This is a genomic window from Paracoccus albicereus, assembly GCF_024359525.1.
GTDB classification, from domain to species: Bacteria; Pseudomonadota; Alphaproteobacteria; order Rhodobacterales; family Rhodobacteraceae; genus Paracoccus; species Paracoccus albicereus.
This window is the reverse complement of sequence record NZ_JAKZEU010000005.1, coordinates 55046-110223: the sequence shown is the minus strand read 5'-3', so window position 1 is coordinate 110223 and position 55178 is coordinate 55046. Positions and strand designations below refer to the sequence as shown.

Sequence of the window (55178 nt, the reverse complement as noted above, 5' to 3'; positions counted from 1 at the left end):
CGCGCATTGCAGCATGCGCTGGAAGATGCCGCGCGCAGGATCGCCAGATTGGAGCAGCTGATTGTCCGACCCTGAGGCAGAGGCCCCCGACCAGCGCATCCGGCGCCTTCGAATGCGCAGCTGGCGCCGTGGCATGAAAGAGATGGACTTGATCCTCGGCCCATTCGCTGACGGGCCGCTGGCGACGCTCGATCCGGCGATGGTGGAGCGATACGAGGCGATGCTGTCGGAAAACGATCAGGATCTGTACCGCTGGATCACCGCGCGGATCGGTGGACGCGGCGAGGCTGTCGGGCCTGCGGACCTGGTGCCGATCCTCGACGCGATCGCGGTTCACGTGGAAGAAAAGCGGGCATTTTAGACAAACCGGTCAAAAATGCTTCGTTATTAACCTGCGCTTTGGAATTTTCTGCAAATGTTCTCCTCAACGATCAAGAGAACAGGACCAGACATGACCCTGCCCGCCACCGCCCCTGCAGCGCGCGATGCGCGCCTTGCGCCGCCCGCGCTGATGGGCGAACCCGAAACTGCGTCCGCCGAAGCCTATCTGGAATCGCTGCATCTTCTGGATCGTCTGCACCGGCTGATGCTGGACCTGATCAAGGACGAATTCGAACGGCTCGGCCGCGCCGATCTGAACCCGGTTCAGGCGCTGATCCTCTACAACCTCGGCACGTCGGAGGTATCGGCCGGCGAGTTGCGCTCGCGCGGCATGTATCAGGGCAGCAATGTCAGCTACAATCTGAAGAAGCTGGTGACGATGGGCTATGTCAGCCACACACGTTGCGACCAGGACCGACGCTCGGTGCGGGTCCGGCTGACCGACGAAGGGCTGTTGGTGCGCGAAACGGTGTTTAACCTGTTCATGCGTCACGCGGACGGTCTGGCCATGTCGGGGGTGATGGACGATCCCCCCCTGGCACAGGTGAATCTGCAGTCACGGCGGATCGAGCGTTTCTGGACCGAACAGATCCGCTATATCTATTGAAACGGAAAAGGCCCGCGCGACGCGGGCCTTCGGCATCTTCGGTGTCGGGACAGCCTACCAGTGGCCGGTATTCTCCATGCTGGCCCACGGTTCCTGGGGCGGCAGGTGATCTCCTTCCTGCAGCAACTCGATCGAGATGTTGTCCGGGCTGCGCACAAAGGCCATGTGTCCGTCACGCGGCGGCCGGTTGATGGTCACGCCCGCATCCTGAAGCTTCTGGCACATCTCGTAGATGTTGCCGACGCGGTAGGCCAGGTGACCGAAATGCCGGCTGTCAGAAGGAAGCCCGTCGTCGCCGTCCCAGTTGTAGGTCAGTTCGACCGGGCATTCCTCCTGTCCCGGCGGCGCCATGAAAACCAGCGAGAAGCGCCCCTTCTCGTTGTCGATGCGGCGAGTTTCCTCAAGCCCCAGCAGGCGAAAGAACTCCATCGTCTTGTCCAGATCCTTCACCCGGACCATCGTGTGCAGGTAACGAATGTTCATGAATGCCCCCTGTGTTGCGCGCATACATTTGCACGGTCGATCGGGCAAGGCAAACCTGTGTCTGCCTCGTTAAGCGGTTGAACGACTCGCCTCTCGATGGCACAAGATGATGTGGAATATGAGGGAGCGGACACCATGACTATGCCGGTCAGTGCGGAACAGCAGCGCGAAATCGACGATCAGCGGGCGCAGAGCCAGACCACGCTACGCGCTGTGGCCCCGGGGATGGAGCGTCACCTCTACACTGCGCATCCGGTTCTGGACCATGGCTTCGTTCGCGTCGTCGACTACATGGGCGACGACGCCGCGATCTGCCAGGCGGCGCGTGTCAGTTATGGTCGCGGCACCAAGTCGGTCCAGAACGACGAGGGACTGATCCGGTATCTGATGCGGCATTGGCACTCGACCCCCTTCGAGATGTGCGAGGCCAAGTTCCACGTCAAGCTGCCGGTCTTCGTCGCGCGGCAATGGATCCGCCACCGGACCGCGAACGTGAACGAATACTCCGCACGCTATTCGATCCTGGACCGCGAGTTCTACATCCCGGCACCCGAGCATCTGGCAGCGCAATCGACCCAGAACAATCAGGGCCGGGGCGAGGTGCTGGAGGGAGAGGAAGCCGCCCGTGTGCTTGATATGCTGCGCGCCGACGCGATGCGCAGCTATGATCACTACGAGGCGATGCTGAGCCAGGACGGTCAGCAGGGTCTGGCGCGCGAGCTGGCGCGCATGAACCTGCCCGCGAACATCTACACGCAATGGTACTGGAAGGTCGATCTGCACAATCTGCTGCATTTCCTGCGCCTTCGCGCCGATCCTCACGCCCAGTACGAGATCCGCGCCTATGCCGACGCGATGTGCCAGATTGTCGTAGACTGGGTCCCCGCCGCTTTCGGGGCCTTCCGCGATTACCGAATGGACGCCGTCAGCCTGTCCGCCCAGGCGGTCGCGGTGCTGCAACGCCGGCTGAGAGGCGAGACGGTCGCCCAGGAGGACAGCGGCATGAGCGCGCGCGAATGGCGGGAGTTCGAGGAGGTTTGGGGCTGAAGACGTCCGCTTGAGACCAATCCGAGCAAACTTGGCTGTTGCGCACAGCCAGGTTTGCAACTTGGCCGGCTCAGCGCACGTTTCTGACATATGCGCATCCTTCCCGCCCCCTTCCGCCTCTTCGCTCTTGGCCTCGCCGCTCTCGCCCTCTCTGCATGCTCGGGCGCGCAGGTTCTTAATACTCTGACCACGGCCAGTGGCGTGACAATCGAGCGCGACGTCCGCTACGGTCCCGAGGCGCGCCAGGCTTACGACCTTTATCGTCCCGAGAATGGCGAGCCGAAGGGGGCGATCGTCTACTATTACGGCGGCAGCTGGGACACCGGTTCGCGCGACATGTACCGATTTCTGGGCACTACGCTCGCCAAGCGCGGCTATGTGGTCGCGGTCCCCGACTACCGCCTTTACCCCGAGGTGACGTTTCCCGCCTTTGTCGAGGATGGCGCGCTGGCCTTCCGGGCGGTGCGAGAACGCATGGGGGCGGACCTGCCCATGTTCGTGATGGGCCACAGCGCGGGCGCATATATCGGGGGCATGCTGGCCTTCGCGCCGCGCTATCTGCAGGCGCAGGGCATGTCGCCCTGTGGCGATGTTGCGGGGTTCATCGGGATATCCGGTCCCTACGATTTCCGGATCAGCGGGCGCTATGACCCGATGTTTCCGCAGGACAGCCGCGACATCTCGCAAGTCCTGCCGTTCGCGAAGGATGGGCAGCATCCGCCAAGTCTGCTGATCCACGGCACCAGCGACAAGACAGTCGAGCCGCGCCAGACGCGCGACCTGGCAGAGGCGTTGCAGCGATCAGGCGACAGCGCCGAACTGCAGATGGTGGAGGGCGCAGGCCATATCGACATCATCGGCGCGATCGCATGGCCGCTGCGCTTCACGGCGCCGACGCTTGATCTGGTCACGGAATTCGCCGACGGGATCGCGGCCGATTCACCGGGTTGCGGTTAGGCGATGCCCCCAGCCACGCGCGGATGACCGCCAGGCTTTCGGCTTCGTCCAGCCATGGCACGTGGGCGCGACCAGGAACTTCGATGTAAATTCCATCAGGACGACGCTGCTGCATCCGGGCGAAGGTGTCCATCGACAACAGATCCGAGTTCTCGCCACGGATCACAGCGACCGGCATGCCCGCCGTTGCTTCCCACAAGGGCCAGAGGTCGGGACTTTCGCCCTGAAATGCGCTCAGGAACGCCTCGCGCAGGGATGGATCGTAGTTGATGCGAAGCCCTTCAGGCGTCTCGATGAAGAAGCGCCGTGCGTCGTCGAGCCAGCGGCCGGACGGAACGTCCGAAAAACCCGGCGTCACAGCCGCCATCCGGGCGGCCGCCTCATCCAGGGTCGGCACCGAGGGGTTTCTACCGACATAGTCGCAGATCCGCGCAAGCCCTGTGCGCTCGATCACCGGACCCACATCGTTGACGCATAGTCCCAGCATCCGATCATGCGCGACCGCTGCAAGCATCATCCCGATCAGACCACCGCGAGACGTGCCGAGGATCGCGGCCTTGCCAACGCCCAGATGATCCAGAAGCGCCAATGCGTCCCTGGCTTCCTGGGGTACGGTATAGGTCGCGGCGTCGGTCCAGTCCGAGCCCCCACGGCCCCGGTAATCCATGCGGATCAGACGAACGTCCGCAAGATGGGGGGCCACATAGTCGAAGTCCGCCATCGTCCGGGTCAGCCCGGCAAGGCAGAGCAGCGGCAGGCCAGAGCCGTCGTCTGCATAGGCGAGGCGCGCGCCATCGTGGGCAGTGAAATGCGGCATCAAAGCCCCGTCAGGTCTGTCAGGATGCGGGCGGGTCGACAGGGCAGGCGGTCGACCGGCAGGCCGGCGCGGTTCACCCACACGGTGTCGAAGCCAAAGTCTGCGGCGCCGTAGATGTCCCAGCCGTTGGACGACACGAAGGTGATGTCGCCCGGCGTGCAGCCGAAATGTTCGGTGACGACGCGGTAAGCCTCGGGCGCGGGCTTGAAGCGGCCGGCGGTCTCGACCGACAGCAGCGCGTCCAGATGCGGGCCGATCCCCGCACTGTCCACCGCCTCGCGGAGCATCCCGGGCGAGCCGTTGGAAAAGATTGCGGTCCGGCCTTCCTGCTTGAGGCGTTCAAGAGTCTTCGCGACCTCGGGGTAGGCGGGCAGGCTGCGATACAGGTCCTGCAGGCGTGCGCTGTCGCCGACGCCGTGCCGCTCTGCCACCCAGTCGAGCGCATCTGACGTGACTTCCCAGAAATCCGCGTGGTGGCCGGTCATCGCGCGCATCCACGAATATTCCAGCTGCTTGCGCCGCCAATCGGCCGAAAGTGCGGGCCAGATATCGGCCAGCGCCGGATCGTCCTCAGCCGCCGCGCGTGCCGCGCCGTCCACGTCGAACAGCGTGCCGTAGGCGTCGAAGACCCAGATCACAGGTTCTCGCTCTGCGGCATACCGAGAACGTGGTAGCCGCCGTCGACCATCACGATCTCACCCGTGGTGCAGGCGCCCCAGTCGCTGGTCAGCCAGACCGCCGTGCCGCCGATCGCTTCCAGCGTGGCATTGCCAAGCGGTGCGTTCTCTTCGGTGTGGCGGAAGGTCTTGCGCGCGCCGCCGATCGCCGCGCCGGCCAGCGTCTTCATCGGGCCGGGCGAGATCGCGTTGACGCGAATGCCGTCGCGGCCCAGATCGTTGGCCAGATAGCGCACCGTCGATTCCAACGCGGCCTTCGCCACGCCCATGACATTGTAGAAGGGCGTGACCCGGTTTGAGCCGCCGTAGGTCAGGGTGATGATCGAGCTGCCCTCGGCCATTAGCGGCAGCGCGCGGCGCGAGACCTCGATCAGCGAATAGCAGGAGATGTCGAGGCTGCGCTTGAAATTGGCGCGGCTGGTGTTGACGAAGCGGCCGGTCAGCTCGTCCTTATTGGAAAACGCGATGGCGTGGACGACGAAGTCCAACTGGCCCCAGCGTTCCTGGATCATGGCGAAGGCCGCGTCGAGGCTATCGTCGTCGGTGACGTCCACATCGATCAGAAAGTCGGAACCGACGCTGGCCGCCAGCGGCTCGACCCGCTTGCCGAAAGCCTCGCCCTGATACGAAAACGCGATCTCCGCGCCTTCGCCGGCCAGTGCCCTTGCAATGCCCCATGCGATCGAGCGGTCATTCGCGACCCCCATCACAAGGCCGCGTTTCCCGTTCAGCAGATCGCCCATGTGGTCAGTCCCGGTGTTTCGATAGGATGAGTGTGGCGTTGGTGCCGCCAAACCCGAAGCTGTTCGACATGATGCTGTCGAGCCCGGCATCGTCCACACGCTTGGTGGCGATCTCTTCGGGCTTCAGTTCGGGGTCGAGTTCGCCCACGTTGATCGACGGCGCGATGAAATCGTCCTGCATCATCAGCAGCGAATAGATCGCCTCGTGCACGCCGGTCGCGCCGAGGCTGTGGCCGGTCATCGACTTGGTCGAGCTGACCGGCGGGGTCGAACCTTCGCCAAAGATGCGGCGGATCGCCTTGATCTCACCGATATCGCCGACCGGGGTCGAGGTGCCGTGGGCGTTGATATAGCTGATCTTGCGATCGTCGGGCAGGGTCGCCAGCGCGACCCGCATCGAGCGTTCGCCACCTTCGCCGGAAGGCGCGACCATGTCGTAGCCGTCGCTGGTGGCCCCGTAGCCGGTCACTTCCGCATAGATCTTGGCGCCGCGCGCCTTGGCGTGTTCCAGTTCCTCCAGCACGACGACGCCACCGCCGCCCGCGATGACGAAACCGTCCCGCGTCGCGTCGTAGGGGCGTGAGGCCTTTTCCGGCGTGTCGTTGTATTTCGACGACATCGCGCCCATCGCGTCGAACAGGCACGACAGCGTCCAGTCCAGTTCCTCGCCGCCGCCGGCGAAGACCACGTCCTGCTTGCCCATTTGGATCTGCTCGACGCCGTTGCCGATGCAATGTGCGCTGGTCGAGCAGGCCGAAGTGATCGAGTAGTTCACGCCCTTGATCTTGAACGGCGTCGCAAGGCAGGCCGAATTCGTCGAAGACATGCAGCGCGTCACCATGAACGGACCCATCCGCTTCGGCGCGCCTTTTTCGATGACGATCTGGTGGGCGTCGAAGAAGTTCGATGTGGACGGCCCGCCCGATCCCATGATGAGCCCGGTCATCGGGTTCGAGACGTCGGCTTCCTCCAGCCCGCTGTCCTTGATCGCCTGTTCCATGGCGATGAAGTTGTAGGCCGCGCCCGGTCCCATGAACCGCAGGTTGCGCTTGTCGATGTGCTCGGAAACGTCGATCTGCGGCATGCCGTGGACCTGGCTGCGAAAGCCGTGTTCCGCATATTCGGGTGCGGCAACGATGCCCGACCGGCCCGCCTTCAGGCTTTCGGTGACCTCGGCGGCATTGTTGCCGATGGGCGAGACGATCCCCAGCCCGGTAATGACGACGCGGCGCATTGGCACCCCCTTCATTCGCGTGAGATCAGCTTTCGGAAAGCGCGACCTTCATGTCCTTGACCTGGTAGATCACCTCGCCGTCGGCCTCGACCCGGCCGTCGGCGACACCCATCGTCAGACGGCGCGTCTGCACCGCCTTCGTGAAATCAACGGTATAGCGCAGCATCTTGCGGTCAGGTCGAACCATTCCGGTCAGCTTGACCTCGCCCACGCCCAACGCATAGCCGCGCCCCTGCCAGCCGCGCCAGCCAAGGTTGAAGCCGGTCAACTGCCACAGTCCGTCCAGACCGAGACAACCCGGCATGATCGGATTGCCCGGAAAATGGCATTCGAAGAACCACAGGTCCGGATTGATGTCGAATTCGGCCACCACATGGCCCTTGCCGTGTTCGCCGCCGTCTTCCGAAATTTCGGTGATGCGATCCATCATCAGCATTGGCGGCATCGGCAGCTGGGCATTGCCCTCGCCGAACAGCTCGCCCCGGGCACAGGCCAGAAGATCGTCCTTGCCGAAACTGGTCTGCGTCATCGCCATGTGCTGTGTCCTACCCCCTTGGCCACCGCCGGGAAGACCCCCGCCGCGTTCCCGTCCGTCTATCATCCGGCGGGTTCGCGGTGCAAGACCGCCACGTCACCGTGCGGATCGTCCGATCAGAACCACTGTCCCGGCTCCATCAGACCCAGATCCAGAAGCTGCTGGGCCCGCCAGTCGAAGGGCGCCGACCCGGCCCAGACGAAGCTGTCGATCCCCTCGCGAGAGCCAGGATTGCTGACAAGCGCCTTGGCGACGCGGAACGAGGCGATCGCAGCCGTCAGGTTGTGATGCCACGCGCAGGAATAGGTGTTCATCTCGGCCCGGTTCAGCCGGTGATCGGCTTGCAGCCGCAGTCCGTGCTCGGTTCGGAACAGCGCGATCCGGTCGATACGGCGACGATCCGCCGGCAAACGATCTTCGAACCGCCAGCGCAAGCCACCGTGGAAGTCGAGCCGTCTTTCGGTTCCATCCGGCGACAATGCGAAATGCAGCCGCGGATCGAACATCGCCCCGTCGATGTCGACCGCGTCCGGAGCGACCGTCAGGTCACGCGCATAAAGGTCTATCGCGTAACACAGCATCGCCGCGCGGCGTTCTTCGGTGTGAAAGGCCAGCATTTCGCCAACGCTGCGGCTTTCGGAAAACGGGAAGAACAGGAATTCGGCGTTGTATGCGTAATAGAGCCACAGCCCCGGTGCCGCGGCAGCAATGACCGCGTTGACCGCCTCGACGTGAGCATCCGCGCGGCGGCAATCGTGGATCAGGTTGGTGACCCGCGCATCGCGCAGTGCGGGAAGGCGTTGATCCACAGGCTCTGCTGAAAGCGCGAGGATGTGGCGAAATCCGAGGCCGAGGTGATGATCCAGCGTCTCGGCGATGGCCGCGTCGTCTTCGCACAGGATGATCGCGATCGGTCCCTTGCCCTGCAGGACGGCAGGCTTTGCTGCAAGCCAGTCCGTCAGGGAGCGGTCTGTCACGGCATCACGGCCTTGACCTGGTCCAGCGCCGAGCGGAGCAGGTCGGGATTGCTGCTGGCGCTTTCGACAAGGCGCTTCAGCGTCGCCTTCTGCGTGTCGGAAATCGTGGATTGATCGATGATGCGCGTGACTTCGGCCTCGTCGAAGCCTTCGGGCGTCAGCGCCGCTTCGATCTGGGCGGCTGTCGCTGCCGCATCGGCGGCAACGTCTGTTGCGGCAGCCGCTTCCTCGGCGGCGTCCGCGGCTTCGGTCGCCGCGGCCTCGCCATCGGTCTCGGCAGCGTTCGCGGCGTCGGCGGCGCGGTCGGCGGCTTCCAGTGCCTGCTCGGCCGCGGCCTCGGCCTCGGCTGCCGCCTCGCTGGCGGGGGCGACGGTCGCTTCGCCGGCGGCCTGGCTGGCCTCGGCGGCGGCATCGGTCGCCGTAGCGGCAGCATCCGCAGCGGCATCCGCCGCTTCCTCGGCCGCATCGACGCTGGCACCCGCAGGGGCTTCGGCGGCGTCTTCGGCTGTCTCTTCAACCTCGTTTGCCGTTTCCGCAGCGACATCGGCAGCCATACCGGCGTCGGTATCCGGCGTCGCGGGATTCGTGGCTTCGGGCTGGCTCACCACATCGCCCGCTTCGGGCGTCGCATCACGCGAGAAGTCGCCTCCGGTCCAGACCCAGGCGGCACCGAGACCGAGGGCAATCAGGGCGACGAGGATCAGGATCGGGCGCATCGGTTACTCCGCTAGGATCGGCTTGCCCTCTCTATGGCACGGCCGGGCGCCGGTCGCAAAGCGCGTTGCGCACGGCCCGCATCAGGGTCGCGGATCGGCGCCAACAAGCGTTCTGGGCGCGCAAATCCGGTTGAAACACCACGTGTCCGGCCTTATTTTCCCTTCATTGGACAAACCGCAAAAGGAATACCGCCATAGCCCGCAGACCGCATAACGCGCCGCCCACCCGTGACACCGGCCCCCGCGTCAACGAACGCATCCGTGTCGCCGAGATTCGCCTGATCGGCCCCGATGGAGAGAATGTGGGCGTCGTCGCCCCCTCGGTCGGGTTGAAGATGGCCGAGGAATCCGGCCTCGATCTGGTCGAGATCTCGCCCAACGCGACCCCGCCGGTCTGCAAGGTGATGGACCTGGGCAAGTTCAAGTACGAACAGCAGAAGCGCGAAGCCGAGGCCCGCAAGAAGCAGAAGGTCATCGAGGTCAAGGAGATCAAGTTCCGTCCGGGAACCGATACCCACGACTACGATGTCAAGATGCGCTCGGTGATGAAGTTTCTCGAGGGTGGCGACAAGGTCAAGGTCACGCTGCGCTTCCGCGGTCGCGAGATGGCGCACCAGGATCTGGGGCTGGAACTGCTGAACCGCGTGCGTGACGACGTGGGCGAGGCCGGCAAGGTCGAGGCGATGCCGAAGCTGGAAGGCCGGCAGATGGTGATGATGATCGCGCCGCGCTGAAGCTGCGATCGGATGACACGAAGGCCGCGGGCAGTCTTGCCGCGCGGCCTTTTTCATGGGCAGATGCGCGCCATGCAGACGCCTCGCATTGCCATTTCGCGCGTTTCCGGCGCCGATCCCGATCTGCCGCTGCCGGCCTATGCCAGCGCGGGCGCGGCAGGTGCCGACGTGCGCGCGGATCTGGGTGGCGGGTCGATGACACTGGCACCGGGTGAACGGGCGCTGGTCCCCACCGGGCTGCGCCTGCAGGTCCCCGAGGGGTGGGAGGTACAGGTCCGCCCGCGATCCGGGTTTGCCTTGAAGCAAGGGATCACCGTGCTGAACAGTCCCGGCACGATCGACAGCGATTATCGTGGCCCGCTGGGTGTGATCCTGGTCAATCTTGGAGCCGAACCGCAGGTCATCGCGCATGGCGATCGCATCGCGCAGCTGGTGGTCGCGCCTGCGCCGCAAGCGACCTTTTCACTGGTCGGTGCACTGGACGACAGCGCGCGTGGCGAGCGCGGTTTCGGCTCGACGGGGCGCGAGTGATGGTGCTCTGGGCACTTGCACTGGCGATCCTGGGTGCCTGGATCTTCGCGGGTCGACGCGCGGCGGCACCGGTCGCGGTGGCTGGCTGGGCGGCGATCACGCTGCTGCATTTGCTGCTGCCGGGACTGGCCGCACGGATGGTCGGCGGCAGCCTTTCTGTCTGGCTGGTGATCGGCGGGGCGGGCGCGCTCGTCTGGGGATACACGCGCCTTCTTCGCGCGCTGCGCCGCAGGGCTGCGCCAGAGGATGGTCCGCCCACAGTCGCGACGCGCGACGACGCAAGTCTTAGCGATGCCGAGCTCGACCGCTACGCCCGCCATCTAGTCCTGCGCGAAATCGGCGGGCCGGGGCAGATGCGCATGAAGCGCGCCTCTGTACTGATCGTCGGCGCCGGTGGATTGGGTGCTCCGGTCTGCCTGTATCTCGCCGCGGCGGGCGTGGGCCGGATCACCATTGCCGATGACGACGCGGTCAGCCTGTCCAACCTGCAGCGGCAGGTGATCTTCGCGACAGCGGATGTGGGGCGCAACAAGGCCGAGGCCGCCGCCGATGCGATGGCCGCGTTGAACGGCCATCTGCGGCTGGCCGCGCTGGACCGGCGCATCACCGATGACGACGTCGCGCTGATCGGCGAGCATGATCTGGTCATCGATGGCACCGACAGCTTCGCGGCGCGCGAGGCGGTCAATCGCGCCTGCGTCGCGGCGGGCGTTCCGCTGGTCGCGGGCGCCATCGCGCAATGGGAAGGACAGGTCACGCTTTATGATCCTGCGCGGGGCGGGCCGTGCCTGTCCTGCGTCTTTCCCGATCCGCCCGCGCCCGGCCAGGCGCTGCCCTGTGCCGAGGCCGGCGTCGTCGGTGCGTTGCCGGGTGTCGTCGGCAGCCTGATGGCGCTGGAGGCGATCAAGCATCTGGCGGGGGTCACGGCGTCTGGCGCGGGGCAGGGGTTGCGCGGGCGGATGCTGATCTTCGACGGGTTGTGGGGCGAGACGCGGACCATTGCGGTCGAGCGGCGACCGGATTGCCCGGTCTGTGGCCCGCGCTACAGTTCAACTTCCGGCGCGTAGGGATCGACCGGCACCGGCGCTCGCTCTCGCGGCGTTTCGGTGTCGGGCTCGGCCAGTTCAGGCAAATCGGGCGGCGGCGGCGCATCGGCGCGACGACGGATCAGGATGTCGCCGTTTTCCAGCCGCTCTGGCGCTTCGTAATTGCCGATGTCATCGACCAACGCGGCCAGATCGTTCATCGCCGGTGCGAACTGCGACAATGCCCCGGACAGATCGCGGCCCATCCGATCCAGATGCGGCGAGGCGTCGTCCAGAAGCTGCTGGAACAGCAGACCCGCGCCACGCTCGATCAGGTCAAGGCCGCGCTCTTCCTCGGCCTCGGGTTCGGCGCCAGGTTCCGGGACAACCCGCGGCGCCTGGTCTGCAAGGGGTGGCGTCCAGCCATCCTGCGCCATTGCAGGCGTGGCGGCGGACAACAGGGCCAGAAGGCCAAAGATCGGTCGCATCGACATGGATCGAAGATGGGTGCCGCCCGACTGCCGCGCAAGCCACAAAGCCGTGCGGCGTCGGATCAGGCAGAACCTTGCGCCCGCGCCGGACGCTGCATGGCACGGAACGCGTCCCAGGCCTCGTTCAGCCGGCGGGTCCGGGCTTCGGCCAGTCGGATCGCCTCTGGCGGCAGGCCGCGCGCGATGGCGCGGTCGGGATGCGCCTCTCGCACAAGGTTGCGCCAGCGCTGACGGGCCTCGGGTAGGGGGGTGTCGGGCGCGATGCCAAGGACATCACAGGGCAGGCACCCGCTGGTCCGGTCGTGGCGGATACGGATCGCGGCGACCTGCGCGGGCGAGATGCCGAAGATCGCGGCCACATCGTCGATGAAGGCGATCTCGGCCTGATGCATCGCGCCGTCCGACAGCGCGATGATGAACAGCCCTTCGATCACGTCGGCCAGCACGGGATCGCCCGGCGGGAACATCCGCGCAATCCGCTGCGCCCAGGCGTCGTAGCCGGCCACATCCTGACGCGCGAGATCGAAGACACGCGCGGCGTTGCGCTCTTCGGCGCGCGGGATCACGAAGACGCGGCGAAACGCGCTGACTTCGGATTTCGCGACAGTGCCGTCCGACTTCGCCAGTTTCGCACCAAGGGCGATCACGGCAATGGTGAAGGCGACCGAGCGTTCAGGCGGGACCGAGACGCGCCGTGCGCCGACCAGCGCCGCAAGCCGGTCCGCGATGCGCTGCCAAAAGCTGCGCGGCCTCGGCAGCTCGGGTGCCGGGTTACGGGGTATCGCCTGATCCATCATCGCCGACCACGATAACGAGGATAGCCATCCCTCGCCAGCGGCTGCCGCGCGGCAGGCAGCCGATTCAGGCGAAAAGATCCTTGCCCATCAACACAAGATCGTGGAACTCGCCGAATTTCCATCCAGCGGCCGGCACGCGGCCCCACTCGGAATAGCCGAGCCTCGCGTGGAATGCGATCGAGGCCGCGTTGGTGCCTGTGACAGCGCCGATCATCACGCGGTGGCCACGAGCGCGGGCGTGGCGTTCGATTGCACCCATCAGCGCGCAGCCGATCCCGCTGCCCCGGAAGTCTCGCGCGACCTGGATCGTATGCTCCATGGATCGGGCGTATCCCAGTCCGCCGCGGAACTGATCGTAGCTGGCGAAGCCGATCACCTGACCCGCATCATCCAATGCCACGAGATGCGCGCGATTCGCGGCCTGGCGATGGCTGATGATGGCCGCGATCTCATCTACCGACCGTTCGGTCGGCCAGAAGGTGATCGTCGTGTCGCGGATGACCGGATTCCAGATCGCCGCGATGGCGGGCGCGTCATCCGGACGACTGTCGCGGATCATAGCCAGACGTCGCGTCCGTCGGGCGTGTGGATCATCGCTTTCAACCGGGTCGGACCATAGCGTGTCCGGATGCGCGGATCGCCGATGGACCGGGCCGCCGGACCTGGCGTCTGCAAATCCAGCCGTTTCAGCCGAAAGCCACGGTCCGGAAGCGTGTCGCATGGATGCCCGCCACCGATCCAGCGGATCAGCAGGGGATGCGTGCCTTCGCCTGGCATCTGAGCGCCATCGGGCAACGTGATCTGCCAATGCAGGTCACCCCGCTTCATCTCGGTCACGGTCGTGCCTTGGGGTGCGACGAAGGCACTGTCGCGGGCGGCCCAGCCGACCAGACGCGGCGCACCTTCGAAACTGTCGAGCGTGAACCAGCGCGGCCGGTGCGGCGCTGGCATCGTCGGATCGATCGCGATCAGTTCCAGATAGCTGCCGCGTCCCAAATTGAGCAGCCGGTTATGCGTTCCCATAACGGGATGCGATCCCCCCGAGTCCAGCGATCGCCCCAGCGTCTTTCCCAGGCAGGCGGCGCCTTTGTCGAGGTCTTCGCAGGCGACGACGATGTGATCGAGGCGGCGCATCGATCAGCCCCGATGCGCGCCTTCGGCCAGCGAGCGGACGAAATCCAGCACCTCGGGCACGGGCTTGCCCTCGCCGATCTGCTTGACGATGGCGCTGCCCACGACACAGCCGTCGGCCACGCGCGCGACATTCTCGGCCGCTTCGGGCGTCGAGATGCCGAAGCCCACCACGACGGGCAGGCCTGCTGCCTGACGAATGCGCGCGACTTCGGGTGCGACCTCGTCGGCATTCGCCGCAGGACCGCCCGTGATGCCCGTGACGCTGACGTAATAGACGAAGCCCGAAGTGTTCGCGACGACGGCCGGCAGACGCTCGTCATCCGTCGTCGGCGTGGCAAGGCGAATGAAGTTCAGCCCCGCCTCACGCGCGGGAATGCACAGCTCGGCGTCCTCCTCGGGGGGCAGGTCCACAACGATCAGCCCGTCCACGCCGGCCTCGACCGCGTCGGTTAGGAAGCGCTCGACCCCGCCTTCGCGTGCATAGATCGGGTTGTAGTACCCCATCAGCACGACCGGGGTGGTGTCGTCCGTCTTGCGGAATTCACGCAGCATCGACAACGTGCCGCTGACACTGGCACCGCCGGCCAGCGCGCGTTGGCCCGCCGTCTGGATGGTCGGCCCGTCCGCCATCGGATCGGTGAAGGGCATGCCCAACTCGATGATATCGACGCCCGCTTCAGGCAGACCGGCCAGGATCTCCGCAGTGGTCGCCGCGTCGGGATCACCCGCCATGATGTAGGCGACAAAGGCCTTGCGTCCGTCCTTTGCCAGTTGCGCAAACCTTTGTTCGATTCTCGTCATGATCCGTCCCGTGTCAGCGTGTCGCTCTGGCCTATCCCGGTCACCCGACCGGTGCAATCACAGCTATGCCGAAGCTTGCGCCATCAGCATCCAGTTCGTGCCGAAACGATCGGTCAGCATGCCGAATGCCGACGAAAAGAATGTCGGCCCCACCTCCATCCTCACGTGACCGTCGGGCGACAGCGCCTCGAACACACGCCCGACCTCGGCGCGATCGGGCAAGGTCACGGCGACCGACATACCGGCCATCGGCTCGCCGCCGAATTGTGGAGGCATGTCGGCACCCATCAGGCTCGCCCCGTCCGGCAGACCCAGATGCGCGTGCATGATCCAGCCTGCCTGTTCGGCCGGCAGTTCCATCGCCGCGCCATCGGGCATGTCCGAGAACGCCATGAGATCGACCGTCCCGCCGAAAATGACGGCATAGGTTTCGAACGCCTCGCGGCATTCGCCCTGAAACGAAAGGTAGGGGGTGAACTGCATGCCTGGGTCCTTTCCGTTGGCCGGGCTGGACTTGTGCCGGCCCCAGCCTTAGGTAACCGCCGGATCGAGGAAAGGTTGCAGATATGGGCTTTCGCATGGGGATCGTCGGGCTGCCGAACGTCGGCAAGTCGACGCTGTTCAACGCATTGACGAAAACCGCCGCCGCGCAGGCTGCGAACTTTCCTTTCTGCACGATCGAGCCGAATGTCGGCGAGGTCGCGGTTCCCGACACAAGGCTGGATACCCTTGCCGGGATCGCGCAGTCCAAGCAGATCATTCCGACGCGGATCACCTTTGTCGACATCGCGGGACTGGTAAAGGGCGCGAGCAAGGGCGAAGGCTTGGGCAACCAGTTTTTGGCCAACATCCGCGAGGTCGACGCGATCGCGCATGTGCTGCGCTGCTTCGAAGATGGCGACGTCACCCATGTCGAGGGTCGCGTCGATCCCATCGCCGATGCCGACACGATCGAGACCGAGCTGATGATCGCCGATCTCGAAAGCCTCGAACGGCGGCTCGCGAACCTCGCGCGCAAGATCAACGCCGGTGACAAGCAGGCCAAGGAAGACGCGCGGCTGATGAACGCCGCCCGCGAGGCGCTGGAAGCGGGTCGGCCCGCCCGCAGCGTCACTGTGGCCGAGGATGACCGCAAGGCCTGGGGCATGCTGCAACTGCTGACCGCGAAGCCCGTTCTCTATGTCTGCAACGTGGCCGAGGACGAGGCGGCGTCGGGCAATGCGCTGTCCGCACGCGTGGCCGAAAAGGCTGCGGCCGAGGGCAATGCGCATGTGGTGATCTCCGCCCGGATCGAGGAAGAGATTAGCCAACTCGATGCCGAGGAGCAGGAGATGTTTCTGGCCGAGATGGGGCTGGAAGAGGCTGGTCTCGACCGCCTGATCCGTGCGGGCTACGACCTGCTGGGTCTGCAGACCTATTTCACCGTGGGTCCGAAGGAAGCCCGCGCCTGGACGATCCGGAAGGGCACGCTGGCCCCCCAGGCCGCAGGCGCGATCCATGGCGATTTCGAAAAGGGCTTCATCCGCGCCGAGACGGTCGGCTACGACGATTACGTCGCGGGCAGGGGCGAGGCCGGAGCTCGCGAAGCGGGCAAGCTGCGCGTCGAAGGCAAGACCTACGAGGTCAAAGACGGCGACGTGCTGCACTTCCTGTTCAACGCATAGGCATCAGGACGCGCGGGAAATCACGGGGCGATCTCATCCTCTTCGGGGATTTTCGCATCATCGCGATCATCGCGTCTTTGATGGCTTCGCTGCAACCGGTGACGTAAGTCGCACAGACAGGCGCGCGAATCTAAACACGGGCGCGCTACACAAAACCTATTCCAATAGCGCAACGTCCATACGCGTCGACGCGTCCCGACCCTCCTGGGTCATAGCGACCGTCAGTACGCCAACTTTGTCCTTTTGCTCTGGTCCCGACCCTGCTAGACCGCGCGGCGGAGTGGTGGCCGAGTGGTCGAAGGCACACCCCTGCTAAGGGTGCAGGCGGGAAACCGTCTCGAGGGTTCGAATCCCTTCCACTCCGCCATCATCATGTTGCCATTTGTGGTGATTGGTCCATGTTTCTCTGAAAATTCAGCGCATTGCCTGTTAAGGTAGTGAACCCCCGTTGCCGTGCGTTGTGAGCAGAGGCTAGAATTCTGGCGGGCTGATTGGTGGGCCGGAGATTCTAGGCATGACAAAAGCTAAGTTGAACGCGCTTGCGGTGAAGCGTGCAGAGCATGACGGCAGCAAGGGTCATCGGCTAATCGCGGTCGGCGGGGACGCCAAGGGGCTGTATCTCCAAATCACAGCCAGTGGGTCAAAATCATGGATTCTGCGTGTGGTTGTGACCGGTAAAAGGCGCGAATTCGGCTTAGGCGCTTATCCTGAAATCGGACTTGCCGATGCGCAAGAATTAGCAATGACGCAGCGAAACGAATTGAAGCGCGCAGTAATGGCTGGCCGCGATCCGATGGCGGAACGTGAGGCGTTAAGAGAGGCTGTGAGGGCCGAGAAAGCCGCTGCGACAGCGCCGAAGCTGATCACCTTCCGTGAAGCCGTCCGGGCATTCTGCAGCAAGGATGCGGGCCAACTGGACGGGCTTTCAAACGCGAAGCATCAGGCGCAATGGGAATCGACCCTGATGGTTTATGCGGTCGGGGAAAGCGATCCGAGACGAAGGGCACCGCGCAACCGCACAAATCGCAAGGGTATTGGCGCGGATGGTCTGGCCGACATTCCGGTTGCCGAAATCACCAAACACGATATCGCACGCGTTCTGGAACCGATCTGGAATGATATCCCCGAAACAGCACGCCGGGTACGGGCACGGATCGAGGCTGTCATCCGATGGGCAGACGGCAAAGAGGAACGGGACCGGGCCAATCCGGCGCAATGGTCCGATCTGAAACACCACGGCGCGTTCGCCACGCGGCGCGGTCACAAGCAAAAGGCGCTAGTGCGCCAAAAGGCCCATCATCCTGCCCTGCAAGTGAAGGACGCGCAGGCGTGGTTTACCGATGTGCATAATCGGCCCAGCATCAGCGCGCGGGCGCTGGAATTCGCTGCACTGACCGCATGCCGATCGCAAGAGGTTCGCGGGGCGCGTTGGGGGGAATTCGAGGGATTAGACGGTGACGCGCCGATTTGGACAGTACCCGGCGAGCGGATGAAAATGGGCGAACCGCATAGGGTGCCACTTTCAGATGCAGCTTTAGCCGTCCTGCGCACTGTTCCCCGTCATCACGGCACTGACCTGGTTTTTGTCGCACCTCGCGGCGGCGCATTGGGCGACATGGCCCTATCGAAAACGATGAAGGACCGCCATGCGGTTCAGGTGACGCTAGACGGCGTTGGCTGGATCGATAAGGATAACGGCCGTATCGCAACACCACACGGCCTGCGCGCGACGTTCCGCACATGGGTACAAGACGAAACCAGCTTCCCCCGCGAGTTGGCCGAAGCGGCGCTTGCGCACGTTTCCGGCGATGAAGTCGAGCGGTCGTATGCGCGGGGTGATGCACTGGCAAGGCGGCGCGAATTAATGAACGCATGGGCCGATTTTCTGTCATTTCGCCGAATAACTTAACGGGGAATAAGATGATTTTTAGCGATGATCAATTAATCTACTTGAACGTGTTCAGTCCTGAAATAATCAAGAAATATAACGACGTTGAAAAAAACAATAAACGCTTTGTTTATTACACATCTGCCGAGACAGCGCTAAGGATAATAGATAATCAAGAGATCTGGCTTCGAAATACTACAGTAATGAATGATTTCTCGGAAATTCATTATGGCGTAGAACTTGTTTACTACGCTCTCGAACACGATGATTGCGAGTTTTTTCGCGACGCAATCAATGAGATCTCTCCGAGCGCAACACATCAACTTATTAATAGCTTGAAAGAGCACGTTACTGATTGGCAGCACGAGACCTACATCGCTTGCGTATCAGAACACAGAGACGAGGAAGACAATAGCGGACGCCTTTCCATGTGGAGGGCGTATGGTAATACGGGATTGGTTGTTCGAAACACACCACTCGTTTCTGATACAACCGCTCTACAGGCGTTCTCCGTCCCCGTTCGATATCAGTCACGCTCAATTTTTCTAGAGGATTTGAGGGGTGTGTGCAATCGCATCCAAGAGCACGAGAAATATTACGCTGTTAACGCTGATTTATTATCTATTCACATTTTTCACTACCTTTTCACTGTAGCGCTTTCCAGTAAGCACCCAGGATTTCAAGAGGAACTTGAATGGCGAATTTTCTATCGGCCGAATGAAGCGGAATCATCTGCAATTACAGGACGTGTTGTTGTGATTGACGGTGTCCCACAGAAAATCTTTGCAATCCCTCTGGTTAGCGATACCTCGAAAGGCTTGATTGGTACAGATGTTGTGGAGCTCGTTGATCGGATCATAATTGGACCCACCGAGTATCCTTATGTATCCTATAAAGCCTTCTGCGAAGCGCTAGAGAAGCACGGCGTTAAAGACACGTGGAAAAGAGTAATCGTCTCAGATATTCCACTTCGAAGTCGTTGAAATACAATGGCTAATATTTCTAATATCGCTCGAGAAGTTGGCGCTATCAACGCTGCAAAAAATAATGACTGGAATCTCTTAGCGCGATTGATTGAACAGGATGTACCGCTTGGCACCGTCGCTCGATCGATGATCGCCGCGAAGCTGACAGGAAGTATTAGGGCCAAACGCGGCACTAAATCAGATGCTTCGACGGTCCGTCGCAATCAACTGTTATATCTAGAATTCGTCGCTTTGCGCGCTTCTGGCGAATGCCCGTCAAATGATACTGCTTACGCTACACTTGCCAGCCGCGACAGTCGATCACGATCGACGGATGCTATACGAAAAGCCGTTGCGTCTGGAAAGCAAACTATAGGGCCTACAATGCGATGGGCGCTGGACACTGGCTGGAAGGACTAAGGCGCTAATTAGCTTCCATGTATTTCTTTTGCCTTACGTGAATAATTGTAATCAATGGTGGGCATACCTTACGGATCGAGGATGCCCGATGACACAGCAGCACATTACAAAGGCCGAATACCTGTCGGATAAGCAGGTCGCCGCACGATACAGCCTCAAGAGCCGCGAAGCCGTGTGGAAGTGGTCCCGCAAAGGCACATTTCCCAAGCCCATCAGCCTTTCGCCGGGCTGCACACGGTGGAAGCTTTCTGATCTGCAAACTTGGGAAGCCGAGTGCGAGGCGGCGCAATGAGGTTGTGGCAGAACGCTTGTCAGCCGCTGAAGCTGGCGGACCAACGGTCGGCACTACAGGTTTGAAGCGCTTTGGAGAATCGCCAGAGTATCACTGTGCCCGCCTAACGGCCCATCAACTGAAAGAAGAAGGCCTTACCCTGATGAAAACAATAGGGCCTTCCCTTTCCTCTGCGGCAGACACCCTGAGGTGAACGTAGCGTTCCGCGCACGGCTCAATCGGCAACAAATGTGAGTTGAATATAATTACAAAAGCAATCGAACGTCGATATCTAAAGATATTTTCATTGACGTGGCGCACCTTTTCTCGTCAGTCATCTAATCTGCCGCCATGGATTTGGTGGACGCTAGGGGAAGCCTGTTGAGCCGAGTGGTTCGGAAAGCCGAGGGAAAGCCCCGGCATGCGCGCCTTAGCGGGCAAAATCAATTGGCAAGAGGAATCCCAAAATTGTCACGGAATAAATTCGTTTTGAACTTGAGTGGGTTAGTTGCCTATCCACGCGTCTTCCAAAATGGATTGACCCAAAGCGTCCCGCTTACCATGCAGCCATACCGTCAATTCGTCGTTTGGAGATTGGAGTACCGTAACGGAAACCCGAAAGCTACCAAAGTTCCTTACGATCCAAAAACAGGCATCCGGGCCAGTTCGACTGATCCGACCACATGGGGTTATCTATCCGACGCTCAACAGCGCATGGAACAGGGCGGCTATACTGGAATCGGTTTTGTGTTCGCCGAAGATGATCCGTTCTGTTTTTTAGATTTTGACGATTGCATAGATGATACCGGAAATTGGATCGATGGCACATCGTTGTGGAAACTGTTCGAGGGATCGGCTTGGGAAATTTCACAATCAGGCAACGGATTTCATGTGATCGTCACGACGCGGGATAAAGCGGCGCTTTCCCGGCATGTGAACAAGTGGCGCAGGCCGGACGGCGGCATGAATGAGTGTTACGGATCGGGCCGGTTCGTCGCCTTCGGCCCGCACGGCTGGCAGGGTGAGCCGCAGCCCGCTGATACAATGCTGCAGTGCTTCGTGCCGCTGCGGTCAAGAGGCGGCGCGGACCCGCTGGAATGGCGTGACCGGGCAATAGACGGCTACGACGGCCCATCGGATGACGACACCTTGCTGCGCCGGATGCTGAACAGCCGAGGCGGTGCGGCGACGATCTTCAAGACAGCTGCGCCCTTCCGCGCATTGTGGGAAGGTGACACGGTTGAATTGAGCAAGTTCCATCCCGACGCCAGCGGGAAGGGAAAGCCGTTCGACCACAGTTCCGCAGACATGGCGTTGATGAACCATCTTGCGTGGTGGACCGGTTGCGACCATGCGCGCATGTGGCGGTTGTTCAAGCGTTCCTCCTTGTATCGACCGGAGAAAGAAAGAACGGCCCTGCGCGCACTCGACAAGGCCGCATCGGAGAAGGCCGCAAGGGGAAGTTATCTCAAGAGTCGTGAGCAGCGAATGAAAGAGGCGGGCGCAATCGGTGAAGGTGAACGGCTGGAACTGATCACGCCGAAGATGACGCTCGACGAGATGAGCGAAAAGCTAGTGTTCATTCGCCATGGCAACGGGGTTGCTGATCGGACTCGACGAACGGCGCAAAAGATGGAGAGCGCTCGCACGGATTATTCGGCATCGAAACACGAAATCGAGACCGGAAAGATTGACAAAGAAACGGGATTGCCTGTTCTGAAAACAGTTTCGACCTTTGAAACATGGCGGCAATCTGAAAAGCTAACTGTAGATCAATTAACCTGGCAGCCGGGCGAAGATCAATTTTGCAAGCCCCTTGAAGAGCATGGGATAGCCTTCAATACATATCGACCATTGTTGCTTGGAGCCGCCCCTAAAAATTGGAAAGAATGGATCAATCCTTTCGTTAGTTTGGTAGAATTCCTTGTTCCGATGGAAGCCGAACGAAATAGATTTTATCAATGGTTGGCACATATTATACAGCGGCCATTTGAGTTACCGCATACTTGCTACCTGTTCTTTACACCCGCGCATGGCACCGGACGGGGAACGCTGGCCGAAATGCTTGCCCGCGTGTTTAAAGGTTACGCCGCGATCGGCGTAGCGCCAGATATGGCGATCACCGATGGCTTTAATGGCAGGCTTTCGCGCAAGCTGATTGCGACAGTCGATGAGGTTCGCGAAGGTGCAAGAAATCCGCACTCAAAAGAGGCACAGGCGTTCAAAAGCCGCGTGAATGAGTCCAATCGGCATATCAATCCGAAGTTTGGTATTCAATCGGTCGAGAAAAATTGCATGCGCTGGCTATTTTTTTCACAGCACGAAGATGCGCTACCGTTCGACAATCACGACCGGCGCGTGATCGTAATTGCCAACCCAACCAAAGCAAATTCGCCGGAATGGTATAGTTGGCTGCACCAATACCTTGAGGGCGGTGCGATCGAACAAGCATTCGTTGCATCGGTGCAGCAATATCTGGCATCTTTCGATCTCACCGGCTTCAATCCTGGCGCTCATGCACCGATGAATGAAGCAAAGCGCAGGGCGATTGCGGCGATGGAAAGCGAGGCACTGCGGGCGGCGCGGCAGTTCGCGGCCACATGGGGCGAGGGGCTGGCGACGACCGCTGATCTGCGCGCGTTCGTGGGCGATGACGACTGGCCGTCACATTCGCGGGGCGCATCCGATTTAATCAAGGCGGCGGGCATGATGGCAGGCAAGAAAGTGACGATCGACAGAAAAGCCGAAAAGCTACTGATCGTAAATCCGAACGGCTTTCCGCCTGACTTTGTGCAAGGCTGGCCAGTGCACGAAATTGCGGCGATTATTCGGCGAGGTCGCCAAAGTTTTGGTAATTCTTGACAATCCAACCACATGGCCGTGATTTCGGGGGCTACGGCCCCCTTTTTCGGGCCTGCGAGAACCCGCAGAACCCGTAGAACTCAACCTCCATGGTGCCCCGAGATAAACAAACCAAAAAGCTTCACGGAAGGGAAGCTACGGAAATTGGGTTCTATGGGTTCTTTGGGTTCCCGCCCTAGGTGGCCGAAGAATTCGAAATCTGAGCGGATACGAGTGATCAGCGCAGGGTATGGCGCTGCCTCACACTGTAGGCCCCAGGTCCGACACCCTCGCAGCCGCCCTTCAGCGCATCACACAGGCGCCTCCCGAATGTCCCTAACTGCGAGAACGGCGACAATCCCGCCCCATCCGATCGCCCAGACATAGGGGCCGATTTAAGATAGACACGCAGCGCTGTGCCCGACTTTCGTCGCGCCTATCAAAGCGGCCCTTAGGACACCACCGCGCCTGACTCAGCCAAGCTAGAGGCGAGACAACCACAATGCCACCGAGACGTGTCTTGATCGAGCCTGTCTCACGTCCATGGGCATCACTGAAAATTCAAGCGGACGGGCCATCTGCTGCACAACATTGATTCGCCGTGCAAACTAGGAACAATTTTTTGCAGCCCACCATCTTGCCCGCCGCTTTGGCTAAGATTGTTGCCCGTGGGTGACATGGTATTTTCCCTAATCGACGCGCGAAGGCTCGAATAGTCACCGATAGCATCAAATACCGGATTAGCAAAGTTATGCCGTTAACAGAGATTTCGTTGCCATAAGGCGAGTCTTGATCCTATCTCATTGAAAAGTAGCTCAAACATAGGAAGCGAAAGATGAACGCGTCGCTTAATATACATTTACCAAAAGCTTATGATCATGGACCGTCTTATTCTGCTCAGGTCATTAATAAAAACGGAGCAGTCGTGAACTTTCGATCACCGCACGGAAATGCCGGATCGTATGCCACGGCGAATGTTCAGTCGGAAATCAGTGATTTGCAATCGCTTTCGGTTGCGACTGCTAACCTTGCGGATGATCTAGCGGAACAAGTTGAAGAAATACGATCTGAGAAACTGCCGCAGCGGGTTCGCGAAATTGTCGCGAAACATCTGAAACCGATTTACGCTCGGGCGTTACGATCGGCGCGAAACTATCAGGACCGTTATCTGATGGAACAGTCCGCGCGAGAAACGATCACAGCGTCGGATAACCCTGCGATCGACGCACACACTCTCGCAATTTGGCGTGACCTTGATTTAGCAGGGAAGCTGAACGCGCTGCAATCCTGGGACCGCCAAGGTATCTTCGCAATTGCTCGCGTTGGTCAGAAGCTGTCCAGTCTTCCCAATGAGCACTGGAAAGCTGTGATGGAACGGGTTCGGTATTGGAATTATCGGACCGGCTTAGCCGACGCAGAAAAGAATCCCAACTTCCGGGTGAGTCCGAGCCCGCAACGCCCTCTCGCTTACGGGGTCGATCAGCTAAAGGTCGATCGGGGATTCTATGACATGGAGAATATCGCGAAGCAGCAAGCCACAGTTGTCGAGGATGCAGGCCGGTTCCTTTCAGACACTGTTGCTATTGCGGCTGTTTGTTGCGGCATCACCATGTCGGACGCCTGGCAAATGCTTAACGATGCCTGATGTCAGCCGCAGTCTATGTGCCGGGCGGGCGGTCCATTTGCCTGCCCGGCAAACCCTACCGATCGGAATTGTGCAACATGCGTTCGGTGTGAGCCGCCCTACGGTCAAGCGCTGGCGCGACAAGCACGGGTTCCCCCTAGGACGAGACATAAATACTGCCGATCTGATCGGATGGATCGAACGGCACGCAATCAGATGGCAATGGCTGGAATGACGGCAGACTCCCCTAAATCACCCGAGATTCGAGATGATCGGGGAAGGTTTGTGACAAGTGCCGGACGCAAGCCCGGTTCGCGAAATCGCGTGTCTCAGCAAGCAATCGCTGAATTGCGGAGCCTCTCGGATGATGCGTTCCGCGCATTGCGCGAGAATGTCAGTCGCAATGACCAGCGCGCCGTCGAATTCATCCTGAGTCGCGTCCTTCCATCTGGACGACTTGTCGAAATGGACCTGACAGCCGAAGGAATATCGGAAGCGGTTGCGGAAGGTGAGGTCACTCTTAATGAACTAAAGCAGATTGCCGGTGCGGCTTCCGCGTTGAAGAACATCGGCGAAATTGATCAGATGCGGCGGGATATAGAAGAACTACGAAAGCTATTGTGCGGCTAAGTCGATGACCATCACTCAAATTCGACGAGAAATTACTAGGCTAAAATCCATCGCTCGGCAACGGCAGGTGACGGACTGGTATGAACGTAGGCTATCGACGGCGATCGAAGATTACTATTCAGAGAATACTCGCTTGAGAACGCTTGGAGTAAATGTCTATAGCTACTTGATGAAGTACCCCAAGCATCGAATGCCGCCCCAAGAAATTAAATCGGAGTTTAAGCACCTATTTCCAAGTATGCTGGATCAGACAAGCATGTCCGACCCAGAATGGCGCTCTTACTGTGGCGCGCTTGCGAAGGTTCGCTATCAAATGAAGCTGGGGCGTTGGTCAAAGATATAACGATGGGAAGCATATCACAAATCGTGAGTGGTCGCAGGTTAAGCTTCACCGTTCCTGGGTGCGAATTTCGACGTGTATATCTTGTTAAAGGCAATTGCTCCCTCGATTACATACTAAGTGACTGTGGGCGATGGTATCTGGACCGAATAGAAATCTATTCTGCGGCCACGGTGCTTAGAGAAAAGAATATCGGCAAGTCACATGAGTTACTAATTGATATGCATAGCCGGACCAGATTTGAAGATGATCAGAACGGCAATTCACTGCTAATTCTTTCTCCGATGGACCTTCTGTCGTTGTGCTGCCGTGCGTTTGATTTCTATCCCGGCTGGAGCAATCAGCGTCATGCTGCCTGGCAGGATCGGCTGACCACACAGCTTGGCAACGATAGCATCGAAGCGCTGCGCGCCGCATTCGACGCGATCTTCGATGCATTTGATGTGTTGAGCGGTGAGCGTGGTTATTACGCCGCTAGAGTACTACATCACCATGCGGTCGAAGTTACAGCCATAGGCGGCAGCGTACGGCGTCGCTAGCATCGGACGTTGATCGCCCGAGGTGCGATCTACTGCTTCGTCGCATCTAGCGATAAAGATGCGCTCTCATCTTTTTTCCTGTTCGTCTATGAGGTTAAAGACTGTTCTATTGTCAGCAGTTGGTTGACGTGAACTCATTAAATGCGCCAATGCACCTTTGGACTGAGCGGAAATTGTCTGTTGACCTCCCGATTTGCACGTTGGACCATCGACGGGCAAGCGCGGACTGAACAATATTTTGCCGAAATTGAGTCTACGTTCGGATTAGTTGTCTGTAATTAGCTACTGAAGTAAAGAGCATGAGCATATGAAAAAACTATCTCAACGCCAGAAGCGGCTTCTAATAAAAAGAGCGGTCAATGGCAACCGAAAACATATCTTGCGCCTGTATTCGTCGCGACCTACTGTTGAAGGTTCAACTTCGATCATATTGTTGAACGGAGAATTCCACAGAGTAAAAGTCAGAGGTGTCGCTCGGCATCCGCCTAGTAGCTTAGATTTCGAGGATAACTACCATTCAACATTAAGCTATCTTGAATCACTTAGAAAGAATTTTGCCGTTCGCAAAAATTCCAAAATGGGATGGGTCTTTCGCGAATCTTGGCCCGGCGGGGGGTTATACATAAGGGATTATACCGACTATTCTAAGATTGAAGGTATATCGACAAGCGCCGCTCTCGTATTGACTGCTGAGTACGATCGAGCGCGAGAGTTAATCAATTCCACCCCGCCCGCTATTGATCTGCACAAGTGGAACAAGCGTGTATTTACCGCGTTGTTTGAGCTAGGATTCTTTGAGCTTCTTGGTCTTTCCGAGGACGTGGGTATCAAATACTCGACTTCCGGCGATCTAAGGACAATGCGAATTGTATCAGGAAGTTCGACCGAAGAGTTAGCTCAAGCAAGCAACCAAATAATGGAGTTGAGCAAGTTTATATATGGGGAGGTTGGTTTACCCAGCAAGTATCTCAAGGAAGTGACGACCGCCATCTGCGAGGGATTGAGTAACGTTACAGGCTGGGCTTACCCGTCAAATTACCGCTTTAAGTATTTACCTGTTGGTCGCTGGTGGGTGACAGCATCCGCGCACCGCGTTAACCGGACCTTAACGATTGCGCTTTATGATCAAGGCGCATCTATCCCTGTGACCTTCGCTGCTAAGCCGACAAAATCTCTGCCAGTTCGATTGCTGTCATTTCTTCAGAATGCACTTAATTCGACGGAGGCTGAAGAGTACGCAAATGATGCGGCTTATATCGAAGGCGCGCTACGCTTTGGAGCCAGCAGTACGGGCCTTGACAATCGAGGCCAGGGGCTCCCGCAGATGCGTGAGTTGATCGATTTCGTCGGTGGAGGGTCAATTTCGGTCTTGAGTCGGGCCGGAAGATGCTCATATGAGCACGGTGGGGGGGTCGTGCGTGAGTCGTGTGGAACGTCCGTCGGTGGCACTTTGGTCGAGTGGAGGCTGGCGCTGCCAGCGATAGCTGAGGATGGCTGAGCCTATGCATCTTTCGATTGCCAGCGAATTCAGCCCTTTCCCCGCAGGAAGGGTGGAAAGTGATGGGCCCTTCAACGGCTCAAAATTTCGGGAGACGCTCTTGCTTCCCATGCTCAAGCAAGCGCTCACGAATCAAACCTCCGTGATCGTCTCGCTCGCTGGGGTGATGAGTTTTGGTTCGTCGTTCTTCGAAGAGGCGTTCGGAGGAGCTGTCCGAAGTTTAGAGTTGCCGACCCATAAAGCGCGATCATTAATCAAAATCGATGCTGGAGAGGCTGAGAACGAGCGATATCAGCGCTTGGTCGAGAAGCACATCCTAAAAGCCGCAAAGAAATTTTAACTGTCTTGATTCTCAGCAATGCAAATTGCAGCGGTCTTTATTAGTTTTCTCCTCGGCATCTTAGCGACCGTGTTCGTTCAACCATGGCTTTCTAGAATCCAGAACGATATCAGCTCAATCGCTGATTTGATGTTTGATATCAACAAGCTTGAAGATCTAGCAATCGAATATTGGTCACAGTCTGGTGGTACTGCTGAGGCTCGCAAACTAGAAAGCCAAATTCATGGTGGATTTGCGGCAACGACCCATTTCGACTATCAAAGAATATGCGGATCTCGCACCGACCAATTTCGTAATCTCGACTTGGAAATTCATGACGAAATTACCGGCGGTAACTTTGAGGGGGCCGATCGAGCGCCGGAGTATGCTCGAATAATCTCGATCCTTCACAAGACCCACGAAATGAAGTTCTTATTGCGTGAAATTAAGCGAAGCCAGTATTGGTTCAAATAGCGCCTGCTAGTTAAGCTGTGATCTGACGTACTTGAGGTGGCGAGGCCCGACGCTTCATGGCGGAAACGTCAGAAAGGTGGGCGGCGCGGTGGGCGGCTTGCATTGATCTTAGAAAACACTCTTTTATCAAGCGATTAGAGCAGACTTCCACTCCGCCACTTGCCCTCGCGAAAGCGTTCTCCCTATCCGGCTGCGGCCGGATTTTTCCGTTGTTTTCGAGGGTTATGCGGGACGGGCTGAGCACTGGCCCCTGCGCCGGGGGGCCTGAAAGCGATCTCTCCGGGCCGAAATTCTCCGGACCTCATGACTGCGCGGATTTGGTGAATTACTCGTAAGTTCTTGTGGAAGCGTAGGAATTCCAAGCCACTGAAATTGCTTGGATTGAAGTCGCGTTTGCGTCTGCCACGACCGGGTTCGGAAGTTCTCAGGCCATGGCCCGTTCCAGCCTCTGCTTCCGACGCTCCCAATCGGGCATCACCTTGTCGAGGAGCTCGAAGAAGGCAGCCCCGTGATGTGGCTCTGCCACATGGCAAAGCTCGTGGGTGATCACGTAGTCGATGGCATCGACCGGCGCCTGCACGAGGCGGCGGTTTAGTAGCAGACGTCCGGCCGGTGACATGGACCCCCATCGCTGCCGGGTCTGACGTACGATGAGCCCCTTCGGCCTGAATGCCTCGGGATCCGGGAACAGACCGAGACAGAGTTCGATCCGTTCCGGAAACTTGATTTGGGCCCGGTCGCGGTACCATACCTCGACCAGGTCGCGTGTCACCTCCGGCCTGGTCGGCCGGTGAGTCTGCACGACGATGAAGCCGCGGATCAGCTTCACGCTTTCCTGGACATGCGGGACGACCTTCAGCCGGTACTGGCGCCCGAGGTAAAGATGCGTTTCCCCTGCGACGAACCTGCGCTCCGGCGTCCGCGGCAGGAATTGCGCGAAATACCGCTGCTGCCTTGTTACCCATGCGGCGCGCTTCCGCAGCCTGGCTTCGATGGCGTCTAGTGTCGCGTCCTCCGGGGCCGCGATCACCACCGACGCATCCGGCTCGACGGCGATCTCCAGTGTCTTCCTCGGGCGGCGGACGATTTCGTATTGGATCTCCTGCTCACCGTACTGCAGGCAATGCAATTCCCGCGTCATGCTGCGAACCGGGCCCGGGCGAGGTCCATGATCTTCAGTTCGAGATCGTCGAGCACCTCTACAGGAAGGTCGACGCCCCTCTCGTCACGCAGGACGTCGAAGAAGAAGTCATCGATGGCGTTGCGCAGATTGTTCTGGGCCACCTCGTTCGACCAGATGTCCACGATCAGGTGGGACTTGATGATGTCGATGATCTGTTGAGCGATCGCTGCGACATCGTCGCCGGCTACCAGCTCATCGCCCTCGGTCTTGAGCCGACCGTCCAGGATCCCGAAGAACGCCTGTGCATCCTCGTCGCCCCGAATGCTTTCTGGAACATCCCGGCCGCGATCTTTGCGTGCGACTTTGCTCGCGAGGTCCACGACGCTGTTCAGGTATTCGCGCTCGGACAGCCGCTTCTCGCGGTAGGTGCGGATGGTCTCTTCGAGCAGCTCGGAGAACTGTTTGTAGAACGTCGGGTCCTCATCCATCTTCTCGGTGATCGCCCGCCGGGTCGCGCTGGCGATGCGATCGGCCCTCGAGGCCTCGGAGACCCCCGTCTCTTCGACGACGGCCTTCAGCGCGTCGGGATCGTTGATATTGACCACCTCGATGATGGTCTCCGCCGGCATTGCCACGACGTGGTCATCAAGGAGCTTCTGGATCTTCGGCTCGAACTCGCGGACATCGACCGTCTCCTGGTAGCGGAGCTGGACCGAGCGCTTGAGTTCGGAGAACTGTTTCCAGTCGCGTTTCAGAGCATCGATCTTGGCCTCGTCGAAGACATCGAACAGCTTGTCGGACGAGAGCGAGATGTGCAGGCAGCGGCTGAATGCCTTGAGGCGCACGTAGAACTCATGGCGCAGCGCCTCGTCAGCGAGGTGCTGCTCGAACTGCTCCATGTCCTTCTTGTTTCGAACCGGTTTGAAGAGATCCCAGAGCTGATCGTGCAGCTGGGGCAACTTGCGGATCTCCTCACGGACGTCATGCACCGTCCCGGCGAGGTCGGCCGCCTCGTAGCCTTCAAAGGCGCTATAGGTCGTCAGGGCGCTGTCCAACTCGCCGAGCAGCCCCTCGTAATCGACGATGAAACCGAACTGCTTCTCCGTTCCGCCGTCCTCGTAGAGCCGGTTCACGCGCGCAATCGCCTGCAGGAGATTGTGTTCCTTCAGGGACTTGCAGACGTAGAGCACCGTGTTCCGGGGGGCGTCGAAGCCGGTGAGGAGCTTGGAGACGACGATCAGGATCTCAGGATCGCCGGAGCCCTTGAATGCATCGATGATCTGGCGGTTGTACTCCTCCTCGGTCTTGTACTTTGCCATCATCTGCGACCAGAAGCGGCGCACGAGGTCCTTGGATTCCTGGTCGACCTCCTCGTTGCCTTCGTTCTCGTCCGGAGGCGAGATGACAATCGCGCTCGAGACGTGGCCGATCTCGTCGAGAACCTCCTTGAAGCGGACCGCCGCCGCCTTGGACGGGGCAACGAGCTGCGCCTTGAAGCCGGTCCCCTGCCAGTACTGGCGATAGTGCTCGGAGATGTCGAAGGCCTTGGCTCGGATGGCTTGGTCGGTCTTGGCCAGAGCGTCCATCCGGGAGAACTTCCGCTTCAGATCACGCTTCTGGTCCTCGGTGAGCCCCTCGCTGATCTTCTCGAACCAGCGGTCAATCACGGTGCCCGAGACCTGCTGCTCGACAAGCCGTCCCTCGTAGAGCAGCGGCACGACGGCGCCGTCGGCGACCGCCTCGTCGATGGCGTAGCGGTGGATCAGCCGCCCGAAGGTCGAAAGCGTGTTCTTCTCCTTCTTCAGCAGGGGCGTGCCGGTGAAGCCGAGGTAGCAGGCCTTGGGCAGGAGGCGCCGCATCTTGGCGGCGAACTGGCTGTGGCCGCCGTAGCGCCCCGTCTGCGTCCTGTGGCTCTCGTCGACCAGCACGAAGATGTTCGGGTCGTCGTCCGCCAGCTTGCTGTTCCTCAGCGCCGTGTCGAACTTGTTGATGATCGTGGTGACCAGCGGAGCCTTGTTGTGGACGAGCTCCAGAAGATGAGACCCACTCGTCGCCCGAACCGGTTCGAGGTCACAGGACTTGAAGGTGTCCTTGATCTGCTTGTCGAGATCGTCGCGGTCCGTGACGATGATGATCCGTGGGTTCTCGATGCTGCGCTCGAGAGCGAGCGAGCGCCCAAGCATCACCATCGTCAATGACTTGCCCGAACCCTGCGTGTGCCAGATCACGCCGCCCTTGCGGGCGCCGCTCACGTCGTGCTGCTTGACGGTCTCGACGGCGCGCCGGATTCCGAAGAACTGCTGGTGGCGCGCAACCTTGCGGACGCCGCCGTCGAACACGGTGAAGCGGCGGATGAGGTCGAGCAGTCGTTCGGGGCGACACAGCGCGTACACCGTCCGGTCCTGAACCGTGACCGCGCGCTCGCCCTCAGCGGCCAGCGCGTCGAAATAGACGCGCGCGCCCGCGAAATCACCGGAGAAGATGGCGTCCTTCTCCGCCGCGGTGGGCATGCGGTTGGCAAAGGGCGCGATGGCCTCGTCGGTGTCTTCCTCGTCGCGCCAGGTCTGCCAGAACTTCCGCGGCGTGCCCACGGTCGCATAACGCGCCTCGTTCCGGTTCATCACCATCAGAAGCTGCGCGAAGTGGAAGAGCTGTGGGATGTTGTCCTCGTTCTGATAGCCGATCAGCTGGCTGTCCGCCTTGTTGAGGCTCTCGGTCGGCCGCTTGTTCTCGATCACCAGAACGGGGATGCCGTTCACGAACGCGACGATGTCACAACGCTTGGTCTGGCTTGACGCAGTCCTCTCGACCGAGAACTCGGCCGTGACGTGGAAGGCGTTGTTCTCCGGCCGCTCCCAATCGATGTAGCGGAACGAATAGCTCTTCGAGTCGCCGTCGATGGACTTCGTGATGGTCGTGCCGAGGACGAGCGTGTCGTAGATGTCCTGGTTCGTGCCGCGCAGCCCCTTCAGCCGATCTGGCGTGGGCTTCAGCCGCCGCATCGCCTCGTGCGCGTCCTCGAGGTCAAATCCGTATTCACGGCCTCGATGCGTGAAGCGGTTGATGCGCATGAGTTGCTCGGCGAGCACATCGTCCAGCACCACATTCCGCAGACGCCCGCCACGCAGGCGAAGCGCCTCCTCCTGCGAGAGCGGGGTGAACCCCAGCGCCACGAGCAGCTGCAGCGCCGGAACCTGGGACTGGTGTTTCTCGCGGGTATCGAACCCATGGCCTCGATCCATCACGCCCCCCACACTTGGGCGGATCCGGCATCGAAGAATGCGACAGACAGCGGGACACGTTCATCACGGTGAGCCCCAAGGGCGTTCGCAGCCGACCTGATCGCCTTGTTGCCATCACTATTGGGATCGCCATAGAGACCGACGTAGATCTGCCCGACCTTGCCGCGCGCAATCTTCTTCAGAATGTGCTGGTCGTTCTCGGCCAGGCTATGCCCAAATATGAAGAGCGCATCATTCCTCTGACCCATTTGCGAGGAGAAGCTCTTGTATGAATGGTGCAAGTAGGCGCTGTGTTTGATCTTGGCCAGCTTCTGATTGCTTTTGCCTTCGGCTACGAAAAGCGGGAACTTGCGCGCTCCCATGGCTTCGCGAGCTTGCTCAAGCAGGGGTTTCCCAGTGTTGACCCAAGTGTATTTCTGGAGCTCCGCACCAGCATCGAACAGGTGCAGAGCGCCGTGGAGGTAATGAACGCGCTGTCCGTGCGCGCCGCTCTCGCCCATCCAGTTCACATATTCCGGCTCCGTGTCCTCGTCGCGGCCAAAGCCATCGTTGGCAGCAAGGCTGATGGGATCGTCGAAACCCATGTCCTCGTGCATTAAGGTCCAGTAGAGCAAGAGGTCATAGTTTAGGGTGTAAACCTTTCCGTCTGTGTTCCCATCCCCAAGGAAGTGAGCCAGAAACCGTCGGCATGCCCAGAACTGCTCGTCGTTGATCTCATTCGGAATATTGGGATGATTGTTAGCGACCGTCTGAATGAGAATATCTTTCAGGGCCTCGGCATCCGCGGCCATTTGAGCTGCCGCCTCCGTTGCCTCCTTTGAATAGACGGGAACAACACGTGAAGCGTCCTCCAGCATCTTGATGACATGCTCGAAGTCCGTCGTTCCGACTGCGTCAAATACCGCAGGCAGGCGGGGTGCCGATGAAAAATCCGCCTGCTCAAACAGCGAGCCGTATGTGAAGATCTTCGGACGACAGGCAATGCTGAAACCGTTGCCGAGCAACAAGTGCCGCTTCTTGAATTGCGCTGAATGCTCAATGGCTTCAGCGAAGGTTAGAAGGTCTGCCATGCGTCACCCTTTCGGCGGATAGGGGTCTTTTCCGTAGGTGTTCCGCTCACGGATCTTGCCGTCGCGGCCCTTCAGGAAGGCCTCCCCCTTGGTTTCAGCGGCTTTCTCGCGCGAATGCGCCCAAGCGTCGGATTGGGTGTCCGTGACCTTGCTGGCGCGCGTCGCGCCTTCGCGCTTGGACTCCCACTCCCCGTCCGGGCGCTGCTGGGTCCAGTAGTTCTTCTTATCCGGCATGTTCGGTCTCCTCGGTAGCTGCGGAGCGTTCGGAGGGGTCGAGCGGCACGCGCCATTCGCCTGTCAGGAGCTTCTGCATTAGGCCGCGCTTTTGCAGCGTGACGGCCTCGATCTCGCGCCCTGTTGCGGCCAGGTCGGCGCGCGCGGTGTTCAGGACGGAGGCGATGGCCTTTTGCTCGTCCAGTTCCGGCAGGGGTAATTTTAACGCGGCGAGGTCATCGTAGTAGGTGCGCTGCCGCACGCTGCCCGAGCCGCCGCTGTTGATGTAGTGGGCCCACCAGGACGTTTTGCGCAGGTGGTCGAGGTAGTCGGGGTCGAGCCCGTCCGCGTTGCAGGCGAAGACGACATAGTCGGGGCTGACAAGCACCTCGTCCTCGCGCTCGTTCATCGCGATGGAGCCGACATTGATGCGCATCGGGTTATAGGCGAAGGCGCGGGGCGGCAGGCGCTTATAGCGGCTGATGTCGCCGGCGATGGTCTGCTCTCGCATCGGGACGACGCCTTCGGCCTTCGTGACGCCCATGACAAAGTCCCGGCCCAGCCCCTTGGCCCCGTTCCGTTTTGTCAATTCATGGGTCACCGCGCCTAGGCGCGTCGGCGCCCAGTTGCGCCGCTGACCGTTCAGGCGGAGCTCTCCGAACAACAGGGCTGCGCGAAGGCCGACGAGGCGTTGGTCCTTCGCTGCGTGGAGGGCGGAGAGATTCTCGAGCGCTTCATCCCAGGTCCGAAGCACATTCGCGATGCAGTGCTGTTCGGGGATTGGCGGGACCGGTATCTCGAACTTTTCAACGTCGGCGAGGTTGAGGCCAGGTTGCGCTCCACCCTTTTGGAAACGGTATACTGCTTCCTGCCCGATTGCTGATCGCAAGACCTGCTCGACATAGTCGGGCACGGCTTTCATGGGGTCAACAGCAATTCGAGCGGTGGTCTGAGTGATGTTTGCACCCTCGAGCCATGCGGGAACAACCGCGACTGTCCCGGTATTCGCACCAACAATTGTCAATACAAGGTCGCCGGACTTCAGCTTCGAGCGCTTGTAAGGCGCGTCGATTTCAGGCGTCACACGCATGAAACCACTGAGATCGCGCCACCCGGAGGAATAGTCTCGGCCGCGCACCAAGATAACGCCGTCTTCGACGAACTCGCCGGGTTGGACAATACCGTAGGTAATCTTGCGGCCTTTCTGGATGAGCTGGGCCAGCGGGACAGATGAGAAGCTTGAGGCAGCATCACGCATCGCCACGGTCCTTTTTCCCGGCCTTCGCGGCGTCGGCGATGCGCTTGAGCTCCTCGAGGTCGTCGACCTCGGCCGCAACCTGCCGCGCGGCCTCCTTTCGCTTGGCGTCGAATGCTTCATAGCGATCGTGGGCGATGCGCTTTGCGGCGTCCGCCGAGATCGAACCGGCGCCCTGCAGCTTCGGCAGTTCGTTCGAGGTCAGAAAGGTGTCGAGCACGCCTTCCCATTCGGCCAGCCGCATAGTCTGCCGCCGCGTGGCCCGCAGCTCGGCGGTGTTCAGGAAGGTCTCGACGATCAGGTTGAGCTCCCGGATCTCGGCTTCGCCGAGATAGTTCTTGGCCGTGCCGACGTCGGACTTGCGCAGGGGGCGCCCCTTGTCGGCGTTCTTCCAGGTCGTCAGCCCCATGTTCGGCTGGTCAGGGTTGGCCCGGGCGCGGATCAGTTCGCCCGCCGTGTGGCTGGTGACCGCGTAGAGCATCTTGTTCTGGATCGTCGCATAGAAGGTATTCACGGTCGGCGACTTGACGTCGTAATCCTCGCTCAGGGCGAGGATGTCGCGGACCTTCTGATAGAACCGCGCCTCGGACGCCCGGATGTCGCGGATCCGCTCGAGCAGCTCGTCGAAGTAGTCCCAAGCGGGATCCTTCAGGCGCTCGTCATTCATGACGAAGCCCTTGACGAGATACTCCTTCAGTGCCGAGGTCGCCCACCGGCGGAACTGAATTCCACGGGGACTGCGCACGCGATACCCGACCGCAAGGATCATCTCGAGCCGGTACACGGTCACCGACCGCTTCACCTGCCGTTTGCCCTCAGCTTGAACTGTCAAGTATTCCTTGACCGTTGACTCCTGGTCCAGCTCACCCTCGGCAAGGATGTTGCGCACGTGCAGGCTGATGTTCTGCTTCGTTGTCTGGAAGAGCTCCGCCATCTCCAACTGGCTGAGCCAGACAGTCCCATCGACGGCTCGGAACTGAATCTCCGCCTGACCGTCGTCGGTGTTGTAGAGGATGATTTCGCCATCAGACATCGACGCCGAGCTCCTTCAGATACCCGGCCATCTTCGCCCGGACGTCGGCAAGCTCCGCCTCGATCCGCAGGATGTCCTTTTGCACCGCGGCGATGTCGATCTCTTCCTCCGGCTCGAAGGTGTCGACGTAGCGGGGGATGTTAAGGTTGAAGCCGTTCTCGGCGATCTCCTCGGGGCTGGCCCGGTGCGAATACCGCTCGACCTCGGCGCGGGTGCCGTAGGTCTCCAGCACCTTCGCCACATGCGCATCGTCCATTACGTTCTGGGTCTTGCCCGGTGTGAACTCCTTGCTGGCGTCGATGAACAGCACGTCGCGCCGATCCGCATTTGCGCCGCCTTCCTCGCGCGAGCGGTCGAAGATCAGGATGGCGACCGGGATCCCCGTGGTTGTGAACAGGTTGGCAGGCAGGCCGACGACGGCATCGAGAAGGTTTTCCTCGATCAGCTGCTGGCGGATGCGCCCCTCGGCCCCGCCCCGGAACAGGACGCCATGCGGCACGATCACCGCCACGCGGCCGGACTGCCGCTTGGCGATCTCGATCATGTGGGTGATGAAGGCGTAGTCGCCCTTGGACTTGGGCGGCACGCCGCGCCAGAACCGCTTGTACTGGTCGCTGTCGGCGTCTTCCGCACCCCATTTGTCGAGCGAGAAGGGCGGATTGGCGAGCACCACGTCAAAGCGCATCAGGTGGTCGCCCTCGACCAGCGCCGGGCTGTTGAGCGTGTCGCACCATTCGATGCGGGCGGCGTCCTTGGCGTGCAGGAACATGTTCATGCGGGCCAGCGCCCAGGTCGCTCCGTTCACCTCCTGCCCGTAGAGGGCGAAGTTCTCGGATCCCACCTCCTGCGAGGCCTGGATCAGCAGCGAGCCCGACCCGCAGGCGGGGTCGCAGATCGTGTTGCCGGGCTGAGGCGCCGCCAGCTTGGCCAGCAGACGCGATACGGCCGTCGGCGTGTAGAACTCGCCCGCCTTCTTTCCGGCGTCCGAGGCGAAACGCGAGATCAGGTAGATGTAGCACTCGCCGATGATGTCCTCGGTCACCCGCGACGGGCGCAGGTCGAGTGCGGGTTTGGCGAAGTCCTCGAGGAGGTTCTTGAGGCGGCGGTTCCGGTCCTTCGGGCGTCCGAGATTTGCCTCGGAGTTGAAGTCGATGTTGCGGAAGACGCCCTCGAGTTTGGCCCGGTTCGCGTCCTCGATCTTCTCCAGCGCGATGTTGATCAGCTCGCCGATGTTGGCCTCGTTCCGCTGGGCGTAGAGGTCGTAGAAGCTGGCGCCCTCGGGCAGGATGAAACGCTCGCGCTCGAGGCGCCGGCGAATGCGGGCCTCGTCGCCGCCGTACTGATTGCGGTAGGTCTCGACGTGGTCGTTCCAGAGGTCCGAAATGTACTTCAGGAACAACATCACGAGGATGTAGTCCTTGTACTGGCCGGCATCGACGGCGCCCCGGAAGGTGTCGCAGGCCGCCCAGGCGGTCTGGTTGATCTGCTGTTGGGTAATCTGATCGGTCATCAGGCAATTTCCTTCTGATCGGCGGCCTTCGCGGCATCGCCGAGAATGGCGCTTACGAGTTCTTCGCGGCGAGCGGCGAGTTGCCGGAGCAGTTGCCCCTCCTGCCGTGCAAGAGCATCGAGTTCGACGATGCGTCTCTGCGTTGACAGGTCGGGCACGGCGATCTCGAGGTCTTCGAGGGCCGCCATCGGGATCATCCTGAGGCTTGTGCCCTGTGCCTCCGCACCGAGCCTGCGCTGCGCGTCGGGCTGGTTGATGGCCCATGCCAAGTATTCGGGGAGAACTCGGTCCCTGTCGGGGCGAACGATCACCAACGGGACGATGACCACGACGGGCTCCAGCAGCGGACCGGAAATGGCAGCTGCAGCGTTCGGCTCGCCACGCGAGCGAAAGACGACCTCGCCGCCGTGGACGAAGTATCGTTCGGACAGTTTGCCGAGGTCGTACCTTTGGAAGTCAGGGCCAGGCGCTTCGCCGTTCGTTCCCACGTCACGCAGCTGCAGCGCCGGCACGCCACCCTCCGGCAGCGGATCGAGCCTGCCGCGCGCCGTGTAGCCGGAGTGAATGTCCGAGAGCTCCGCAAGCCGCATGAAAGAATCCTCTGTAAGGCGATATACAGAGATCTAAGCGAGACCGCTCCCTCGAGTCAATCCTTCAATGTGCAGTTTTCATCCTACAGAGAAAAATGCAGCGCCTGATGCTGCCATGTGAGCGGGAACGGCTCCAGCACCTTCGCGAGCGTCACCTCCGGCCCCTGCTTCCCGTCCAAGATGCCCTCGATGATGTCAGGCGCGAGCAGCGTGAGCCGCAGGACGCGGGTCATGTAGGAGGGCGCGATGCCCTCCCGTTCGGCCAGTTCGACGATGGTGGCAAACTCCCCGGATTCGAGCATCCGCTTCCAGCGGAACGCGCGGGCCAGCGCCTTGACGAGGGTGCTGTCTGTCCGGCGCGGCTGCACGGCACCGTCTGGCAGCTGCATCTCTTTCCGCCCGCCACGCTTCACGACCCGGAACGGCACGTTGAGCGTCACGGTGTCCGGGATCTGCGTCCTGCTGGTCATGCGGCCGCCTCGATGCCGCCAGCCAGCATCTCGCGGGCGAGGCCGCTAAGGCCGTCAACGCGTAGCAGAACGTTCAGGCTGCCCGTACCGATGTCGACCCGTTCAACCAGCAGCGCCACGACGCGCGACTGCTCGGCGGGGAACAGTTCGTCCCACAGCGGGTCGAGCTGCTGCAGGGCCACGAGGGCGTCAGCCTCGGTGATGTCGCCGTCGTGGGCACGCGCCGCCTTCCATGTCCCCGCAACGATCTCTGGCTGGCGGAACACGGCGCGCAGCTGGTCGATGACGGCGGTCTCTATCTCGGCCGCGGGGACCCGGCCGACCGGACAGGATCCGGCCCCATGCTTCAACACCGTCTGGCTGACGTAGTAGCGGTAGAGCTTGTCGCCCTTGCGGGTGTGCGTCGGCGAAAACGCTGCGCCATCGGGGCCGAACAGCAGTCCCTTCAGCAGCGCGGGCGTATCAGCGCGTGTGCGGGCCGCGCGCTTGCGGGGGCTCTCCTGCAGGATGGTGTGGACACGGTCCCATGTCTCGCGGTCGATGATCGCGTCGTGCTCGCCGGGGTAGCAGTCGCCCTTGTGGACCGCCTCGCCGATATAGGCGCGGTTGTTCAGCATCCGGTAGAGGTACTTCTTGTCGATCCGGTTGCCCCGCGGCGTGCAGATGCCGCGCTTGCCGACCTCGCGCGCCAGTTCCGTCCCCGAGCCGATCTCGAGGAATCGGGCGAAGATCCAGCGGACGTGGTCGCCGGCTTCTTCGTCGATGACGAGCTTGCGGTTTTCGACCCGATAGCCGTAGGGCGGCACCCCGCCCATCCACATGCCCTTCTTCCGGCTGGCGGCGACCTTGTCGCGGATGCGCTCGGCCGTCACCTCGCGCTCGAACTGTGCGAAGCTGAGCAGGATGTTCAGCGTCAGCCGACCCATTGAGGTGGTCGTGTTGAATGACTGCGTGACAGAGACGAAGGTCACGCCGTTGCGGTCGAACACCTCGACCAGCTTGGCGAAGTCGGCGAGCGAGCGGCTGAGGCGGTCGATCTTGTAGACCACGACCACGTCGACCAGCCCGTCCTCGATGTCTTCCAGCAGGCGCTTCAGTCCGGGACGCTCCAGCGTGCCGCCGGAGATGCCGCCGTCGTCATACTGATCGCGGACCAGCACCCAGCCCTCAGAGCGTTGGCTGGCGATGAATGCTTCGCAGGCCTCCCGTTGTGCGTGGAGCGAGTTGAATTCCTGCTCCAGCCCTTCCTCGGAGGATTTGCGCGTGTAGATCGCGCAACGCTGTTTGCGGATCATTCCTGATTTTGCCTGCGCCTTCGTCATTTCCGCGCACTCCGGTTCTTCATGCCGAAGAACACCCAGCCGTTCCAGCGCGTGCCGGTGATGGCACGGGCGATGGCAGACAGCGACTTGTAGGGCCGTCCCCGCCATTCGAAGCCGTCGGCGGTGACGGTGACGATGTACTCGACACCTTGCCATTCGCGGATCAGCCGCGTGCCGGCGATGGGCATCGTGTCGGCGCGCATCCGGCTCTTCTTCCGGTCGCCGCCGTCGAGCTCTTCGCCCAGCCGTTCAAGCCGCCGGATCGTCTCGGGCTTCAGGCCACCATAGGCCAGCTCCTGGATCCGATAGGCCAGCCGGCTCTCGAGGTAGCGTCGGTTGAACGGCGGCGGCTCGGTGTCGAACAGGTCGCGCCACTGCGCCTTCAGTTCCAGCGTCGTGGCGGTCTTCAGCGCAGCCAGGCGGGCGGGAATGGGATCGTGGGTCGTCATGCGGTTCTCCGGTCAGTTGGAGTTGCATGACGGCATCGGTCGGCCGGAGAGTGTAGGCGAATTTCTCCAGTCTCGTCAGAAGGTTCACCGCGCTCCCGCAGCCGCAATCGGACCAGACCGAGCGCCAGCAGTCTACACAGTTCGGCGCGTCGCTCGGCGGGGGTCATCTGGTCGGGCGGCAGCGGGTTCGAGCCCAGCCGCGGATATGTCGGCGCGTTTCTCATGGGAGAAACGCTACCCGCAAGCACCCCGAAAACAATTACTTTCAGATGCTTAGGGGAGTGCTGCGTAACTCTGCGGTGTTCTTGGGATGCTCTATCCTACCCGATGGACGACGAACAGCTCCTCGAAGAATGACTTCACAAGCTCGTCGACAGATTCCTGCATCGATCCCTTCGGGTGAGAGAATTCTGAGCCCCCGAATCGAAACACCTCGTAGCCGCGGAGGCGAAGGTTTCGATCAGCCGCAACCATTTCGGCGTACAGACCGGGATCGGCGCGCTCACCTTTCGCATAGTGGTGCTTGCCGTCGATCTCGAGGACGATCCTCTGTCGGCCAGGCAAGAGCATCAGAAAGTCCATGCGCTGCCGGAACAGAACGCGTTTGTCCGCGAGACGCCTCGCGATCTCCGGATCGTAGTGCAGGTAAACCTGCGGGATGAGCGCCGGCAGCTGGTCTCCAAGTCGCTCAGCGAAATTGCGGAAGTACGCCTTGAAGAATTCCTGCTCAGGACCGTCGTCAAGCGAAGCAAGTAGACGCCGCCCGAGGCTGGTGCGTGCCTCAGCGAGGTCGGCGAGCCCCTTTTGCTCCATCCACCAACGGACCAAGTCGAGCCATGACAACCCATTGCCGATGGGGCGCTCGTAAATGAGGCAGCTGTCGGCATGCTCGAGCACGACGACTTCGTTGTCGATCGCATCCGAGAACCCGAGCCTCGGCTTTGGTCCGTTGGAAGCGAAGATCAGGTTCTTCGGCCGCCCGTCGACGCCGCGGCGAACGGGGCGTACCGAGAATGTTGCGCGGCCCGAGACCTCTCCTGTCTGAGCAACCTCGTAACCATCGAGCTGCAGGATGCGGGTCAAGTCCGCTGCCAGCGCAGCCTGGTCGTCGGCATCACGAAACCGGGGATCCAAAACGGTCTCGATCAGCTGCGCGAACCTCCTAGAAGGACATGTTATGGCCCCGATGAATTCGAAGACCTCCTTCGCGTTCCACAACGGGGCCGCGCCAGTCGCGTGTTGTCTGAGCTCTTCGATCTTGGTGGGGCCGTCGAAGAAGTCCGCAGGCGAACTCAGATCGAATAGCTCCTCGATCACGTCCGGACGAATGCCTTGTCCATGGATCCCGGCACCAAGGCGATCGGCCACCCGGTCGCGAGTGACCGCGGAGATCTCCGTTTGGTCCTTGTCCTGCAGGAGGTACACCCGGTCCTGTAGGCCGATATCGCGCCGTTCTCGTGCAAACTCGAGGACCAGAGCCAGCGCCTTTGTTGGCGGAAGGCTTGCAAGGGTATTCTGTGCAACCGTCTTCTTGCTGGTCCCTTCTGCAAGTGGGATGTCGCGTCTGGAGAAGAATGCCTCGATATCGACGGCCCTCATGGCATCCCGAAAGCAGCAGCCCGCCAGCTCGAACAGATCATCCAACTCTCCGTCACCTGCCACAGCTATAACTCCCGCGCGAACCAACGGATGCGGCCGACGATGTGGATCTCGTCGGCCGTTCTTTCGTATTCGGGGTAGTGCTTGTTGTCGGAGATGACGCGCACCGCGGGCGGGTCGCTATTGGGGATGTGCTCGAGCCGCTTGGCGACCAGCCCCATCCCGTCGTCCAGCACGAAGATGCCGGGCGGGTTGGGCGCGCGGCGGGCCATGTCGACCAGCACCGCGTCGCCGCTGAACAGCGTCGGCGCCATGCTGTCGCCCTCAACATGCATGATCCGCAACTGCGACGGGCTGGCCTTCAGGCTGTTCCGGATCCAGGAGCGGCGGAAGTGATAGACGCGGCCGGGGGTGTCGCCGTCCTCGGTCACGACTGCACCACCGCCCATCGCGGGGCGCGGGGTGGCGTGGGCGATGGCCACGAAGGCGTCGTCAGGATTGTCCAAGAAGGGGGGCTTCCCCTCCACCTCGCCAATGCCGTGGATCAGCCAGTCGCGATCGACCTTCAGCACGCGGGCGACCTCTGCCAGCCGGTCTATGCCGGGGCGGGCTGAACGGCCACGGAGGATGTCGTAGACGAAGGAACGGTTCACGCCAGCCATCTCGGCGACGTGGGCAGGACTGATGCCGAGCTGATTGGCCCGGGCTCTGAGGCGGTCGGAAAGCGTGTGGTGCTCGGTCATGTCATCCCCACCCATCTGTGGATGAAATAGGATAAAATCGGATTGATCGAAGCCCGTCAAGCGAATAAGAACAGAAGGTAAACATCTTACACGGGAATCGGCGCGGAGGGCAGTGAATGCACATCGACAAATCGTACTTCACGCTCCCCGAGATCCTCGAGCGCTGGCAGATCACGGAAGCGGACCTGATCTACCTCGCTGAGAACGACAAGCTCCGTCTGTCGGTGCGCGTGTTCGGTGTGCCGATCGAGTTTGGCGACTATGAAGAAGCCGCCGACGGTGAACCCTACCGATTGCCGCACGAACAGAGCCATTATAGCGGTCTGCTCGATCTCCACGCCCGCGATGTCTTCCAGCTCTTCCGATGCGGCGAGGTCCATCTCAAGAACTTCCGGACGCCGAAGGCCGACTACGCGACGACCTGGGGCGATGCGCAGCCTGTCCTCGTCATGATCGGTGATCTCCTCCTAAGACGGGACGAACGCGACCGTTTCGAGATCGAGACTGGCTTCTCTCCGGGTGGACAGCCGATGGAAGAGGCCACCTTCATCCACTCGGCCGACTACTTCGAGGTCCGCTGCAATGGATGCCGGTTCAAGCTGGGACCGATCCAGGCGGAAGTCGTGCGCGCGCTGCACGAGGCCGCGCAGGCTGGAGAGCCCTGGCAGAACGGCAAGGCGATCCTGTCGCGCGCCGGCTCTAAGAGCTTGCGCATGGCCGACGTTTTCAAGTCGCAGAAGGACTGGCGGCATCTGATCCGCTCCGACCGGCGTGGCGGCTACCGTCTGAATCTCGACTGAGCGATCCCCTTCTGCCCGGTCCTCCGTGGGATCGGGAGGGGGACGAGTGGGGGATGGTGGGGGATGACGGCGCCCCGCCAGCGGCCAAACGCCAGTCCTGCAAGCGCCGACTGATCCCCCTCCGCATCCCCCGCCGATCCTGACGACATCCCACAGCGGAATTTCGCATGGTCTCCTCGACAACGAGAGGAGACACCGATGCTGCAGAGGCATTGCCTGAACCAGAAAGAGCTGGCCCGGCGCTGGGGAATCTCCCACCGGACGCTCGAGCGTTGGCGCTACGGCGGCCAGGGACCTGCCTTCCTCAAGCTCGGCGGGCGCGTGCTCTACCGGCTCGCCGACATCGAGGCCTTCGAGCAGAGCCAGCTTCAGCTTGCGCTGAAGATCAGCGAGGCCGTCGCGCGCGTCGGTCACACGCCCCGCCGTCTGACCGCGGACCCAGCGCGAGACACCGGTCATGGTGCAACGCACCAGCGGACTGCGCGGCTGTGCTGATGGTCGCCGCAACCCCAATCGGCGCCCGCGTGGCGAGGCCGCGGCTCACTGACGTCGAACTCTACGCCTGGATCGCACAGGCCGAGGCTGGCACCAGGATCGAGTACCACTGCGGCTTTCTCGGGATCGATGTCACGCCGGTGATTTCGACCTTGCCCGAGCCCGAGCGCCGTCAGCTTGCCGATCTCGGTCAGGCCGCGCTGGGCGCCTTCGAGAAGGGCCTCGTCCACCTCGTGCAGGAGCGCGTGGGCCCCGACCGCTTCGCCTACATCGCCGTCGCCCGGCCCAGACCGAAGGCCGCCGCTCCCTCGCTCTCGGCGCTGCTCCTCGAAGAGCGCGCCGCGTGATGGCTCAGCCATTCCCTTCCAACGGAGACCCCGCCATGCCGCACCCTGACAACGCCCCGCATTTCAACGATCTGGGACGCCTCGCCCTCGGCGACATCGCGGCGCTGCCGCCCGAGATGCTGCTGGATCTGCAGACGACGGCGCTCGCCGAGACCGCCCGCGTGAAGCGGCTGCGCGACCGGCTCGAGGCCGGCATTGCGCAGCGCTACGAGGCCGCCGCCGCGGCCGAGCGGGCCGCTCAGGGGAAAACCAGCGGCACGGTGCGGGTCGAGGACGAGGGCGTCGTGATCGTCGCCGACCTACCGAAGAAGGTTTCCTGGGATCAGGACCGGCTTGCCGCCATGGCCGAGCGGATCCGCGCCGTCGGCGACGACCCGGCCGAGTATCTCGAGATCGCCTATCGCGTGCCCGAGCGGCGCTACGGCGCCTGGCCCGCGGCGATGCGCGAGGGCTTCGCGGACGCGCGCAGCGAGACCACCGGCAAACCCGTCTTCCGGCTCGAGGCTCGAGACCGGTGACGCGCGGCGGCGGGACGCCCGAGCGGCAACGCCGGGCAGGTTCCCCTTCGGCACCCGGTCACCCCCGCCGCCGCGCACCCTGAAATCACACCTTGGAGAACCTCATGGCCTTCCGCATCATCACCGCCGACGAACGGCTCTCGGCCGCCGAAAACAAGACCTCCCTCGCCATCTTCGGCCCACCCGGCGTCGGCAAGACAACGCTCCTGAAATCCCTGCCCGCCGAGGACACCGTCTGCCTCGACCTCGAGGCCGGCATGAAATCGGTGCAGGACTGGCGCGGGGACTCGATCCCGGTGCGCAGCTTCACCGATTTCCGCGACCTCGTCGTGCTGATCGGCGGGCACGACCCGGCGCAGCATCCGCAGTCTTGGTACGGCGCCGAGTATCACGCCTGGCTGCAGCAGCAGTATCTCGGCACCGGCATCGAGGATTTCCTCGCGCGAAAGCGGATCGTCTTCGTCGACTCGATCACCGATCTGACGCGGCAGGCCATGGCCTATGCCCGCCAGCAGCCGGAGGCCTTCTCAGAGCGGACCGGCAAGCCGGATGTCCGCGGCGCCTACGGGCTTCTGGGTCGCGAGGTGATCCAGGCGCTCAAGCACCTGCAGCACGCCCGCGGCAAGACGGTGATCTTCGTCGGCGTGCTCGAGAAGGTCACCGACGAGTTCGGCGCGACGACATGGCAGCCGCAGATGGAGGGCACGAAGGCCGGGCGCGAGCTGCCGGGCATCGTCGATCAGGTGGTCTCGATGCAGCTCTTCGGCCGCGACGCCAAGGGCGACTGGACCCTGGACGAGACCTCCGCCGAACGCCGCCTCGTCTGCCGCTCCGGCAACCCCTGGGGCCTTCCCGCCAAGGACCGCTCCGGTCGTCTCGACACGACGGAGGCGCCCGATCTCGGCGCGCTGATCGCCAAGATCGACGGCCGCGCCCCCGCTCACCCCGCCACCACTTCCTGAACCAGACGCAAAGGACAGACCCATGAGCTACGATCTCAACGACGCCCAGCCGCAGATGGCCCCCATCGGCGAGCTGATCCCCGACGGCACCTTCGCCAGGGTCCGCCTGACCGTGCGCCCCGGCGGCGTCGACGGCGCCACCCCGATGGACGCCAAGCTCTTGAAGGCCTCGCAGTCGAGCGATGCGAAGATGCTGGACTGCGAGTTCACCATCCTCGAGGGGCCGCATGTCCGGCGGAAGTTCTGGCAGAGCTTCACCGTGGCGGGCGGCAAGGTCGACGAGAAGGGCCAGTCCATTGGCTGGAAGATCTCGAAATCCACCTTTCGGGCCATGGTCGACAGCGCTCTCGGGCTCGATCCCAGGGACGAGAGCCCCGACGCCAAGGCCAAGCGGGTGCTTCCCGGGCTCAAGCATCTCGACGGCATCGTCTTCGCCGCGCGGATCATGGTGGAGCCCGCCTCCAACCCCCAATACCGCGACCAGAACCGGATCGCGAACGTCGTTTTGCCCGACGAGCCGCAGCACGCATCGATCATGCGCGGCGAAGCCGTGCCCCCGGAGCCCGTCAACGCCCCGCCGCGCAAAGCCGCGAGCGCGCCGGCGCCGGGATGGCAGGCGCCCGCGCCGGCATGGGGTGCGCAGCCGCAAGCGCCGTCCGCGGCCCCGGCCTGGGGTGCGCAGGCGCCGGCTCCGCAGCAGCCCCCGCAGCACCCGCCCGCCCAGCAGCCGCCGGCGTCCCCGCCCACCGCGCCGAGCGGAGCGCCGGCGACCGGTATGCCCGCCTGGCTCAATGGCTGAAGCGCGGTCGGCAGCGTCGCGGCGGAGGTCAAACCGGCCTTCGCCGCGGCCCGTGGCCCGGTGCGATCCTGCCGGGCCGATAACCCCGGATGAATGGCAGGCGCATGTCACGCGCGAGGCGGCACTGGAGATCGGACGATGGCTCGAGGCCCGAGGAAGACTGCACGCCCCATCGCAAGCCTCAGCCTCGGCGACCTCGAAGCCATGGCCAGCAACGCGATCTCGCGCTGGATCGTGCTCCAGTCCGAAAAGCTCCCGAGGGCGGGCTGGCCGCCCGAGGACCCGATCGCGAGTTTCTTGCTCGGGTAGCGCTCTGCGCCGTCTGCGCCCGCGAGGCGCGCGGCTTCGGCTACTGCCACGGCCTCCGCTGGGATCGCCACCCCTATCACCGCTTCTGCTCGCGCCGCTGTCAGGACGTGGGCAGCGCCATCGCCCAAAGGAACAACGGCATGATCGACAAGACCGCGCGCGAGGCGCAGGCGATACGCGATGCGCGGACGGCCTTCGCTGAAGCGCTCACCCACCTCGGGCTCATGGAGCCCTTCTTTCATCGCAGCGCCGAGGACATCGACCGCCTGATCGAGGCGGCGGTCACCGGCTACGTCGACAGCATGCAGGACCAGGCCGCGCGCAGGGAGCGCACCGGCACGGCCCTCGACGACCCCATTCCGTTCTGAGGGGGCGCGCGATGATCGACCTGAACGAAGACACCGCGTCCTGCAGCTGGAAGCACCTGCTCGAGGCGGCCACCGAGAACGCCGTCACCGATTTCGAGATCGAGTTCTGCGACAGCCTCCGCGAGAAGCTCGCGCGCCTCAGTGACAGCGCCCGGCTGACGGACGCGCAGTTCCACAAGCTGACCTGCACCGCGCAGGCCGGCGGGTTCTGGGAGCGCGAGCGATGATCGACCTCAACCATGGCTCGGGTTGCCTCTACGGCGCCAGCGCACCACGCACGCACATCGCGGAAGCCGTGTCCGCCGCCATCGACACGGCGCTATCCGCGCGCCACCGCGCCGAGCGTCCGCGCACCTATGTCAGCTCCTCGGGTCTCGGCCGCGACTGCCTGCGCCAGATCCAGTACGACTTCCTCGCGGTCCCGAAGGACGAAGGCCAGGAGTTCGCGCCGCGCACGCTGCGCATCTTCGAGGCGGGCCACCGGGCCGAGGACATCGTCGCGGGCTGGTTCCGGATCGCCGGGTTCGACCTGCGGACCGAGCGCCCGGACGGCCGCCAGTTCGGGTTTGAGGCCCTCGGCGGCCGCTTCAAGGGCCATATCGACGGCTGCTTCGTCTCAGGCCCGGTCGCGATGGACTATCCCGCGCTCTGGGAGAACAAAGCGCTCGGCGCGGCCAGCTGGAAGGACGTGGTCAAGCGCGGCGTCAGCCTCGCGCGCCCCGTGTATGCGGCGCAGATCGCCCTCTATCAGGCTTACATGGAGCTGACGGCCCCGGCGCTCTTCACCGCGCTGAACCGCGACACGATGGAGCTGCACGCGGAGCTCGTGCCCTTCGATGCGCATCTCGCGCAGGAGATGTCGGACCGCGCCGTCGCCGTGGTGCGGGCCTCCGAGGCCGGGGAATGGCTGCCGCGCGCCGCGGCCGAGCCCACCGCAGTCCTCTGCCGCGGCGGCATGGCGGCCGGCAAGTGGCACGCCCCCTGCGCCTGGGCGAAACGATGCTGGAGTGAGCGGCCATGATCCCCGACGCCTATGAGCTCAAGCGGATCGTGCGCGCGCATCACGAGCGGTTCTGGTGCTCCGACCTTCTCGGAGCGGCGGAGTTCGCGCCGATCTATTTCTTCGACGATCAGGCCGCCTTCGATGGCGAAATCGTCGACCGCGCGATGACCCGGGTCTTTACCGGCCCGCTTCAGCTGCCGCATCCGTCCGTGATCTTCGAGGTGCGCGAGCAGCGCGCGTCTCCCTCGGGCCTGATCGTCTGCGCCCGCGCCGACGGCGACATCGTCGAGGCCACGTTCCTCATGCGCAAGCGGGCGCCGCGCGGCTGGACGGATTGCCTGGTGCGGATCTGGATGCATCCGGACGGCAAGGCGGAGATCGAGGGCAACCCGGCCGAGCGGAGCGACGAGACGGTCCGCGGTCACGGCGAAGTCGCCGCGGGGATCGTCTGGCGCGCGCTGACCATCCTCGGCGCGTCCCCGGAAATCCGCGACCGCAAGGTGTCGCTCGCGAAACGGTCCCGTCTGTCCCGCGATGGCGTGCGCGGATGGGTCTGGCGCCAGGTCGCCATCGATCCGGCGCGCCTGCGCGCGGCGACGCCGCCGCAGGGCGGCAGTCACGCCAGCCCGCGCTGGCACATCCGCCGCGGTCACTGGCGGCAGCTGGCCGACGGGCGCCGGGTCTTCGTCCGTCCGTGCGAGGTGGGCGATCCGACCCGCGGCGGGATCGTCAAGGATTACGCAGTGGAGATACCCCAGCCATGACCGAGTTCACCCCATCCGCCACGCAGGCCGCCGCGATCCGCGAGATCAAGGAGTGGTTCGAGACCCGAACCGAGCAGCAGCAGGTGTTCCGCCTGTTCGGCTATGCCGGATCCGGCAAGACCACCGTGCTGAAATTCGCGCTCGACGAGCTCGGCCTCTCGCCACACCGCAGCGCGAAGGACGGCCGCTGCGTGCCCGGCGTCGTCACCGCCACCTTCACCGGCAAGGCCGCGCTGGTGCTGACCCGCAAGGGCACGCCGGCGCGCACCATCCACAGCCTGATCTACTCGGTGATCGAGGCGACCGAGGAGGACATCGAGGAAGCCGCCCGGAAGATCGCGCTGGCCGAACGCGAAGTGCTTCGCCTCACCGGGTTCGCGCGCACCACGGCCGATGCCGCGATCGAGGCGATGCGCCAGGGGCTCTCGGCAATGAAGCATCCGCGCTTCGCGCTGAACCCGCAGAGCGACGCGGCGGACGCCCGGCTGATCGTGCTCGACGAGGTGTCGATGGTCGGCGAGGAGATGGCGCGCGACCTGATGAGCTTCGGCAAGCCGATCCTCGTGCTCGGCGACCCCGGCCAGCTGCCGCCGATCCGGGGCGAAGGCGCCTTCACCCGCGACGAGCCGGACGTGATGCTGACCGAGATCCACCGCCAGGCGGCCGAGAGCGCGATCATCCGTCTCGCCACCATGGCGCGCGAGGGCCGGCCGATCGGCTTCGGCGTCTACGACGATCATGTCGCCAAGCTCCGCAAGGGCGACATCACGCCCGAGCAAGCACTCCGCGGCGGCCAGCTGATCTGCGGGCTGAACGCCACGCGGCTGCAGATCAACAACGCCATGCGCGCGGCCGCAGGGCTCGGCGGGACCTGGCTGCCCACGGGACCGTCCGAGAAGATCATCTGTCTCAAGAACCAGAACGATCTCGGGCTGATCAACGGGATGTTCGTGACGCTCGAGGATATCGTCGACGAGGGCAGCCTCTACTTCTCCGCCGTCGTCCATGAAGAGGACGGGCGCCACATCGGCGAGCCCTATGAGGACGGGCGCCCGGGCCGGCTGCACATCTACAAGGGGCATTTCGAGGACCATGTCGCCTACGACAACAAGCGCCATGACCGCGACTACAAGGAGAAGCGCCTGCTGACCGAGGCGACCTTCGGCTGGGCGATCACGGCCCACAAGGCGCAGGGCTCGCAGTGGGAGAACGTGATCGTCTGGGACGACGGGCTGGGCCGCACCGAGATCGACCGGCGCCGCTGGCTCTACACCGCGATCACCCGGGCCGAGCGCGGGCTCGTCCTTCTGGCCTGAGGGGCGCGATGATCGACCTGAACGACATCGCGGTCCCGAAGACCCGGCACGATCTGGCGGCGGTGAAGGAGCGGCTTGCTTGCACGGCCGCCGACTGGCTGCCGGGGCTCTTTCCCCAAGCCCGGCTTGCACGTGACCGCCGTTCCTTGCGCTGCGCAGACCTCTCCGGTCGACCGGCGCGCAAGGAGGGCTCCTGCACCATCCATCTCGACGGACCCTATGCCGGCTGGGGATTCGACTACGCCACTGGCGAGCGGGCCGGTCCCATCGACCTCATCGCGCAGGCGACCGGCCTCTGCGACGGCGCGCTCTTCGATGAGGCGGCGCGGCTTGCGGGGATAGACCATCCCGCGCGGCGGCCCGTGCCGGCTTCGCCAATGCGCGCGCGCCCGGATCACTCTGCCGAGATCGCGCGGCTGGTCGACGGGGCCGTGCCGATCGCCGGTACGCCTGGCGAGACCTATCTGCGCGCCCGCGGCGTCTCGGATCCCGGCTCGCCCGACCTTCTGTTCCATCCCGATCTTCCGGACTTCCACAGCTGCCGCGGCTGGCCCGGCCTCATCGCGATCCTGCGGCTGTCGGACGGGGAGCGCGCGCCGGGCATCCACCGTACCTTCCTGCTCGACGACGGCAGCGCCAAGGCGCCCGCGGGCAAGAAGATGCTTGGCAGCGTGAAGGATGGCGTGGTCCGGCTCTTCCCGATGCCGGAGGACGGGCACATTGGCATCGCCGAGGGGATCGAGACGGCACTCGCTGCCCACGCGCTATTCGGCACATCTGTCTGGGCAGCACTGTCGGCCGACGGTCTGGCGCGGTTCCAGTGGTCCGAGGGCACCCGGCGCATCACCATCTATGCCGATGCCGGCGACGCCGGTTGCCAGGCGGCCGCGACGCTCTCGGACCGCCTGAACCGGGCCGACATCCCGAACGAGATCGTCGCGCCGCTGCATGGCGACGACTTCAACGACGACCTGCTGCGCGGCGCCCGCGCCGAGGATTACGCGCGTGAGGCAAACGCCACGGTGGAGCCGCAGCCCGCGGACCCGGTCGACGCCGAGACGGCCACGCCCATCGTCGCCTCCGCCGACGATCCCGCCACCCTGATCGCCGCGGCCGAGGCACTGACCAATCCGCCCGAGTTCGAAGCGCTGTCCACGCTGCTGGGGCGCATCGCGCTGGCGAAACTCGACCCGTTGCCCGAGCGGCAGGTCATCGCGCGGATCAAGTCCGCGACCGGTATCGGCATGTCGGTCCTGACCCAGCAACTGGCCGAGCTCCGCCGCCGCGTAAACGCCACCGGCGATCCGAATGCGCCGATCCCGAAGCCCACCTGGTTCAGGCGCCTCAGGCTCGATCTGGCCGGTGCGCCCGAGCGCAACGAGGCCAATGTCATCGTGGCGCTGACCTCCGATCCGGCCTTCGCCGGCGTGCTCGCCTTCGATGAATTCGGGCAGGAGATCGTAGTGCGTCAGCCACTCCCGTGGGACGGCGCCGCTGCCTCGCTCCCGCGCCCCTGGGAGGACGCCGACGACATCCGCACCGCCGAATGGCTGCAACTCCGCGGCATCAACGTGGCGCCGGTGGTCGTCAGCCGCGCCGTCGGCGCCGTCGCCCGCGAACTGCGCATCCATCCCGTCCGTGACTGGCTCGACACCCTGAAATGGGACGGCACGCCCCGGATCGAGACCTGGACCAGCACCTATCTCGGCGCGGAACCCACGGCGTTCAACCACACCATCGGCGCGCTCTGGCTGATCTCGGCCGTCGCCCGCATCTACCGTCCCGGTGTGAAGGCCGACCACATGCTGATCCTCGAAGGCCCGCAGGGCGCGCGCAAGTCCACCGCGATCAAGGTGCTGGCCGGCGAGGAATGGTTTACCGACGAGCTGCCGGAGCTCGGGTCGAAGGACGCGGCGCTGCACATGCAGGGTGTCTGGATCGTCGAGATCGCTGAACTCGACGCCATCGGCCGCGCCGAGGTCTCGCGCATCAAGGCGTTCTTGACGCGCACCACCGACCGCTTCCGCCCGCCCTATGGCCGCTACACAGTCGAGGTGCCGCGCCAGTGCGTCTTCGCCGGCACTGTGAACCCCGACACCTATCTGCGCGACGAGACCGGCAACCGTCGCTTCTGGCCGCTCCGCTGCGGCGCCATCGACATCGCGGCGCTCGCCCGCGACCGGGACCAGCTCTGGGCCGAAGCCGTCCACCGCTTCCGCGCCGGCGCGATCTGGTGGATCGACGACCCTGCGCTGCTGGAGGAAGCCCGCGAGGAACAGGGCCGCCGCTACCAGTCCGACGCCTGGGACGACCTGATCGAACACTGGCTGACCCACGAGATCCGCACCGTCTCCGACGGCTTCCCCGACTACGGCAATTCCCGGACGGAGAGCGTTCCGCGCCCGGAGCCGCTGGCCGACGTGTCGGTCGGCGAGATCCTTGAGGAGGCCATCGGGCTCGAACCCGCCCGCTGGACCCGCGGCGACCAGATGCGCGTCTCAGCCTACCTCAAGGCGAACGGCTGGGAGCGGTACCGGCGGCGCGACGAGGGCGGGCGCGAAGCGCCGCGGGAATGGCGGTATCGGAGGGGGCAGGATCGGATGTGACCGACCCAAAAGCATGGGACGATCTAAACACCCGTCGAGCCACCAAGAAAACCGACTTCGTATTCTTCCAGATCCTCGTACCGCACCACCCGCAGGTGCCTCTTGAGGATCGTGGTTTCCTTCCGGAGTTCGGGTGGCCTGGCACCCTGGGGCATTGAAGCGCCGCCGATCAGGAAAGCTCCGTTGCGCCCCCAATCACGGAGGAATAGCTGCAGGTTCTCTCCCGAACTCGGCTCCATGATCAGTGATCTCGCGACCACGAAAAACATCTCGCCGATCACCGGCCGCGCTTCCATGTTGGTCGTCAGAATGACGGCGTAGTGCGGTCTCGGACGACCCGGCAGGTCTGTCACGATAGTCACCAGGAGTTCACCGGCCTCATCTTCCGACCCCAGCCTCTCCCGCCAGGCTTCGAAGATGCGATAACCTGCATCAGAATTCTCGAACATCAAAGCCAGAATGGGTAGACCGACAGGTGACAGCTTCATTACCGCGACACCCCTCCATTTCGCGGCGTTCCAGAGCGGGACGTCAATGAGAGATCGGGTCTTCAGTTCTCGATGGCTGCGTATTACCCCGAATGGTTGATCCGTCGTGTCATTTGACGTCGGTCCTTCTGGCGCGGAAACTTCGGGCAATGGAAGAACCGCTCGAAAAGGAAAAGACCTTGGGGGATCAGCACGAAAATGATCCGCGATGCTGGCGGGCGTTACCGGGGTCTCCTTCAATACCCGGCTCATGCTGACACCCAATCCGAGCGAAGTCATGATCCGGCTGATTGCCGTATCGCTGTCGAGGAGCGTCTCAAGCGACCCGGGCCCGTCCTTTAAGATGCAGGTCTGGCCAATGATGTAGGCGACTGTCGTCAGCAATGCATCTCGCGCATCAGATGCTGTCCTTGGCTCAGCCGGATTCCAATCGGCTGGCCATTCGAGCAGGCCCTGCGACGCGGTCTCGTCAAACTTCGGGCAAGGAGCCGCAATCACATCGCTCAACACTACAAGCACCTCGTAGCGCTCGCGATGTGCGGCGAAGCCGGCTTCGAAACCGGTCGCCAGAAGCGTTTCAGCCATTGAGATCAGGAGTTGCGCAACCAAGGCGCATCTCGCTCCCTTGTCGCCGGAGATCGTCAGCTGCAGCCCGAGGACATCCGTGGTAAAGGCGAATGGACCGTCGAATTCTCCGATCAGGCCATGGCGAGGCAGGGCGCAAGCGGGCTGCGCCGAAAGCTGAGCAAGCATTTCAAGATTTGTTTCGCGATCTTCGATCGCCGGGCCGAGAGCTTCGTCTTCGTGGCCAAGAGCATATAAGAGGCAAGTGGATGCTGCCGGTAACTCGATTGCCATGAGGACATCGGGCAAGCTCTGGAAGGCTGACAGATCGGCCTCCCGAGCATTCAGGAATTGGCCTCCGAGCGAGAAGTCGAAAGTCTGAAGTGTTTCGCGTGCTCTATTCTTCGAATCTTCGTCAAAGGGCAACGATGCAAGGATGCCGCGTGAGACTGCGACGACGTCCAGTAGCTCCGCGACAAGACCAAGTTCCAGATCGATCCATCCCAACAGGAGGAATGTGGGAAGTATCTCACTCGGGGGCACCGACGACTTTTCGGCTTGTATCACGATTGCTGATAGACCGAACAAAGCGGTGGCTCTAGCCGCCCATGGTAGCCCGGCCCCGCGGTAGGCTACAGCGAGCAGGTATGCCGCTTCCACCAACTCATCGAGGTGCTCTTCCTTTGTCAGGCATTCGACAGCGGTGCCAAGGCGGCGGATGACCTCGAACCGATCCCGTTCGATGTCAAGTTGCCGAGCGCGGCGCAAGAAAAGCATGCCAAGTGCCGTCTCACCGCGCCGTTGTTGAAGCGCGTCGCCAAGATGGTCGACGACGCGGGACAACGTTCCGTTTCCTCCGAGCGTCTCGCCGAGCATTTCCACGAGCTGCTCTAGGCGATCAAAGTCATACTCCATCAATCCGCGGGCGGCGTCGATGATTTCGATGATCTGCGATAGTCGTGTTTCGATCGAACTCAAGTCTCTGGCTGCAAGGTCCACCATAATGCCACGCATCAACAGAAGCGTCCGGGCGGTCAGCCTGTTGTTGGGCCGGCTCTCG

The 55178-nt window shown here is 62.4% G+C and carries 59 protein-coding genes and 1 tRNA gene (2 of these 60 running past the window's edge); 32 read left to right on the top strand and 28 right to left on the bottom strand.

All coding sequences use genetic code 11. The features are described from left to right. The 3 genes from MLD63_RS14240 to MLD63_RS14230 form a co-directional block, all read left to right on the top strand. Positions 1 to 75, top strand: partial view of a helix-turn-helix domain-containing protein gene (locus MLD63_RS14240; protein WP_255330577.1) — the 3' portion only. 303 nt of this gene lie to the left of the window's left edge; the window shows 75 of its 378 coding nt (coding positions 304-378); its start codon lies beyond the left edge, outside the window; its stop codon occupies positions 73 to 75. Positions 76 to 112: 37 nt separating this feature from the next. Next, positions 113 to 361 carry a succinate dehydrogenase assembly factor 2 gene (locus MLD63_RS14235; RefSeq protein ID WP_255330576.1) on the top strand — a complete coding sequence of 83 codons (249 nt, stop codon included), beginning with the start codon at positions 113 to 115 and terminating at the stop codon, positions 359 to 361. 150 nt (positions 362 to 511) lie between these two features. After that, positions 512 to 988, top strand: a complete 477-nt coding sequence (locus tag MLD63_RS14230; RefSeq protein WP_255330780.1) for a winged helix DNA-binding protein — start codon at positions 512 to 514, stop codon at positions 986 to 988. A gap of 54 nt (positions 989 to 1042) precedes the next feature. Here the strand turns inward: MLD63_RS14230 and MLD63_RS14225 are convergent, their stop codons facing one another. After that, positions 1043 to 1471, bottom strand: coding sequence for a VOC family protein (locus MLD63_RS14225; RefSeq protein ID WP_255330575.1), 429 nt, complete (start codon positions 1469 to 1471; stop codon positions 1043 to 1045). A 141-nt stretch (positions 1472 to 1612) separates the two neighbouring features. Between MLD63_RS14225 and thyX the strand changes: the two genes are divergently transcribed. Further along, positions 1613 to 2518: an FAD-dependent thymidylate synthase gene (thyX, locus tag MLD63_RS14220; protein WP_255330779.1), complete on the top strand. Its 906-nt coding sequence runs from the start codon at positions 1613 to 1615 to the stop codon at positions 2516 to 2518. Positions 2519 to 2608: 90 nt separating this feature from the next. Beyond that, positions 2609 to 3475, top strand: a complete 867-nt coding sequence (locus MLD63_RS14215; protein WP_255330574.1) for an alpha/beta hydrolase — start codon at positions 2609 to 2611, stop codon at positions 3473 to 3475. On the opposite strand, the gene MLD63_RS14210 is transcribed toward MLD63_RS14215, so the two are convergent. From MLD63_RS14210 to MLD63_RS14180, 7 genes are all read right to left on the bottom strand, one after another. Continuing rightward, entirely contained in the window at positions 3426 to 4295 is an 870-nt protein-coding gene (locus MLD63_RS14210) for an alpha/beta fold hydrolase (RefSeq protein WP_255330573.1), read from the bottom strand. The two genes, MLD63_RS14215 and MLD63_RS14210, sit on opposite strands and share 50 nt — an antisense overlap. Continuing rightward, entirely contained in the window at positions 4292 to 4930 is a 639-nt protein-coding gene (locus tag MLD63_RS14205) for a haloacid dehalogenase type II (protein ID WP_255330572.1), read from the bottom strand. Before MLD63_RS14205 ends, MLD63_RS14210 begins: the two co-directional genes overlap by 4 nt. Continuing rightward, a complete protein-coding gene (locus tag MLD63_RS14200; protein ID WP_255330571.1) occupies positions 4927 to 5712 on the bottom strand; it encodes an enoyl-ACP reductase FabI in 786 nt (261 codons plus the stop codon). Before MLD63_RS14200 ends, MLD63_RS14205 begins: the two co-directional genes overlap by 4 nt. A 4-nt stretch (positions 5713 to 5716) precedes the next feature. Next, on the bottom strand, positions 5717 to 6946 hold the full coding sequence (gene fabB / locus MLD63_RS14195; protein ID WP_255330570.1) for a beta-ketoacyl-ACP synthase I: 1230 nt from the start codon (positions 6944 to 6946) through the stop codon (positions 5717 to 5719). A gap of 25 nt (positions 6947 to 6971) precedes the next feature. After that, complete coding sequence (fabA, locus tag MLD63_RS14190; protein WP_255330569.1) at positions 6972 to 7481, bottom strand: bifunctional 3-hydroxydecanoyl-ACP dehydratase/trans-2-decenoyl-ACP isomerase; 510 nt, start codon at positions 7479 to 7481, stop codon at positions 6972 to 6974. 116 nt (positions 7482 to 7597) lie between these two features. Further along, the gene (locus MLD63_RS14185; protein ID WP_255330568.1) at positions 7598 to 8458 is read right to left on the bottom strand and encodes a glycosyltransferase family protein; all 861 of its coding nucleotides are present in this window, start codon (positions 8456 to 8458) and stop codon (positions 7598 to 7600) included. Then, complete coding sequence (locus MLD63_RS14180; protein ID WP_255330567.1) at positions 8455 to 9174, bottom strand: translation initiation factor 3; 720 nt, start codon at positions 9172 to 9174, stop codon at positions 8455 to 8457. Before MLD63_RS14180 ends, MLD63_RS14185 begins: the two co-directional genes overlap by 4 nt. 194 nt (positions 9175 to 9368) lie before the next feature. On the opposite strand from MLD63_RS14180, the gene infC reads away from it, so the two are divergent. From infC to MLD63_RS14165, 3 genes are all read left to right on the top strand, one after another. Beyond that, positions 9369 to 9908 carry a translation initiation factor IF-3 gene (gene infC, locus MLD63_RS14175; protein WP_255330778.1) on the top strand — a complete coding sequence of 180 codons (540 nt, stop codon included), beginning with the start codon at positions 9369 to 9371 and terminating at the stop codon, positions 9906 to 9908. 72 nt (positions 9909 to 9980) lie between these two features. Beyond that, on the top strand, positions 9981 to 10439 hold the full coding sequence (gene dut, locus MLD63_RS14170; protein WP_255330566.1) for a dUTP diphosphatase: 459 nt from the start codon (positions 9981 to 9983) through the stop codon (positions 10437 to 10439). Then, positions 10436 to 11506 carry a HesA/MoeB/ThiF family protein gene (locus MLD63_RS14165; RefSeq protein WP_439957670.1) on the top strand — a complete coding sequence of 357 codons (1071 nt, stop codon included), beginning with the start codon at positions 10436 to 10438 and terminating at the stop codon, positions 11504 to 11506. Before dut ends, MLD63_RS14165 begins: the two co-directional genes overlap by 4 nt. Here MLD63_RS14165 and MLD63_RS14160 read toward each other — a convergent pair. The 6 genes from MLD63_RS14160 to MLD63_RS14135 form a co-directional block, all read right to left on the bottom strand. Further along, positions 11482 to 11958 (bottom strand): hypothetical protein, encoded by a 477-nt coding sequence (locus tag MLD63_RS14160; protein WP_255330564.1) that lies wholly within the window; start codon positions 11956 to 11958, stop codon positions 11482 to 11484. The genes MLD63_RS14165 and MLD63_RS14160 overlap by 25 nt on opposite strands. Before the next feature lie 59 nt (positions 11959 to 12017). Beyond that, positions 12018 to 12749, bottom strand: a complete 732-nt coding sequence (locus MLD63_RS14155) for a TerB family tellurite resistance protein (RefSeq protein ID WP_439957672.1) — start codon at positions 12747 to 12749, stop codon at positions 12018 to 12020. Positions 12750 to 12816: 67 nt separating this feature from the next. After that, entirely contained in the window at positions 12817 to 13311 is a 495-nt protein-coding gene (locus MLD63_RS14150; protein WP_255330562.1) for a GNAT family N-acetyltransferase, read from the bottom strand. Further along, positions 13308 to 13886 (bottom strand): VOC family protein, encoded by a 579-nt coding sequence (locus tag MLD63_RS14145; RefSeq protein ID WP_255330561.1) that lies wholly within the window; start codon positions 13884 to 13886, stop codon positions 13308 to 13310. The genes MLD63_RS14150 and MLD63_RS14145 overlap by 4 nt, the downstream gene beginning before the upstream one ends. A 3-nt stretch (positions 13887 to 13889) precedes the next feature. Next, positions 13890 to 14687: a tryptophan synthase subunit alpha gene (gene trpA, locus MLD63_RS14140; RefSeq protein ID WP_255330560.1), complete on the bottom strand. Its 798-nt coding sequence runs from the start codon at positions 14685 to 14687 to the stop codon at positions 13890 to 13892. Between the two features lie 63 nt (positions 14688 to 14750). Next, a complete protein-coding gene (locus tag MLD63_RS14135; RefSeq protein ID WP_255330559.1) occupies positions 14751 to 15170 on the bottom strand; it encodes a VOC family protein in 420 nt (139 codons plus the stop codon). Between the two features lie 83 nt (positions 15171 to 15253). On the opposite strand from MLD63_RS14135, the gene ychF reads away from it, so the two are divergent. The 12 genes from ychF (at position 15254) to MLD63_RS14075 (ending at position 28160) form a co-directional block, all read left to right on the top strand. Further along, positions 15254 to 16351 carry a redox-regulated ATPase YchF gene (gene ychF, locus MLD63_RS14130; RefSeq protein ID WP_255330558.1) on the top strand — a complete coding sequence of 366 codons (1098 nt, stop codon included), beginning with the start codon at positions 15254 to 15256 and terminating at the stop codon, positions 16349 to 16351. Positions 16352 to 16628: 277 nt separating this feature from the next. Continuing rightward, positions 16629 to 16718, top strand: a tRNA-Ser gene (locus MLD63_RS14125). Between the two features lie 162 nt (positions 16719 to 16880). Continuing rightward, entirely contained in the window at positions 16881 to 18260 is a 1380-nt protein-coding gene (locus MLD63_RS14120; RefSeq protein ID WP_255330557.1) for a tyrosine-type recombinase/integrase, read from the top strand. A gap of 11 nt (positions 18261 to 18271) precedes the next feature. Further along, the gene (locus tag MLD63_RS14115; RefSeq protein WP_255330556.1) at positions 18272 to 19222 is read left to right on the top strand and encodes a DUF2971 domain-containing protein; all 951 of its coding nucleotides are present in this window, start codon (positions 18272 to 18274) and stop codon (positions 19220 to 19222) included. 490 nt (positions 19223 to 19712) lie between these two features. Further along, a complete protein-coding gene (locus tag MLD63_RS14110) occupies positions 19713 to 19916 on the top strand; it encodes a helix-turn-helix transcriptional regulator (RefSeq protein ID WP_255330555.1) in 204 nt (67 codons plus the stop codon). Between the two features lie 540 nt (positions 19917 to 20456). After that, a complete protein-coding gene (locus MLD63_RS14105; RefSeq protein ID WP_255330554.1) occupies positions 20457 to 22757 on the top strand; it encodes a phage NrS-1 polymerase family protein in 2301 nt (766 codons plus the stop codon). An 814-nt stretch (positions 22758 to 23571) separates the two neighbouring features. Next, entirely contained in the window at positions 23572 to 24381 is an 810-nt protein-coding gene (locus tag MLD63_RS14100) for a hypothetical protein (RefSeq protein WP_255330553.1), read from the top strand. A gap of 195 nt (positions 24382 to 24576) precedes the next feature. Then, the gene (locus MLD63_RS14095; protein WP_255330552.1) at positions 24577 to 24990 is read left to right on the top strand and encodes a hypothetical protein; all 414 of its coding nucleotides are present in this window, start codon (positions 24577 to 24579) and stop codon (positions 24988 to 24990) included. A 270-nt stretch (positions 24991 to 25260) separates the two neighbouring features. After that, positions 25261 to 25869 carry a hypothetical protein gene (locus MLD63_RS14090; RefSeq protein ID WP_255330551.1) on the top strand — a complete coding sequence of 203 codons (609 nt, stop codon included), beginning with the start codon at positions 25261 to 25263 and terminating at the stop codon, positions 25867 to 25869. A 307-nt stretch (positions 25870 to 26176) separates the two neighbouring features. Further along, on the top strand, positions 26177 to 27367 hold the full coding sequence (locus MLD63_RS14085) for a hypothetical protein (RefSeq protein ID WP_255330550.1): 1191 nt from the start codon (positions 26177 to 26179) through the stop codon (positions 27365 to 27367). After that, positions 27360 to 27707, top strand: a complete 348-nt coding sequence (locus tag MLD63_RS14080; protein ID WP_255330549.1) for an STAS-like domain-containing protein — start codon at positions 27360 to 27362, stop codon at positions 27705 to 27707. The genes MLD63_RS14085 and MLD63_RS14080 overlap by 8 nt, the downstream gene beginning before the upstream one ends. Positions 27708 to 27725: 18 nt before the next feature. Then, positions 27726 to 28160 (top strand): hypothetical protein, encoded by a 435-nt coding sequence (locus tag MLD63_RS14075; RefSeq protein ID WP_255330548.1) that lies wholly within the window; start codon positions 27726 to 27728, stop codon positions 28158 to 28160. A 424-nt stretch (positions 28161 to 28584) separates the two neighbouring features. On the opposite strand, the gene MLD63_RS14070 is transcribed toward MLD63_RS14075, so the two are convergent. From MLD63_RS14070 to MLD63_RS14010, 13 genes are all read right to left on the bottom strand, one after another. Continuing rightward, entirely contained in the window at positions 28585 to 29301 is a 717-nt protein-coding gene (locus tag MLD63_RS14070; RefSeq protein ID WP_255330547.1) for a M48 family metallopeptidase, read from the bottom strand. After that, positions 29298 to 32525, bottom strand: coding sequence for a type I restriction endonuclease subunit R (locus tag MLD63_RS14065; protein ID WP_255330546.1), 3228 nt, complete (start codon positions 32523 to 32525; stop codon positions 29298 to 29300). Before MLD63_RS14065 ends, MLD63_RS14070 begins: the two co-directional genes overlap by 4 nt. Next, positions 32525 to 33595: a DUF4917 family protein gene (locus MLD63_RS14060; protein ID WP_255330545.1), complete on the bottom strand. Its 1071-nt coding sequence runs from the start codon at positions 33593 to 33595 to the stop codon at positions 32525 to 32527. The genes MLD63_RS14065 and MLD63_RS14060 overlap by 1 nt, the downstream gene beginning before the upstream one ends. A 3-nt stretch (positions 33596 to 33598) precedes the next feature. After that, on the bottom strand, positions 33599 to 33829 hold the full coding sequence (locus MLD63_RS14055; protein ID WP_255330544.1) for a DUF2188 domain-containing protein: 231 nt from the start codon (positions 33827 to 33829) through the stop codon (positions 33599 to 33601). After that, positions 33819 to 35066 carry a restriction endonuclease subunit S gene (locus MLD63_RS14050; protein ID WP_255330543.1) on the bottom strand — a complete coding sequence of 416 codons (1248 nt, stop codon included), beginning with the start codon at positions 35064 to 35066 and terminating at the stop codon, positions 33819 to 33821. The genes MLD63_RS14055 and MLD63_RS14050 overlap by 11 nt, the downstream gene beginning before the upstream one ends. Beyond that, positions 35059 to 36096, bottom strand: a complete 1038-nt coding sequence (locus tag MLD63_RS14045) for a virulence RhuM family protein (RefSeq protein ID WP_255330542.1) — start codon at positions 36094 to 36096, stop codon at positions 35059 to 35061. Before MLD63_RS14045 ends, MLD63_RS14050 begins: the two co-directional genes overlap by 8 nt. Then, positions 36089 to 37606, bottom strand: a complete 1518-nt coding sequence (locus tag MLD63_RS14040; protein WP_255330541.1) for a type I restriction-modification system subunit M — start codon at positions 37604 to 37606, stop codon at positions 36089 to 36091. Before MLD63_RS14040 ends, MLD63_RS14045 begins: the two co-directional genes overlap by 8 nt. Continuing rightward, entirely contained in the window at positions 37606 to 38196 is a 591-nt protein-coding gene (locus tag MLD63_RS14035) for a restriction endonuclease subunit S domain-containing protein (RefSeq protein WP_255330540.1), read from the bottom strand. Before MLD63_RS14035 ends, MLD63_RS14040 begins: the two co-directional genes overlap by 1 nt. An 83-nt stretch (positions 38197 to 38279) precedes the next feature. Continuing rightward, positions 38280 to 38666, bottom strand: coding sequence for a ParB/RepB/Spo0J family partition protein (locus MLD63_RS14030; protein ID WP_255330539.1), 387 nt, complete (start codon positions 38664 to 38666; stop codon positions 38280 to 38282). Beyond that, a complete protein-coding gene (locus MLD63_RS14025; RefSeq protein WP_439957669.1) occupies positions 38663 to 39961 on the bottom strand; it encodes a recombinase family protein in 1299 nt (432 codons plus the stop codon). The genes MLD63_RS14030 and MLD63_RS14025 overlap by 4 nt, the downstream gene beginning before the upstream one ends. A gap of 23 nt (positions 39962 to 39984) precedes the next feature. Next, entirely contained in the window at positions 39985 to 40437 is a 453-nt protein-coding gene (locus MLD63_RS14020; RefSeq protein WP_255330537.1) for a DUF2924 domain-containing protein, read from the bottom strand. Positions 40438 to 40752: 315 nt separating this feature from the next. Next, complete coding sequence (locus tag MLD63_RS14015) at positions 40753 to 42081, bottom strand: AbiJ-related protein (protein WP_255330536.1); 1329 nt, start codon at positions 42079 to 42081, stop codon at positions 40753 to 40755. Positions 42082 to 42101: 20 nt separating this feature from the next. Beyond that, complete coding sequence (locus MLD63_RS14010; protein WP_255330535.1) at positions 42102 to 42779, bottom strand: LexA family transcriptional regulator; 678 nt, start codon at positions 42777 to 42779, stop codon at positions 42102 to 42104. A gap of 116 nt (positions 42780 to 42895) precedes the next feature. Here MLD63_RS14010 and MLD63_RS14005 point away from each other — a divergent pair, with 116 nt between their 5' ends. From MLD63_RS14005 to MLD63_RS13950, 12 genes are all read left to right on the top strand, one after another. Continuing rightward, entirely contained in the window at positions 42896 to 43579 is a 684-nt protein-coding gene (locus MLD63_RS14005) for a hypothetical protein (protein ID WP_255330534.1), read from the top strand. A 198-nt stretch (positions 43580 to 43777) separates the two neighbouring features. Further along, a complete protein-coding gene (locus tag MLD63_RS14000) occupies positions 43778 to 44074 on the top strand; it encodes a helix-turn-helix transcriptional regulator (RefSeq protein ID WP_068767861.1) in 297 nt (98 codons plus the stop codon). Continuing rightward, positions 44074 to 44421, top strand: coding sequence for a hypothetical protein (locus MLD63_RS13995; RefSeq protein WP_255330533.1), 348 nt, complete (start codon positions 44074 to 44076; stop codon positions 44419 to 44421). The genes MLD63_RS14000 and MLD63_RS13995 overlap by 1 nt, the downstream gene beginning before the upstream one ends. Before the next feature lie 35 nt (positions 44422 to 44456). Beyond that, positions 44457 to 44939: a hypothetical protein gene (locus MLD63_RS13990; RefSeq protein WP_255330532.1), complete on the top strand. Its 483-nt coding sequence runs from the start codon at positions 44457 to 44459 to the stop codon at positions 44937 to 44939. A gap of 104 nt (positions 44940 to 45043) precedes the next feature. Then, a complete protein-coding gene (locus MLD63_RS13985) occupies positions 45044 to 45901 on the top strand; it encodes an ATP-binding protein (RefSeq protein WP_255330531.1) in 858 nt (285 codons plus the stop codon). A 22-nt stretch (positions 45902 to 45923) separates the two neighbouring features. Continuing rightward, complete coding sequence (locus tag MLD63_RS13980; protein WP_255330530.1) at positions 45924 to 46700, top strand: hypothetical protein; 777 nt, start codon at positions 45924 to 45926, stop codon at positions 46698 to 46700. 449 nt (positions 46701 to 47149) lie between these two features. After that, positions 47150 to 47377, top strand: coding sequence for a DUF6511 domain-containing protein (locus tag MLD63_RS13975; protein ID WP_255330529.1), 228 nt, complete (start codon positions 47150 to 47152; stop codon positions 47375 to 47377). Positions 47378 to 47388: 11 nt separating this feature from the next. Then, positions 47389 to 47604 (top strand): hypothetical protein, encoded by a 216-nt coding sequence (locus tag MLD63_RS13970; RefSeq protein ID WP_255330528.1) that lies wholly within the window; start codon positions 47389 to 47391, stop codon positions 47602 to 47604. After that, complete coding sequence (locus MLD63_RS13965) at positions 47601 to 48398, top strand: hypothetical protein (protein WP_255330527.1); 798 nt, start codon at positions 47601 to 47603, stop codon at positions 48396 to 48398. Before MLD63_RS13970 ends, MLD63_RS13965 begins: the two co-directional genes overlap by 4 nt. Further along, complete coding sequence (locus MLD63_RS13960) at positions 48395 to 49144, top strand: hypothetical protein (protein WP_255330526.1); 750 nt, start codon at positions 48395 to 48397, stop codon at positions 49142 to 49144. Before MLD63_RS13965 ends, MLD63_RS13960 begins: the two co-directional genes overlap by 4 nt. Next, on the top strand, positions 49141 to 50460 hold the full coding sequence (locus MLD63_RS13955) for an ATP-dependent DNA helicase (protein WP_255330525.1): 1320 nt from the start codon (positions 49141 to 49143) through the stop codon (positions 50458 to 50460). Before MLD63_RS13960 ends, MLD63_RS13955 begins: the two co-directional genes overlap by 4 nt. Before the next feature lie 8 nt (positions 50461 to 50468). Continuing rightward, positions 50469 to 53066, top strand: a complete 2598-nt coding sequence (locus MLD63_RS13950) for a VapE domain-containing protein (RefSeq protein WP_255330523.1) — start codon at positions 50469 to 50471, stop codon at positions 53064 to 53066. A gap of 23 nt (positions 53067 to 53089) precedes the next feature. On the opposite strand, the gene MLD63_RS13945 is transcribed toward MLD63_RS13950, so the two are convergent. Continuing rightward, positions 53090 to 55178: the 3' portion of a hypothetical protein gene (locus MLD63_RS13945; protein ID WP_255330522.1), read on the bottom strand. Its footprint extends 1082 nt past the window's final position; 2089 of the gene's 3171 nt are visible here — the last part of the coding sequence; its start codon lies off the right edge, out of view — the gene reads right to left on this strand; its stop codon occupies positions 53090 to 53092.

What these genes read in the sequence shown, in the direction of transcription:
- MLD63_RS14080 (WP_255330549.1), top strand. Translation starts at nt 27,360, where the DNA reads ATGGCTGAGCCTATGCATCTTTCGATTGCCAGCGAATTCAGCCCTTTC.
- MLD63_RS13965 (WP_255330527.1), top strand. Translation starts at nt 47,601, where the DNA reads ATGATCGACCTCAACCATGGCTCGGGTTGCCTCTACGGCGCCAGCGCA.
- MLD63_RS13990 (WP_255330532.1), top strand. Translation starts at nt 44,457, where the DNA reads ATGCCGCACCCTGACAACGCCCCGCATTTCAACGATCTGGGACGCCTC.
- MLD63_RS14055 (WP_255330544.1), bottom strand. Translation starts at nt 33,829, where the DNA reads ATGCCGGATAAGAAGAACTACTGGACCCAGCAGCGCCCGGACGGGGAG.
- MLD63_RS14085 (WP_255330550.1), top strand. Translation starts at nt 26,177, where the DNA reads ATGAAAAAACTATCTCAACGCCAGAAGCGGCTTCTAATAAAAAGAGCG.
- MLD63_RS14155 (WP_439957672.1), bottom strand. Translation starts at nt 12,749, where the DNA reads ATGGATCAGGCGATACCCCGTAACCCGGCACCCGAGCTGCCGAGGCCG.
- MLD63_RS14020 (WP_255330537.1), bottom strand. Translation starts at nt 40,437, where the DNA reads ATGACGACCCACGATCCCATTCCCGCCCGCCTGGCTGCGCTGAAGACC.
- MLD63_RS14040 (WP_255330541.1), bottom strand. Translation starts at nt 37,606, where the DNA reads ATGACCGATCAGATTACCCAACAGCAGATCAACCAGACCGCCTGGGCG.
- MLD63_RS14160 (WP_255330564.1), bottom strand. Translation starts at nt 11,958, where the DNA reads ATGTCGATGCGACCGATCTTTGGCCTTCTGGCCCTGTTGTCCGCCGCC.
- MLD63_RS14025 (WP_439957669.1), bottom strand. Translation starts at nt 39,961, where the DNA reads ATGATCCGCAAACAGCGTTGCGCGATCTACACGCGCAAATCCTCCGAG.
- thyX (WP_255330779.1), top strand. Translation starts at nt 1,613, where the DNA reads ATGCCGGTCAGTGCGGAACAGCAGCGCGAAATCGACGATCAGCGGGCG.
- MLD63_RS14005 (WP_255330534.1), top strand. Translation starts at nt 42,896, where the DNA reads ATGCACATCGACAAATCGTACTTCACGCTCCCCGAGATCCTCGAGCGC.
- MLD63_RS14000 (WP_068767861.1), top strand. Translation starts at nt 43,778, where the DNA reads ATGCTGCAGAGGCATTGCCTGAACCAGAAAGAGCTGGCCCGGCGCTGG.
- MLD63_RS14180 (WP_255330567.1), bottom strand. Translation starts at nt 9,174, where the DNA reads ATGCGCCCGATCCTGATCCTCGTCGCCCTGATTGCCCTCGGTCTCGGT.
- MLD63_RS13970 (WP_255330528.1), top strand. Translation starts at nt 47,389, where the DNA reads ATGATCGACCTGAACGAAGACACCGCGTCCTGCAGCTGGAAGCACCTG.
- MLD63_RS14105 (WP_255330554.1), top strand. Translation starts at nt 20,457, where the DNA reads ATGCAGCCATACCGTCAATTCGTCGTTTGGAGATTGGAGTACCGTAAC.
- MLD63_RS14035 (WP_255330540.1), bottom strand. Translation starts at nt 38,196, where the DNA reads ATGCGGCTTGCGGAGCTCTCGGACATTCACTCCGGCTACACGGCGCGC.
- MLD63_RS14090 (WP_255330551.1), top strand. Translation starts at nt 25,261, where the DNA reads ATGGCGCTCTTACTGTGGCGCGCTTGCGAAGGTTCGCTATCAAATGAA.
- MLD63_RS14215 (WP_255330574.1), top strand. Translation starts at nt 2,609, where the DNA reads ATGCGCATCCTTCCCGCCCCCTTCCGCCTCTTCGCTCTTGGCCTCGCC.
- MLD63_RS14060 (WP_255330545.1), bottom strand. Translation starts at nt 33,595, where the DNA reads ATGGCAGACCTTCTAACCTTCGCTGAAGCCATTGAGCATTCAGCGCAA.
- MLD63_RS14145 (WP_255330561.1), bottom strand. Translation starts at nt 13,886, where the DNA reads ATGCGCCGCCTCGATCACATCGTCGTCGCCTGCGAAGACCTCGACAAA.
- MLD63_RS13950 (WP_255330523.1), top strand. Translation starts at nt 50,469, where the DNA reads ATGATCGACCTGAACGACATCGCGGTCCCGAAGACCCGGCACGATCTG.
- MLD63_RS14045 (WP_255330542.1), bottom strand. Translation starts at nt 36,096, where the DNA reads ATGTCTGATGGCGAAATCATCCTCTACAACACCGACGACGGTCAGGCG.
- MLD63_RS13960 (WP_255330526.1), top strand. Translation starts at nt 48,395, where the DNA reads ATGATCCCCGACGCCTATGAGCTCAAGCGGATCGTGCGCGCGCATCAC.
- MLD63_RS14070 (WP_255330547.1), bottom strand. Translation starts at nt 29,301, where the DNA reads ATGACGCGGGAATTGCATTGCCTGCAGTACGGTGAGCAGGAGATCCAA.
- MLD63_RS14225 (WP_255330575.1), bottom strand. Translation starts at nt 1,471, where the DNA reads ATGAACATTCGTTACCTGCACACGATGGTCCGGGTGAAGGATCTGGAC.
- MLD63_RS14100 (WP_255330553.1), top strand. Translation starts at nt 23,572, where the DNA reads ATGAACGCGTCGCTTAATATACATTTACCAAAAGCTTATGATCATGGA.
- MLD63_RS14235 (WP_255330576.1), top strand. Translation starts at nt 113, where the DNA reads ATGCGCAGCTGGCGCCGTGGCATGAAAGAGATGGACTTGATCCTCGGC.
- MLD63_RS14030 (WP_255330539.1), bottom strand. Translation starts at nt 38,666, where the DNA reads ATGACCAGCAGGACGCAGATCCCGGACACCGTGACGCTCAACGTGCCG.
- MLD63_RS14200 (WP_255330571.1), bottom strand. Translation starts at nt 5,712, where the DNA reads ATGGGCGATCTGCTGAACGGGAAACGCGGCCTTGTGATGGGGGTCGCG.
- MLD63_RS14150 (WP_255330562.1), bottom strand. Translation starts at nt 13,311, where the DNA reads ATGATCCGCGACAGTCGTCCGGATGACGCGCCCGCCATCGCGGCGATC.
- MLD63_RS13995 (WP_255330533.1), top strand. Translation starts at nt 44,074, where the DNA reads ATGGTCGCCGCAACCCCAATCGGCGCCCGCGTGGCGAGGCCGCGGCTC.
- MLD63_RS14075 (WP_255330548.1), top strand. Translation starts at nt 27,726, where the DNA reads ATGCAAATTGCAGCGGTCTTTATTAGTTTTCTCCTCGGCATCTTAGCG.
- MLD63_RS14115 (WP_255330556.1), top strand. Translation starts at nt 18,272, where the DNA reads ATGATTTTTAGCGATGATCAATTAATCTACTTGAACGTGTTCAGTCCT.
- MLD63_RS14095 (WP_255330552.1), top strand. Translation starts at nt 24,577, where the DNA reads ATGGCAATGGCTGGAATGACGGCAGACTCCCCTAAATCACCCGAGATT.
- trpA (WP_255330560.1), bottom strand. Translation starts at nt 14,687, where the DNA reads ATGACGAGAATCGAACAAAGGTTTGCGCAACTGGCAAAGGACGGACGC.
- MLD63_RS13980 (WP_255330530.1), top strand. Translation starts at nt 45,924, where the DNA reads ATGAGCTACGATCTCAACGACGCCCAGCCGCAGATGGCCCCCATCGGC.
- MLD63_RS14110 (WP_255330555.1), top strand. Translation starts at nt 19,713, where the DNA reads ATGACACAGCAGCACATTACAAAGGCCGAATACCTGTCGGATAAGCAG.
- fabA (WP_255330569.1), bottom strand. Translation starts at nt 7,481, where the DNA reads ATGGCGATGACGCAGACCAGTTTCGGCAAGGACGATCTTCTGGCCTGT.
- MLD63_RS14010 (WP_255330535.1), bottom strand. Translation starts at nt 42,779, where the DNA reads ATGACCGAGCACCACACGCTTTCCGACCGCCTCAGAGCCCGGGCCAAT.
- MLD63_RS13975 (WP_255330529.1), top strand. Translation starts at nt 47,150, where the DNA reads ATGATCGACAAGACCGCGCGCGAGGCGCAGGCGATACGCGATGCGCGG.
- MLD63_RS14065 (WP_255330546.1), bottom strand. Translation starts at nt 32,525, where the DNA reads ATGGATCGAGGCCATGGGTTCGATACCCGCGAGAAACACCAGTCCCAG.
- MLD63_RS13985 (WP_255330531.1), top strand. Translation starts at nt 45,044, where the DNA reads ATGGCCTTCCGCATCATCACCGCCGACGAACGGCTCTCGGCCGCCGAA.
- MLD63_RS14230 (WP_255330780.1), top strand. Translation starts at nt 512, where the DNA reads ATGGGCGAACCCGAAACTGCGTCCGCCGAAGCCTATCTGGAATCGCTG.
- MLD63_RS14050 (WP_255330543.1), bottom strand. Translation starts at nt 35,066, where the DNA reads ATGCGTGATGCTGCCTCAAGCTTCTCATCTGTCCCGCTGGCCCAGCTC.
- ychF (WP_255330558.1), top strand. Translation starts at nt 15,254, where the DNA reads ATGGGCTTTCGCATGGGGATCGTCGGGCTGCCGAACGTCGGCAAGTCG.
- MLD63_RS13955 (WP_255330525.1), top strand. Translation starts at nt 49,141, where the DNA reads ATGACCGAGTTCACCCCATCCGCCACGCAGGCCGCCGCGATCCGCGAG.
- MLD63_RS14135 (WP_255330559.1), bottom strand. Translation starts at nt 15,170, where the DNA reads ATGCAGTTCACCCCCTACCTTTCGTTTCAGGGCGAATGCCGCGAGGCG.
- dut (WP_255330566.1), top strand. Translation starts at nt 9,981, where the DNA reads ATGCAGACGCCTCGCATTGCCATTTCGCGCGTTTCCGGCGCCGATCCC.
- fabB (WP_255330570.1), bottom strand. Translation starts at nt 6,946, where the DNA reads ATGCGCCGCGTCGTCATTACCGGGCTGGGGATCGTCTCGCCCATCGGC.